The organism is Aquabacterium sp. (genome assembly GCF_036273115.1).
Lineage (GTDB): Bacteria > Pseudomonadota > Gammaproteobacteria > Burkholderiales > Burkholderiaceae_C > Aquabacterium.
Map to the genome: position 1 here is coordinate 57672 of NZ_DASUIN010000012.1, position 55904 is coordinate 113575.

Sequence of the window (55904 nt, forward strand, 5' to 3'; positions counted from 1 at the left end):
ACACCCTTGCGGAATTCGATGTGGTGGACCTTGCCTTCGCGGCGCACGGTCAGGCGCAGCCATTTCGACAGCGCGTTCACGCAAGACACGCCCACGCCGTGCAAACCACCCGAGACCTTGTAGCTGTTCTGGTTGAACTTGCCGCCCGCGTGCAGTTCGGTCAGGGCGATTTCAGCAGCCGAACGCTTGGGCTCGTGCTTGTCGTCCATCTTCACGCCGGTGGGAATGCCACGGCCGTTGTCGACCACGCTGATGGAGTTGTCGGTGTGGATGGTGACGACGATGTCGTCGCAATGGCCAGCCAGGGCTTCGTCAATGGAGTTGTCGACCACTTCGAACACGAGGTGGTGCAAACCGGTGCCGTCAGACGTGTCGCCGATGTACATGCCCGGACGCTTGCGAACCGCTTCCAGACCTTCGAGGATCTGGATGCTGCCTTCGCCATAGCCGGTGTCGGCCGGGGCTGCAGGTTGCTGGTCAGGATTTGGCGTCACGTCGCTCATTGATGGGCCCTGGAATGAAAAAAGAGCCCCGACATGGTCGTCAGGGCTCTGGGATTTTAGCCTGTTTCCCCTGGTGTCCCAGGGAAGGAGCGGGCTTAGATGCGCATTGGCATCACCACGTACTTGAAGCCCTCGAATTCGGGGTTGGTGATCAGGGCCGAGCTGTTGGCGTCTTGCAGGGACACGGTGACCATGTCCTGGCTCATGTTGGCGAGCACGTCCATCAAATAACCCACGTTAAACCCGATCTCGAAGCTGTCGCCACCATAGTCGATTTCGAGTTCTTCCTTGGCCTCTTCCTGTTCGGCGTTGCTCGAAGCAATGCCCAGCACGCCAGGGGCGAAGTTCAGGCGCACGCCTTTGAATTTTTCGCTGGTCAGGATGGCCGCACGCTGCAAGCTGGCCAGCAAGGTGGTGCGGCCCAGGGTGATGTGGTGCTTGTGGTTCTTGGGAATGACGCGGTTGAAGTCGGGGAACTTGCCTTCGACCAGCTTGGTGACGAATTCCAGACCCCCGAAGTTGAACTTGGCCTGGTTGCCGGCAAAGCGCATTTCGATCATCTGCTCTTCACCGCCCTTGGCGTCGTCCTTCAGCAGGCGCTGCAGTTCGAGCACGGTCTTGCGCGGCAGGATGACTTCCTGCTTGGGCATGTCGACTTCCAGGTTGGCTTGGGCCAGCGCCAGACGGTGGCCGTCGGTGGCCACGAGGGTGAGGCTGTTGCCTTCGGCCACGAACAGGATGCCGTTGAGGTAGTAGCGGATGTCATGCACCGCCATGGCGAAGTGCACCTGGCTGATCAGGTTCTTCAATGTTTTCTGAGGAACGCTGAATGCGGGGCCGAAATCGGCGGCTTCCTGAACCAGGGGGAAGTCTTCAGCAGGCAGGGTCTGCAGCGTAAAACGGCTTTTGCCGCCCTGCAGGGTCAATTTGGATTGGTTGGCTGTCAGGGACACCGTTTGATCGCTGGGCAGGCTCTTGAGGATGTCCATGAGCTTCTTGGCACCCACGGTGATGGCGTAGTCGCCTTCGTCACCGTCCAGTTGTGCGCTGGTGCGAACCTGGATTTCCAGATCGCTGGTGGTGAGTTCCACATTGGCACCGGTCTTCTTGATGAGGACATTGGCCAAGATGGGCAGCGTGTGGCGACGTTCAACAATCCCGCCGACTGATTGCAGGGCGGATAGAACTTTTTCCTGAGCTGCTTTCAACACAATCATTTCATTCTTTCAAATTGGTCGTCGTAGTAGAGGGCGACTTTTTCTGTGCACAACGCTATTTTCTCTTGTTCCATCAACGATTTAGCCCTAGGACAAGCCTGTGGATGGCACCCGACATCGTTTTGGGGACAACAGACAACAACTTTGCCAAATCAACCAACCCTGTGGACAACCGGGTGCTTGTCCTTTTTTTATCCACAGAGCTATTGGCTTGACGTGTTGCCACGGTGTGTGGTTGTAACCTAAAAATGAGGTCTTATCCCTTGAGGGTCTGTTCCAGCACGTGCAACTGTTGATTCAGTTCAGTGTCTTTGCTGCGGTCGCCGGCGATCTTGCGGCAGGCGTGCAGCACGGTGGTGTGGTCGCGGCCACCAAAGAGTTCGCCAATTTCAGGCAGGCTCTTCTGGGTCAGTTCCTTGGCCAGGTACATGGCGATCTGGCGTGGGCGGGCAATGGAAGCAGGGCGCTTCTTGCTGTACATATCGGCCACTTTGATCTTGTAGAAGTCGGCCACTGTTTTCTGGATGTTTTCCACCGAGATCTGCCGGTTCTGAATGGACAGCAGGTCTTTCAGCGCTTCGCGCGCCAGGTTGATGGTGATTTCCTTGTGGCTGAACTTGGCAAAGGCCAGTACCTTGCGCAGGGCGCCTTCGAGTTCACGCACGTTGGCGCGCACGTTCTTGGCCACGAAGAAAGCCACGTCTTCGGGCATGTCGATGCCTTCTTGCGCGGCCTTCTTGATCAGAATGGCCACACGCATTTCCAGCTCAGGCGGCTCGATGGCCACGGTGAGGCCGGCGTCAAAGCGAGACGTCAAACGTTCATCGATGTTGACCAGTCCCTTGGGATAGGTGTCGCTGGTCATGATGATGTGCGCTTTCTTGGCCAGCAGGGCTTCGAAGGCGTTGAAGAATTCTTCCTGGGTGCGGTCTTTGCCGGCGAAGAACTGCACGTCGTCAATCAGCAGCAGATCAAGCTGGTGATACTTGGCCTTGAGTTCGTCAAAGGTCTTGCGCTGGTAGTTCTTGACCACGTCGCTGATGAATTGTTCAGCGTGCAGGTACAGGATGCGTGCATCGGGCTTGTCGGCCAGCAAGGCATTGCCCACGGCGTTCATCAAGTGAGTCTTACCCAGACCGACGCCGCCGTAGATGAACAAGGGGTTGTACATCTGGCCCGGCGCCCCCGCCACATGCAGGGCTGCAGTGCGGGCCATCTGGTTGGCGCGGCCGGGTACGAGGGTGTCAAAGGTCAATGCGGGGTTCAAACCCATGACCTGTGGGTGGCCTCGGGTGGGGGCAAGCTGGACAGGCGTGGCAGGCCCTGTGGATAAGCTGTTCAGTTGTTGGCTGGCAGCCTGAGCCGCCTGCACGGCCGCTTGCGAATTCGGTGGCAAGGCGCGGGTGGGCATGACCGCACCGGGGCGGGCCGTGGCGGCCGGGCGCAAAGCCAGTGCGAGCTCCAGCCGAATGGGCTGGCCACTGAGTTCGGTGAGGATGGCTTCCAGGCGTGCGCTGTACTGGGTACGCACCCAATCCAGAATGAAACGGTTGGGCACGCGCACGGAAACCAAGGGGGTGCCATCTTGTTCCGACACCTCTGCTGGAGGCAGCGGACGGATCCAGGTGTTGAACTGCTGTTCAGGCAATTCGGTGGCCAGTTGTTCAAGCGCGCGTGACCACAAGGTGCTCATGTCGGACGGCTGATTGACAGGAAATTCGGCGGCGCTCATGTTGTGAACAAGTGCTGGGCTGGGGCGCGAATTCTAAGCGCCGAATGAGGGGTTGGGAACAGGTTATCCACAGATTTTTGCCCAGCCTTTTGAACCTGTTTTTGGTGTAGACGATGCGAGTCTTGGATGACCCCATTGACCGCCCGCCAGAAATTTGTTGTAATCGCGGGTTCGTCCGGTTTGAATTTGCCGGAATGAGGCCCCACGGCAATTGCATCGGCGGGGTGGCAACACAAGATCTCGAAGGATCATCATGAAACGCACTTACCAACCTTCCAAGACCCGCCGCGCTCGCACCCATGGTTTCCTGGTGCGCATGAAGACCAAGGGCGGCCGCAAGGTCCTGAACGCTCGTCGCGCCAAGGGCCGCAAGCGTCTGGCTCTGTAATCGGTTTCGCACCGGTTTGACCGGGGCCTCGCTTTCCTGGGGCCCCTGTTCACTTCTACCTGACAGACTACTGTGCGTCGCCCAAGCCTGAAAGCCTCTGACTTTCAGCAGGCATTGGGAACCCGCCCAGTGGCTCGCACGAATCATTTCGTGCTGCATACCCTGCTGCGCCAAGGGCCATCTGCGCCCGTTTCCGCCAGCCCAGACCCCGAGTTGTCAACAGACGCCGCAGATGGCATGGATGTGCCTGTGGATGACTGGCGATTCGGCGTGGTCTTTCCCAAGCGACTCGCGCGTCGCTCGGTGACCCGTTCCCTTTTGAGACACCAGGCTCGTGAAGCCTTGCGTCGACACACGCCTGCTGTGCTGGCTTCGGGCCGCTTTGGTTCGGAGGTGTCGGGCTGGGTGTTGCGTTTGAAAGCCCCGTTTGATCGGCAGCAGTTCCCGTCTGCGGCCTCGGAAGCCCTCAATGCGGCTGTGCGCCAGGAGCTCGACGAACTTTGGAACCGTTTGATTGTCCGAAAGGCGCAATCATGATGGGCTCCATCCAGTCCGCCCTGGTGGCCGTGTTAGGCTGGCTGTCTCAAGCCGTGAACGCGGTGTTGATGGGGGTGGTTCGTGCCTATCGCTTTTTCCTCAGCCCTTGGCTGGGGTCGGCGTGCCGGTTCACCCCGACTTGTTCCCAATATGCTTTGCAGGCGCTGGAGCGTCATGGCCCGGCTGCAGGTTCTTACCTGGCAGCCCGGCGCTTGCTGCGTTGTCACCCGGCTTGTGCGGGCGGCCACGATCCGGTGCCCGACCAGGCACCCCGGCTGTTTTCCTTTTCTAACCCTTCGTCGAAGTCACCTCGCTCATGAACGATATGCGTCGCACCTTGCTGTGGTCGGTGTTCGCCTTCTCGCTGCTGATGTTGTGGGATGGCTGGTTGCGTCATACCGGCCAACCATCCTTGTTTGCTCCCGCTCCCGCAGTGGCTGAAGCCCCGGCCTCGGCTGCCAGCGCCAACAGCGTGCCGGCTCCCGGTACCGCTTTGAGCGCGGCTCAACCCGCTGCTGCTGCGGCTTCGGCTGCGTCGGCGCCTGCTCCGGCTGTGCCTCGCGAGCTGGTCACCATCACGACCGATGTGGTCAAGGCCACCATCGATTCCGATGGCGCCACGCTGGTGAAGGTCGAGTTGCTCAAGCATCAGGACCAGGAAGACAAGACCAAGAATATGGTCGTGCTGGACAAGACGGCCACCCACACTTATGTGGCGCAGTCGGGTCTGGTGGGCCAGTCGGCTGGCGAAGCGCTGCCAAACCACACCACGGCTTTCTCGGTGGTGTCGAGCGAGCGTGAACTGGCGCAAGGCGCTGATCAGCTGCAGGTGAAGCTGGAATCGGTGCCCGTGAATGGCGTGAAGCTGGTCAAGACCTACACGTTCAAGCGTGGCGACTACGCGATTGGCGTGAAGGAAGAAGTGGTCAACGCGTCGGCTGCCGCGATCAAGCCTCAGTTGTACGTGCAACTGGAGCGTGATGGCAGTGCGCCTCAAGCCGCGCAAGGCCCGGCTTTCATGGGCGGCCCGGTGGCTTACACCGGCATGGCGGTTTACAACGCCAAGGGCAAGTACCAGAAGCTCGACTTCAAGCACATTGAAGAAGGCAAGGCCGAGTTCGAGAAGACCGATGACAACGGCTGGGTGGCCATGGTGCAGCACCACTTCACCTCGGCCTGGCTGAACAACGACAAGGTGCCACGCGAGTTCTTCACCAAGAAGATCGCGACCAATCTGTATGCCACCGGCATGCTGTTCAACCTGGGTGAAGTGGCCGCAGGTCAAACCAAGGCGTTTGACAATGTGCTGTTCGTGGGCCCGCAGGAAGAAAACAAGCTCAAGGCACTGGCCCCCGGCTTGGAATACGTGAAGGACTATGGCTGGACGCACATCATGGCGGCGCCGCTGTTCTGGCTGCTCGACAAGCTGCATGGCCTGATCGGCAACTGGGGTTGGGCGATCGTGGCGCTGGTGGTGTTGTTGAAGGCCGCCTTCTACTGGTTGAACGCCAGTGCTTACCGTTCGATGGCCAAGATGAAGGCCTTGAACCCACGCATTCAAACCCTGCGTGAGAACCTGAAGGACGATCCGCAGAAGATGCAGCAGGAAATGCTGAAGATCTACCGCGAAGAAAAGGTCAACCCGATTGGCGGCTGCTTGCCCATCCTGATCCAGATTCCGGTGTTCATTGCGCTGTACTCGGTGTTGTCGTCTTCGGTGGAAATTCGCAATGCGCCGTGGATTGGCTGGATCACCGACCTGTCGGTGAAGGACCCTTACTTTGTCCTGCCTGCCTTGATGACCTTGTCGACCCTGCTGCAGACCTGGCTGAACCCCACCCCACCGGACCCCATCCAGGCCAAGATGATGTGGATCATGCCCCTGCTGTTCTCGGTGATGTTCTTCTTCTTCCCCGCCGGTTTGGTGCTGTACTGGTTCACCAACAACGTGCTGTCGATTGCCCAGCAATGGATGATCAACAAGCAGCTGGGTGTTCAGAACTGAACAGCCTGACCTGGCTTTGAAACAAAAACCGCCTGATGGATGTCAGGCGGTTTTTTTATGTGGGCGCCTGCTTGGTGCAGGGCCGCTTGGGTCTGGTTCAATCGGGGCGGCGCCGACGCAAGACGGAGGCGGCCACCAGCACTGAGGCGGCGAGCAAGGGCCAGATGGACAGTTCTTGGCTGGGCTGGCTGATGAAGATCAGTTCGTTAAGCAGGTTGGTCATGATGGGCTCCCGGTTTGTGTGCATGAATCGCCTGGACATTTCGTGCCATGCAATTTGAATGCCAATTTAAGGGTTAACCATGTATGGGGTGTGACGCCGGCTTGGCTTGATCAGAGCCACCGGGCTCAAGGCAGATGACAATCGAGCCCATTGCGATGGGCATGACAGAGGATGAGTGGGATGGCGTGGAGTGAACGAACCCAGCCGATTGTGGCGATCGCGACGGCTTCGGGCCGTGGGGCGGTGGGCATTGTGCGGGTGTCGGGCAAAGGCTTGAGCGGGCTGATTCAGGCCCTGGTAGGCCGTGAATTGCCGCCGCGTCAGGCGGTGTATGGCCCGTTTCGTGACGGCCATGGCGAAGCCATTGACCATGGGCTGGCGCTGTTTTTCCCAGGCCCGCACAGCTACACCGGCGAAGACGTGCTGGAACTGCAGGGCCACGGCGGCCCCGTGGTGATGCAGTTGTTGCTGGCTCGCTGCCTGGAGGCGGCCGCCGAGGCAGACCCAGGCACCGGTCGGGCCCGTTTGCCGGGTCTTCGCCTGGCCGAGCCGGGAGAGTTCACCCAGCGCGCTTTCCTGAATGACAAGATCGACCTGGCCCAGGCCGAAGCGATTGCCGATTTGATTGACGCCAGCACCGAGGCGGCAGCCCGGTCGGCCAGTCGCTCGTTGGGAGGGGTGTTTTCGAAGGAAATCGACGATCTGCGTGACCGCATGATCAACCTGCGCATGCTGGTGGAGGCCACGCTGGACTTTCCCGAAGAGGAAATCGATTTCCTGGAGAAGGCCGATGCACGCGGCAAGTTGCAGCGCATTGCCGACCAGCTCGACACCGTGTTGGGCCAGGCCAAGCAGGGGGCCTTGCTGCGCGAGGGACTGCAGGTGGTGCTGGCGGGGCAGCCGAATGCGGGCAAGAGTTCTTTGCTCAATGCCCTGGCCGGGGCGGAGTTGGCCATCGTCACCCCGATTGCTGGCACGACCCGAGACAAGGTGAGCGAGACGATTCAGATTGAAGGCGTGCCGCTGCACGTGATTGACACCGCGGGGCTGCGAGCCGACCACGAGGCCACCGATGAGGTCGAGCGCATTGGCATGGCGCGCAGCTGGGAGGCCATTGAAGGGGCCGATGCGGTGCTGTTCCTGCACGATCTGACCCGGTTGGACGAGGCGGTGTACGCGGCAGCGGACGCCGACATTGCCACGCGTTTGCCTAGCCATGTGCCCGTGGTGCACGTGTTCAACAAGGTCGATGCGCCCGGCGCGGCCACGGTGCCGGCGCTGGCTGAGGGGCAGGAGTGGGTGGCCCTGTCAGCCCGAACCGGACAGGGGCTGGAGGCTTTGCGCCAGACTTTGCTGCGGCTGGCGGGGTGGCAGGCGGCGCAGGAGGGGGTGTTCATTGCCCGCCAGCGCCATGTGCAGTCTTTGCGCCTGGCGCGCGAGCATGTGGAAACCGCACAGGCCCATGCAGCCCTGGCCGATGGCGCGTTGGACCTGATGGCGGAAGAGCTGCGGCTGGCGCACAATGCACTGGGAACGATCACCGGCGCCTTCTCGTCGGACGATCTGCTGGGCGAGATCTTCACGCGGTTCTGCATAGGCAAATAGCCTGTACGCAACACGTTGACCGCGCCTCGGTGGTGATCGATAGAATGGTCCGGTTACGCGCGTAAGCGCGATCTTTTGGAAGCTTGAGGCGAAGATGCAGGTTACCGAGCTGATTCAGGCGATTCAGACTTTGAACACGGAAGACGCCTTCCGTCCGCGACTGGATCCACAGCAATGGCGCACTTTCGGGCAGTATCTGACCCGACATGAGTTGCGCGCCGGTGACTTGCTGGTCAAGCAAGGCGACCACGATCGCACCGTGTACTTCCTGGGCCAGGGTTCCTTGCAGGTGTTCGTGACCGGGCTGGCGCCGGGTGCTTCACGCATTGCCATCTTGCGCCCGGGCGCCATGATCGGTGAGCCGGGGCTGTTTGCCGATGGCCCTCGTACGGCGAATGTAGAGGCCATGACCCCCTGTGTGGTGTTTGCCCTGCGTTTGCCGCGTTTTGAAGAGCTGGCTGCTCGCGTGCCCTCGGTGGCCGTGGAAGTGGTGCGGGCGGCGGGTGCCGTGATGGCAGTGCGCATGCGCGCCAACATGGCCAGGCATATTCCGTCGGCCTGACCATGGGGATTGGCAGCGGCGTGCGGCGCCCCACCATTCTGGTGGCGGACGATTCACCCCAGAACATCGAGTTGCTGTCTCGCATCCTGGGGCAGGACTACCGTATCAAGGTGGCCACCTCGGGCGAAAAGGCGCTGCAGATCGCTTATTCCGACGAGCCACCTGACCTGATCCTGCTCGACATCATGATGCCCGACCTCAGCGGGCACGAGGTGTGTCGCCGCATCAAGGCCAACCCCGACCGTCGCCGCATCCCGATCATTTTTGTGACGGCCATGTCGACGGTGGAAGACGAGAGCCTGGGCCTGGCCATTGGCGCGGTCGACTACATCACCAAGCCGATCAGCCCACCGCTGGTGCAGGCCCGTGTGCGCACGCACCTGGCTCTGTTTGACCAGACCCGTGAGCTGGAACGCATGGTGGCGCAGCGCACCAGCGAGTTGCTGGCCACACGCCAGCAGATCATTCGCCGCCTGGGGCGCGCCGCCGAGTTCAAGGACAATGAAACTGGCAACCATGTGATCCGCATGAGCCACATCTGCCGCCTGATCGGGCAGCAGGCCGGCCTGGGCCCAGAATCTTTGCAGCTGTTGTTTCAAACGGCGGCCATGCACGATGTGGGCAAGATCGGTATTCCGGACCAGATCCTGCTCAAGCCGGGGCCACTGGATGACGACGAGCGCAAGGTCATTCACAAGCATCCGCAGATCGGGGCTGACATCATTGGCAAGCATGACAATGAGCTGTTGGCCACGGCCCGCTCCATCGCATTGACCCACCACGAGCGCTGGGATGGATCCGGTTACCCGCAGGGCCTCAAAGGCGATCAGATTCCGCTGTTTGGCCGCATTGTGGCCATTGCCGATGTGTTCGATGCCTTGGTGAACAAACGCCCCTACAAGGACGCGCTGCCGGTGTCGCAGGCCTTGGCGATCATGACCGAGGAACGGGGCCGTCATTTCGACCCCCATTTGCTTGACTGCTTCTTGCAGCAGCAGTTCGAGATTCTCAAGATCATGGACCTGTACTCTGACGAGCGCGGGGCCATGACCGATGCCTCACCCCTGTGAGGCTGGGTTGAGCTGCTGCAGACATTCGGCTGCACGGTCGAAGTCGTATTGCTCCAGTGCCTGCTTGAGTTGAGACACGGTTTTTACCTGGTGGAGTTCCGGCCACAGTTGCAGGACCTCTTGTATCAAGTCGCCAGAGTGGGCATCGTTGTCGGCAACGAGCTCAGCCAGACGCACCCAATACGGTTGCAGGTTGGCATCTTGTGCCAGCTGCGAGGCTCGCTGGCTGGAGACGGCTTCGTTTTGCTGCACCACCAGGGCAATGTCATCGAGCACGCGGGGCAGTTCTTCGAGGGTCTGCTTCAGAGGCAATTGGCAGTCGAGCCCGTTGTGCAAGGCTTGTTCCAATTCGTTGGCGGCAGCCAGCAGTTTCTTGGCGCCGATGTTGCCGGCCAGACCCTTGAGGGTGTGGGCGACCTGGATGGCTTGTTCAGGGTCGTTGGCGGCGGCGCGGAACTCGCTTTCGAACTGGGATTGGGTTTTGGCAAAGCCTTTGAGCAGACGGCGGTAGAGATCGAGGTTGCCCATGCAGCGTGCCAGGCCGTCGACGGTGTCGAGAGCCGTGGTCAGCGGCAGCACGGGGCCGCGAGCTTCGGTCGAGGCGTGGCCCACCGCAGGGCGGGCAGGGGTGATCCATCGAGCCAGGATGGTGAACATGCTGTTGAGGTCGAGTGGCTTGGTGATGTGATCGTTCATGCCTGACTGCAATACGCGCTCGCGGTCTGCGGCCATGGCGCTGGCGGTCATGGCGATGATGGGCAGGTTGGACCAGGCGGGTTCCTCGCGGATGCGCTGCGATGCGGTGTAGCCATCCATCACCGGCATCTGGCAGTCCATGAGCACGCCATCAAACGGCCCGTCAGCACGGAGTTTGTTGAGTGCCTCGAGCCCGTTGACAGCGGTAATCACGGTCAGTCCGGCGCGTTCAAGCAGGTCGCAAGCAAGCTCTTGATTGAGGGGCTGGTCTTCCACCAGCAGAACCCGTGCACCGGCCAGATGGCGCTGGGCCTTTTGCAGGATCTTGCTGGTGTTTTGCACATTGGATGTGGGGGCCACTTCCTGACCGAGTGACTGAACCAGGGAGTCGAGCAGGGTGGACGGGGTGATCGGTTTGGTGATGACCGCCGACAGGCCCAGACCTTTCGCAGCCTGGATGGCCTCTTCCCGGGCAAAGGCCGTCACGAGCAACACACAAGGGCGATGCTGGGGGGGCATGGTCAGCGCACGTCGAGCGAACTCGATGCCATCCATGCCAGGCATTTTCCAGTCGGTGATCAACACCTGATGAGGTTGACCCGCCTTGTAAGCTTGCTCAAGCAAGGCCAAGGCTTGTTCGCCGCCGTTGGCGACGTCGACTTGCAAGCCCAGACGTCGAATCATCTCCCCCATCACTTCGCGGGCCGCGGGGTGGTCATCGACCAGCAGGACCCGTTTGCCTTGTAACTCGCTGGCCATGAGGGCGCGGCGGTTGCTGGCTTGTTTCTGAATGCCGAAGCGGGCAGTGAAGTGGAAGGTAGAGCCCCGCCCGGGTTGGCTGTCGACCCAGATCTGGCCGTGCATGAGCTCGGTGAGCTGGCGCGAAATGGTCAGACCCAGCCCCGTGCCCCCGAACTGTCGGGTGGTGGAGCTGTCGCCTTGGGTAAAGGGTTGGAACAGACGGTCGATCTGCTCGGGGCTCATGCCGATGCCGGTGTCGCGCACCCAGAAATGCAAGGTCACTTCACGCGGGTTCTGGCGCTGCACTTCGCAGCCAATCAAGACCTCGCCTTGGCTGGTGAACTTGATGGCGTTGTTGCCCAGGTTGATCAGGATCTGGCCCAGACGGGTGGGGTCGCCAATGAGGGAGGTGGGGATGTCGGGCGGGGCGGTGAACAGCAACTCCAGGCCCTTTTCTTCGGCTTTCACTCCCAGCACATCGGCCATGTTGCTGATGACGGTTTCGAGCTGGAAGTCGATGCTTTCCAGTTCGAGTTTCCCCGATTCGATCTTGGAGACGTCGAGCACGTCGTTGAGGATCTGCAGCAGGTTGCCGGCGGCGCGATGGGCCTTGTCGACGTAGTTGCGTGCGCGCTCGGGCAGGTGGTCGTCCATCAAGGCCAGATGGGTCATGCCCAGCACGGCATTCATGGGGGTGCGGATCTCGTGGCTCATGTTGGCCAGGAAGCGCGATTTGGCCAGGGCCGCGGCCTGGGCTGCTTGTTGCGCCGCCACGATGGCGGCTTCAGCCTGTTTGCGGGCGGTGATGTCTTGGATGATGGCGCACACCTGGCGCTTGCCGTCGTGATGGAAGGGAATGGCGACCACATCGGCGTCGAAGGGCTGGCCATGAAGACGGCTGTGGACCCATTCGAAGTGCATGATTTGACCCGACTGGATGCCATCGAGGATGTGTTTGAGCTTGGTCGCCAATTCGTCGTTTTGCGGGCTCAAAGGGGGACTCATCGGCGGCAGGTTGGGTTGGAGACCGATGAGGTCTTGTTCCTTCTCGGCCCCGAACATGGCCAGCGCGGCGGGGTTGCAGCGGGTCACCAGAAGGTCTTCGTCAAAGAAGAGGAAGCTGAACGGAGCATGCTCGAACACCGCTTGGGAGCGGGCATCGATCTGCTTGCGTTCGGTGATGTCAGCCCAGTAGCCGTTGTAGGTGAGGCTGCCGTCAGGGTGGTGAGTGGCCTGGCTGTGGCAGCTCAGCCAGACATGGCGGTCATGGTGGTGCAGCGCAAACTCGACGCCTTGAGTTGGGGGGCGCATGGTGGGCAGTCCCGCCATACGCCAGGGGCGAGTGGGGTCTTGTTGGAGGTCTTGCGGCGAGATGCCCAAGCGTTCTTCGAGGCCGCCGCCAATGAAGGTGAAGTGCCCCGGGCCTTGCACGGGTTGGTGGTAGCGGAACACGGTCAGCGGCAGGGCTTGTGCCATGTCCTGCAGCTCCTGCTGGGCCTGGGTGAGGGTGCGAATGCGTTGCGCCCGCTGGTCGCGGAACGCCAGGAAGGCATAGCCCATCAGCAGCACCAGCCCCATGCCGGTGCCCCAGGTGGCGACCACGCCCGACTCTCCCTCGGTGGGAATGAGACTCCACACTTGCAAGTGGCCATAGGCCAAGGGGTTGGACAGCACGAGATAGCGTTGCCCGCCTTTGCGGATGGTGGTGATGTTCTTGCCACGCACGTGAACCGAGTCGAATTCCCAGTCCAGCACAGAGGGGACTTTCTGGTACAGGCTCATGTAAGTGGCGTCTGCCACATTGCGCGTGGCAGGGGTTTCGATGCGCTGCAGGATGTCGTGGCTTTGGTTGCTCATGAGGACGACACCTTGGCCATCGGTGACATACAGGTGACGCGTGGCATCGCTCATCAGGCGCTGCAGGGCCTGCGATTCCTGCTTGACGACCACGAGGCCGCTGGGCTTGTCGGCGCTGCCGACGCGAGCTGAAAAATAGAAACCCGGCACCTTGGTGACACGGCCCACCAGGAACTGCGTGGCGCTGCCGTTCTCAATGGCTTCGGTGAAGTACTGCCGCGTGCGCCGGTTGCCCCCGAGGTTGTTGACGGCTGTTTCAAAGAGGCTGTCGCCGACGATGGTGCCGTAGGGGTCGGTCAGGTAAATCTGCGTGACCTGGAAGTCGATGGCGCTTTCGCGTAAGGTGTCGCTGATGTCGCGCACATCGGCCCGACGTGTGAGCTGGTCGGTCAGGGCTTTGCGCTCGGTGTCGGGCATGGAGGAGCTGGAGTCGATCTCGATGTGCGAGAGGAACTCGACCACATGACTTTGCCGACCCAAGGCGCGGGGCAGGGCCGTGAGTTGCTGGAAGGTCACTTCCAGCGATTCGTGCAGGCTGGTCAGGCGGTGCTGTCCGGCCTGGATTTGCTCGTAACGGTGCGCTTCGATGCGGTCCTGGATGATCGCCACGGCAGCGACCAGGACAATGATGGTCCAGATCACGGTGTACCGTGTCAGACGACGTGTTACCACTGACAGCGCGTTCTTGGGGCTGGCTTGTTCCATGGTCTCCCTCTCCTGGGAGACTGAGTGTGCCCCGTTTGCGTGACACAGCCTAGGGGCGTGACCCTTGTCGCTGTGTGATTTTTACCCTTTGAGCAACAAGCTTGCAGTTCGATTCAGATCCTGCGGCCGGCCGGACAGCACAAGGGTGTCGCCTTCGAGCAAAGGCAGGTCGTCGCTGGGGTCAATCACGGCACCCGAGGCACGTCGCACGGACACGATGATGACCTGGACGTCCAGATCTCGCAGCACGTCACCGAGCACGCGGCCCACACAAGCCGAGTCTTGCGTGAGGGTGACCGACGACAGGCGCTGCAACTCCAGCTCGTCGACGCTGTCGTCGTCGGCGCCGTGGAAATAGCCACGCAACAGACCGTAGCGAGCGGCCCGCTGATCTTGAACCAGACGGAACACCCGGCGAATGGGGACACCTGCCAGCACGAGGGCTTGTGAGGCCAGCATCAGGGAGCCTTCGATGGCTTCCGGGACCACCACCGTGGCCCCGGCGGTTTGCAGCTCATCGAGGCTGGCGTCGTCGATGGTACGGACCACCACCGGCACTTGGGGGGCGTGCTCGTGCACATGGCGCAGGATTTTGCGAGCCGAGGCGGTGTGGGGGTAAGTGACCACCACGGCTGCCGCCCGCGACAAGCCGGCCGCGCTCAGGCTTTGCAGGCGGGTGGCATCGCCAAACACCACGTTTTGTCCGGCGGCGGCGGCCTGGTGAACCCGGTCCGGGTCCAGATCGAGCGCCATGTAGGGGATGCGCTCTTTCTGCAGCAGACGCGCCAGGTTCTGCCCGCTGCGGCCGTAGCCGCAAATGAGCACGTGCTTTTCTGTGTTGATGGACTTGGACGCGATCTTGGTCATGGCCAGCGATTGCATCATCCAGTCGGTAGACGACAGCCGCATGACGATGCGGTTGCTGTACATGATGATGAAGGGCGTGGCCAGCATGGACAGCACCATGGACGCCAGCAGAGGGCTTTGCACGCTCAGGGGCAGCAGCTTGTTGTCATACGCCAGCGACAACAACACGAAGCCGAATTCACCCGCCTGGGCCAGATACAGCCCCGTGCGCAAGGCCACGCCGGTGGGGGCTCCGAACAGCTTGGCCAGTGAGGTGATGAGGCCGAATTTGAACAGCACCGGCAGGGTGGTGAGCATGAGCACCAGGGCCCATTGATCGATCAGGCTGTGCCAGTCGAGCTTCATGCCGATGGTGATGAAGAACAGGCCCAGCAGCACGTCGTGGAACGGCCGGATATCGGTTTCCACCTGGGGCTTGTATTCGGTTTCGGCAATCAGCATGCCGGCAACGAAGGCGCCCAGGGCCAGCGACAGGCCGAAGTGTTCGGTCAGGGCGGCCAGACCTAGCGTGACAAACAGCAGGTTGAGCATGAAGAGCTCTTCGCTCTTGCGGCGCGCCACCACGGTGAACCACATGTGCATCAGCTTCTGACCACCGGCCAGCAGCACCGCCAGCAGCACACCGGCTTTCAACCCGGCAATGGCCAACGTGCGGGTGAGTTCGCTGGCGCTGTCGCCCAGGGCGGGAATCAGCACCAGCAAGGGCACCACGGCCAGATCCTGAAACAGCAAGATGCCCATGACGCGGCGACCGTGTTCCGATTCCAGCTCCAGCCGTTCCGACATGAGCTTGCCGACGATGGCCGTGCTGCTCATGGCCAGCGCGCCGCCCAGAGCGACCGCACTTTGCCAGTTGATGCCCCAGCCCAGCAGGCCGCCATGGTGACCGAACTGCACCATCAGGTAGCCCAGGCCCAGGTGACCCACCAGGGTGCCGAGCATGGTCAGGCCCACCTGGCTGAAGCCCAAGCCGAACACCAGCGACTTCATGCTCTTGAGCTTGGGCAGGTTGAACTCCAGCCCGATGACGAACATCAGAAACACCACGCCGAACTCGGCCAGGTAGCGCACGCCGGCTGAATCTTTGGCCAGGGCGAGCGCGTTGGGCCCAATGACCACCCCTACGGCGAGGTAGCCCAGCATGGCGGGCAGGCGTAACAGGCGGCAAACCACCACACCGATCACGGCAGCAAACAGGTAAAGAAGGGTGAGGTCGAGCGTGGTGGCCATGTTGTCCCTAGAATCCCCTGATCGTACCCGGCACAGAGACAGGTTTGAACAAGATGGTTGCAACGACAACAACGCCCGCGCCCGAGCAGGATCGCGCGGGCATCGTGGCCCTGGCCACCCAGGCCCTGGACATTGAAGCCCAGGCCCTGTTGGGGCTGAAACAGCGTCTGGCCGGACCCAGTGGCGAAGCCTTTGCCCAGGCCGTGCGCATTGTGCTGGCCTGCAAGGGCCGCCTGGTGGTGATGGGCATGGGCAAGAGTGGCCATGTGGGCCGCAAGATCGTGGCCACGCTGGCCTCCACCGGCACGCCGTCCATGTTCGTGCACCCGGCCGAGGCCCACCACGGTGATCTGGGTATGGTCACGCCGGGTGATGTGGTGCTGGCCATTTCCAATTCGGGTGAAAGTGAAGAACTCACGGCCTTGCTGCCGGTGCTCAAGCGTCAGGGGGTGCCGCTGCTGGCCATGACGGGCCGCCCGGGTTCGTCTTTGGCGCGGCACGCCGATGTGGTGCTTGACAGTGCCGTCGAGCAAGAAGCCTGCCCGTTGAATCTGGCACCCACGGCGTCCACCACCGCGCAGATGGCCCTGGGCGATGCCCTGGCCGTGGCCTTGCTGGAGTTGCGCGGCTTCAAGGCCGAAGACTTTGCCCGCTCTCATCCCGGCGGTTCGCTGGGCCGCAAGCTGCTGACCCACCTGCGTGACGTGATGCGTTCGGGTGCGGCGGTGCCTCGGGTCAGCCCGCAGGCTGGCTTTGGCGAACTGATGAGCGAAATGAGCGCCAAAGGCCTGGGGGCGGCCGCCGTGGTCGATGCCCATGGCCGTGTGGCCGGCATCTTCACCGATGGCGATTTGCGTCGCAAGATTGAAGCGGGTGTGGATCTGCGCACCGTGCTGGCCGGTGAAGTGATGACCCCGGGGCCTCGCACCATTCGCGACGACGTGTTGGCCGCGGAGGCCGTGTCCCTGATGGAAACCCATCGCATCAATGTGCTGCTGGTGGTCGACGCCGATGGCGTGCTGGTGGGCGCGGTCAACACCAACGACCTGATGCGCGCGAAGGTGATCTGAGATGCGCACGATTGAACCCACCCTGAGTTTTGACGAGGCCCTCAAGCCCAAGGCTTCGCGCATCAAGGCGGCCATTTTTGATGTGGACGGTGTGCTGACCGATGCCACGCTGTACATCAGCGAGGCGGGCGAAACGCTCAAGGCCTTCAACGCGCTGGATGGGCACGGCCTGAAGCTGCTGGCCCAAGGTGGCATCAAGCCCATCGTGATCACGGGGCGAGATTCGCCTGCCGTGCGTCGCCGTTTGAAAGACCTGGGTGTGACCCACGCGGTGTTTGGTGCACACGACAAGCTGGCGGCCGCCGGCCCCTTGCTGGCTGAGTTGGGTGTGGCCTGGCACGAGCTCGCCGTGATGGGCGACGACTGGCCCGATCTGCCCTTGCTGGTACGGGCGGGCCTGGCGCTGGCGCCAGCCAATGCCCACGCCGAGGTGAAGGCGGTGTCGGATTACACCAGCGGCTTGCGTGGCGGCCAAGGCTTTGCCCGCGAGTGCTGTGACCTGATGCTGTGGGCCACCGGTGCCTATGGCCGCTTGCTGCATGGTCATCTGGAAACGCTCGACACGAACGTGCATGGCGGCCCCAAGGAGGGTCGGGCATGACCCTCTTCGAGCGTGCCGTTGCCGGGTTGCAGGCCAACTTGCCCATGCTGCTGGCAGCGGGGCTGGCAGGCTTCACCTGGTGGCTGATTCAAGCCACGCCGAAAGACGATGGGCCGGCTCGCCCGGCTCGGGTGGCCAGCACGCCTGACTATGTGTTGACCGAGGCCACGGTGGCCCGTTTCGATGCTCAGGGCCGGTTGCAGGGCGTGGTCGATGGGCAGGCCATTCGCCACTATCCGGGCGATGACCAGCTGCAGATCGATCAGATGGTGCTGTCGGCTCGCGATGAAAAGGGCCAGGGCCTGCACGCCGTGGCGCGTGAAGGTCTGGCCAATGGTCAAGCCGAGGTGGTCGTGATTCGTGGCGGCGCCAATGTGGTCGCCACCCCCGCGTCGGGTGCGGTGTCCGGGGGGCGTGCGCTGCGGGGCCCTGTGCGCTTGCATGGTGAAGAGTTCAAAGTGGACTCGCGGGCCCATGTCCTGACCTCAGACCAACCCGTCACCATGGTGCATGACAGCGGCGAGATCCGCGGCACGGCCTTGCGCTATGAGCAGCTCACCGGCATCACCCTTTTGCAAGGGCGGGTCGTGGGGCACTACCACGGCTTGCCTAGCCGTTGATGGGGGCCCCATGAGTCGTCTGGTTTTCATCACCGGCGCGTCCAGCGGCATTGGCCAGGCGCTGGCGGCCCGCTATGCGCGCGACGGCTGGCGCGTGGCCCTGGTGGCGCGTCGGGTGCTGGCCTTGCAGGACTGGGCGCGGGCCCAAGGCTTGGGGCCGGACCGTTGCGCCGTGTTTGCAGCCGATGTGCGTGACGAGGCGCAACTGCGCCAGGCGGCTCAGGCTTGCATGGATCTGTGGGGCGTGCCCGATGTGGTGGTGGCCAACGCGGGCATCAGCGTGGGCATCGACCTGGATTACGCCGAAGACCTGGCCGTGTTGCGCGATCTGATGGACACCAACGTGATGGGGCTGGCAGCGACGTTTCAGCCTTTCATTGGCCCCATGAAGCAGCGCGGTTCTGGCACCTTGGTGGGCGTGGCCAGCGTGGCTTCGGTGCGCGGTTTGCCTGGACACGCCGGGTACTGCGCGGCCAAGGGGGCGGTGGTTCAGTTATGCGAAACCTTGCGTGGCGAACTCAAACCCCATGGGGTAGCGGTGGTCACGCTGGCCCCGGGCTATGTGGCCACCCCCTTGACCCGCGACAACGATTACCCAATGCCCTTCCTGATGCAGCCCGATCGGTTTGCCGACCTGGCCGTCAAGGCGATTGAAGCCCGGGTGCGCTGGCGCGTCATTCCCTGGCAAATGGGGGTGGTGGCCACCGTCTTGAAGTTCATGCCCAGAGGGCTGTTTGATGCGGTGGTGGGGGCTCAGCGCCACCGCAAGAAACGCCGACGCGTCTGATCGGTCAATGGTGGCCGCGGCCATGCCCCTTGCCATGGCCATGCCCGTGGTCATGGCGATCATGGTGGTGATGGTCCTCGTAGTACACAGGGGCACTGTCACGCACAAAGTACACCGGCTGGTTGCAGGCTTGGTAACGCCCGCAGTAACGGCCCCATTGCTTGTAATGGCCGGGAGGCACGCGCATGTAGATGGGGCGCACGGGGTAAGCGGGGCGGGGGCCGATGATGACCGGTTCGGCATAGATGACCGCGGGCGGAGGCTGATTGCCGAAGTCGACACGACCATAAAAACCCGGCTGGTTCACGGACACGCTGACCCCCACATCGGTGGCGGCGAGGGCGGAGGTGCTGAGGGCCACGGCGCCGAGGGCGGCGAACATCCAGCGGGACAAGGTCTTGTTCATGAGAATCCTTTGATGCCTGAAAAACAAAAAGGCAATGCTTTAACGCATTGCCTTTCTCTCTCGATGACGTAACGAACGGTGAAGTTCGTTGCGACGTCTTCAAGCAGGGGTCAGATTAGTAACCGCCGCCGTAGCCGCCGTCACCACGGCCACCGCCGTAGCCGCCACCACCTTCGCGACGGCCACCGCCGTAGCCACCACCGCCTTCACGACGGCCACCACCGTAGCCACCGCCGCCGCCTTCACGGCCGCCGCCGTAGCCGCCACCGCCTTCACGACGGCCGCCGCCGAAGCCGCCACCACCGCCATTGCCGCCGCCGTAGGGGCTGCGGAAGCCAGCAGGACGCTCTTCACGAGGACGAGCTTCGTTCACGACCACAGCGCGGCCGGCAACGGGTTGGCCGTTCAGGCCGTTGATAGCAGCTTGGGCTTCTGCGTCAGAGCCCATTTCCACGAAACCGAAACCCTTGGAACGGCCGGTGTCACGGTCCATCATGACCTTGGCGGAGGTCACGGCGCCGTACTGGGAGAAAGCGTCATTCAGATCCTGATCGCGCACGCTGTAGGCCAAGTTGCCCACGTAAAGTTTGTTGCCCACGAGAGAGCCCCTTTCAATCTAACAAAGTAACCATGTGGAGCTTCTACCCATCAGGACCCATTTCCAAAGACGGTGCCGCTTCCAGACACAGACGAAACCATTATGAGATAACTAATCCTGTTCAGCTAGATATTTCAACCCTTATTTGTGCGCGAATGTCAACCACATATACCGCTTGTTGTACTTGATCGTCAAAAACAGATCCGGGCTTGCCCCTATGATCGACAGCCGCGACAGCGACTTTTATTCGATTTGAGGGTTTCGGGGCCGGCATGACGGACAAGCGATTTGACTGGTGGCGCGCCATGGCGCAGGTGCTCGGCAGCATCGAAGCGGTGCGTGACGGTCGCGCCATGTATGTGTTGCTAGCCGCATTTGCCGGCGCGGGGACCAGCATGGCCATGGCGCGTACGTCTCTGGCGCAGGGGCAACTCGCCTGGGCGGTGGGGCAGGGGGCGCTGGCCTTGTTCATCGCGTTCTACGGTAGCCAGGCCACGGGGCTGTTGCTGATGGACCGGGCCATGGGCCGGTCCCCGCGCGAAGTGGCCGATGCCGTGGTCGACGCGCTCGGTGTGGGGCACCGGGTGCTGGTGGCGCTGGCGTCGGTGCTGCTGCTGTTGGCCGCCGTGGCGGGCGTCATCGTCGGGCTGTTCTGGCTGTGTAGTCTGGCGGTGATCGGGCCCTGGTTGTATGCCCTGGTCCTGCCGCTGACCGTGATCACGCTGGGCGCCATGCTGGTGGCGGGGGCGTCCATCCTGGGGCCGTTGACGGGGCCGATCGTCTGGTCGGGGGCCACTTCGGTGCAGACCCTGCGTCAGTTGGGGCAGCTGTTTCGGCATCAGGTGCTGCGCGCGGTGGCCTTGATGGCCGGGCTCAGTCTGGTCACCGCCCTGGTGGGGGCCGGGGTCAGTCTGGTGGTGCTGCTGGCCGGACGGGTGATGGCCGAGTTGTCGGTGTGGATGCTCGGCGTCAACGTGCCTGCCGAGATCCTGATGGCCGGCTTGCTGGGGCATGCCGTGCATGCGGTCGATCCACAGTTGGTGTCGCCTGACGCGATGCCCTATATCGCCGCAGCGAACGTGGGCGGGGGCGTGGTGTTTGCCATTGCGCTGGTGTTGCCCACCCTGGTGTATCTGCGCGGGGTGTCTGAAATTTACCTGGCGCTGCAGGCCTCGCCTGTAGAAGCGGGAGGGCAGTGAGATGGGGGCCGCGATGATGTGTCCGTGCGGTCGAGGTGCGGCATATGCCGACTGCTGTGGTCGCTACCATGCCGGGCCTCTGGCGCTGCAGGCACCAGACCCGGAGTCCTTGATGCGGTCGCGGTACTCGGCCTTTGCCCTCGACTTGCGGCCGTATCTGCTGGCCACCTGGCATGCCGACCATCGGCCCGCCGAGCTGGAGCCGCCCGAGCCGGGTCTGAAATGGCTGGGCCTGGACGTGCGCCGGGCGCAGATGCTTGAGGCCGACCGCGGGTTGGTGGAGTTTGTGGCGCGCAGCAAGCTGGGCGGGCGAGCGCACCGCTTGCATGAGATCAGCGAGTTCGTGCGCGAAGGGGGCCGGTGGTATTACACCCGCGCCCTCCATGAACCGGGGCAGGGTTGATAGGCTGGCGTTAACGCTTCGGCCAGTCTGAGGCGTCGGCATCGAAACCGGTCTCGATTTCGAGTTGGGTGAGCCAGCGCATGGCTTGCTCCCGGCTGTTGCCGCACATTTCTTCCGAGGGTTGCAGCGAGCCACAGACGGCCGGGCGCTCCGGGCGGCCGAACAAGGTGCAACGCAAGTCAGCGTCGAGGCAGGGGCAGGGCATACCGGCCGGTTTGCCCTTGGGCAGACCGGGTAGCGGGGACGAGATGGACGGCGCCGTGCAGCAGGCCGCACAGCCGGATCGACAGTTCATGTCGACCATTGTGCACGGCCCACTGGGCTCCCCCTGTCTTTGTGGGGGCATCTTAGGGTGTGCAGTTTGGCGCGGCCATCCCTAATTTGTGATTTCGGACGGGGTCCAGTCAGCGCAATCCACCCGCTCAGGGCACCCCTTTTCGGTTCGGTGTAACCCTGAAGCGAGCCCGAATCAGTAAAATGCCGGGTTGCTCAAAAAATAGGCAAGAAGAGCCATGCTTTATCCCCAGGAATTCGATGTGATTGTGGTCGGCGGCGGCCACGCCGGAACCGAAGCCGCGCTGGCTGCGGCGCGCATGGGTTGCGCGACCCTGCTGTTGACCCACAACATCGAAACGCTGGGCCAGATGAGCTGCAACCCGTCGATTGGCGGCATTGGCAAAGGCCACCTGGTCAAGGAAGTGGACGCGTTGGGTGGCGCCATGGCGCAGGCGACCGACGAGGGGGGCATTCAGTTTCGCATTCTGAATTCCAGCAAAGGCCCTGCTGTGCGCGCCACGCGGGCCCAGGCCGATCGCATTTTGTACAAAGCCGCCATTCGTCGCCGGCTGGAGAACCAGCCCAATTTGTGGCTGTTCCAGCAGTCGGTCGACGACCTGATGGTGGAGGGCGACCGCGTGGTGGGCGCCGTGACCCAGGTGGGCATTCGCTTTCGCGCGCGCGCGGTGGTGCTGACCGCCGGCACCTTCCTGGATGGCCGCATTCACGTGGGCCTGCAGAACTACAGCGCGGGCCGGGCGGGTGATCCGCCGGCGGTCTCGCTGTCGGCTCGCTTGAAAGAGCTGAAGCTGCCGCAGGGGCGCCTGAAAACGGGCACGCCACCCCGCATCGATGGCCGCAGCATTGACTTCACCAAGCTCAGTGAGCAACCCGGTGATGGGGTGGGGCTGGTGGGCCGCTGGGGCGAATCGGCCCCCACGGGCCCGGATGTGCCGGTGTTCAGCTTCCTGGGGACACCCGATCAGCACCCGCGGCAGTTGCCGTGCTGGATCACGCACACCAACCAGCAAACCCACGACATCATCCGCTCCGGTTTTGACCGCAGCCCGATGTTCACGGGCGTGATCGAAGGGGTGGGGCCACGGTACTGCCCGTCGATCGAGGACAAGATCAATCGGTTTGCTGACAAGGACTCGCACCAGATTTTTCTGGAGCCCGAGGGCCTGACGACCAACGAGTTCTACCCCAACGGCATCAGCACCTCGCTGCCCTTCGACATCCAACTCAATGCCCTGCGCACCATGCCCGGGCTGGAGAATGCCTACATCTTGCGCCCCGGCTACGCGATCGAGTACGACTACTTTGATCCGCGTGAGTTGAAGTCCACCTTTGAGACCAAGGCCATTCAGGGGCTCTTCTTCGCGGGGCAGATCAACGGCACCACGGGTTACGAGGAAGCCGCGGCCCAAGGTTTGTACGCGGGGGTGAACGCGGCCCTGCAGGCGCAAGGCAAGGAAGCATTCACCCTTCGCCGTGACCAGGCCTATCTGGGCGTGCTGGTGGATGACCTCATCACCAAGGGCGTGACCGAGCCTTATCGCATGTTCACCAGCCGGGCCGAGTTCCGCCTGCAACTGCGGGAAGACAATGCCGACATGCGTCTGACCGAATTGGGTCGCGAACTGGGCTTGGTGGATGACGCTCGCTGGGCTGCCTTCAATCGCAAGCGCGATGCTGTTTCACGTGAAACACAAAGACTGAAGTCGACCTGGGTGCGGCCCGCCACCTTGCCTGCTGCCGATGCGGAGCGTTTGGTGGGCAAGGCCTTGGAGCGTGAGTACAACTTGGGCGATTTGCTGCGCCGACCTGGTGTGGACTTTGACAAAGTCTGCGAGGCGGCGGGCATTGCGGCTGCCCAGCAAGCAGCGCTGTGGGCCGAGGCAGGGCGAACCGCTTCGACCGAGGGGGGCGATGTTGTTTCACGTGAAACCATCACCCGCGAGGGCTTGCGCGCAGAACTCGGGGCCGCTTTGGCAGATGCCGTGATCGAACAGGTCGAGATCAGCGTGAAGTACGCCGGCTACATCGACAAGCAGAACGATGAGGTGGAGCGCGCGGCCTATTACGAGAACCTGAAGCTGCCAACCGACCTGGACTACATGCAGGTGTCGGCCTTGAGCATCGAGGCTCGCCAGAAGCTGAGCAAGCACAAGCCCGAAACCCTGGGGCAGGCTTCACGCATTTCAGGCATCACCCCGGCGGCGATTTCCCTGCTGCTGATTCACCTGAAGAAGGGGCGAGCCAAGGGTTTTGTGTCTCAACAGGAAGCGGCGGAGTCGGGTGCATCGTCTGCCTGATGAGGTGTTCAGGCGGGTGGACTCGCCTGGGGGGGGCGCAGTCAGAGTTCTGCGCGCTGGCGCCCAGCGAGCGCGTTTCGGCGCACAATTTGAATGACTTGGCGAGTCAATTGGGCGTGGCTCAGTTGAGTGCAATGGGTTTGATACGAGGCCGGGCCAATCGGATCCGGCCTCGTTTGGTTTGAGAAGGTATCGGGGTGAGCCTCTTGGGCGCGGCCTCATGGAGACAGTATGGCAATGGGAAAACGGGGGCCTGCGGGTCGGCGCGGCGGGGTCGATCCGACGGTGGTGTCGGCGTATGAGCTGCGCGGCGGGAAAGTGAGTGCGCCTCGAAAGGACGTGCCCACCGTTCGCAAGCCGCCGGCTCGCCCGCCTGTGGTGTGGTCGCAGGCGCAGTGGCTGGACGCCATGGCGCCCGTGCTGTCGCATGTGGGGCTGGTCTTGTCTGACCAGCAGCGGCAGCAATTGGCCGATTACATGGTCATGCTGGCGCATTGGAACGGCACCTTCAACCTGACGGCCCTGCGTGATCCCCAGGACATGCTCACGCATCACTTGGCGGACTGCCTGGCGGTGCTGGGGCCCCTGGGGCGTCATTTGGCACAGCGACCCGCGACCGACTTGCTGCGTTTGCTGGATGTGGGCAGTGGGGGTGGTTTGCCTGGGGTGGTGCTGGCCATCGTGCGCCCCGACATTCAGGTGACCTGCGTTGACACGGTTGGCAAGAAGGCCGCCTTCATTCGTCAAGTCGCAGCCGAGTTGCATGTGCCGAACCTGCGGGCGGAGCATGCACGCGTGGAGCAGCTGAAAGGCCAATACCAGGTCATCACCTCGCGGGCGTTTGCTTCTTTGGCGGACTTCGTGTCGCTGACCCGAGAGCTGCTGGCACCGCAGGCGGTGTGGATGGCCATGAAAGGCAAGCCTCCCGCGGAAGAGCAGGCCCAACTGCCTGCTGACGTCGATGTGTTTCACGTGGAACCATTGCAGGTGCCCGAACTGGATGCCGAGCGCTGCGTGGTCTGGATGCGCTTGAAGCAGGCGTAAATTTTTCATTTCTTCGGGTTTTGGCGGTCAACCGACCGATGAGGTCGGGGGTTAAGGGGGTGTTGCCCCATACTTTCAGGAGAACCTTTCATGGCGAACACCCTCTTCAAGCGCATTGCTCTGGCTGCCACTCTGATGACCGCTTCGGCCGTTGCGATGGCTCAAATGGCCCCAGCTCCCGCTGCGCCCGCAGAGCCCGCTGCCGCCCAAGCCCCTGCCGCCGCAGCCAGCAAGGCTCATCACAAGGCCAAGCACCACGCTGCCAAGCACAAGGCCGCTCACAAGAAGGCTGCGGCTCACAAGGCCAAACACAAAGCCAAGCACAAGAAGGCCCACGCCGCACACGCTGGCGCCAGTGCAGCACAGTGATCCAGAACGGATCTGATCCACGAAATGGGCCTGCGGGCCCATTTTTCATGGGCGACCGCTGCCTTTCTGGGGGGAATGTGTTCCCCCAGCCTCGGCCGGCTGTAGGAATGGCGTGATCAGCCGCGATAATTCCAACCATGCCGCACATCTTCTGCATTGCCAATCAAAAGGGTGGGGTGGGCAAAACCACCACCACTGTCAACCTGGCCGCTGGCCTGGCCAAAATTGGTCAACGGGTGTTGATCGTGGACCTGGATCCCCAGGGCAACGCCACCATGGGGTCAGGCGTTGATAAGCGCACCCTGGGCCAGACGGTGTACGACGTGTTGCTGGAAACAGCCACGATTGCGCAGGCGCGGTCGCACAGCGAAAAAGCGGGGTATGACGTGCTGGGTGCCAACCGCGAACTGGCGGGGGCAGAAATTGAATTGGTCAACCTCGAGCGCCGCGACCGGCGCCTGAAGACGGCCATCGAGGCGGCCGCAGCCGACTACGACTTTGTGTTGATCGACTGTCCGCCCTCGCTCAGTTTGCTCACCTTGAATGGCCTGACCTGTGCGCACGGGGTGATCGTGCCCATGCAGTGCGAGTACTTTGCGCTGGAAGGGCTGACCGACCTGGTCAACACGGTCAAACAGGTGCATGCCAACTTGAACCGCGACCTTCAGCTCATCGGGCTGTTGCGCATCATGTTCGACCCTCGTATCACCTTGCAGCAGCAGGTCAGCGATCAGCTCAAGGCCCACTTCGGCGACAAGGTGTTCGACACGGTCATTCCGCGCAATGTGCGCCTGGCGGAGGCGCCTAGCTATGGCCTGCCCGGTGTGGTGTTCGACCCCAGCAGCAAGGGGGCGCAGGCTTTTCAGGCCTTTGCCAAGGAGCTGGTCGAGCGCGTGGCCAAAGACCAGGCGGCCCGGGCCAAGCGCGTCTGATGCCGGTCTGAACGCGAACCCCGACCGCGGATGCCGCGGGCGGTCAGTTCGCCGGGCTCAGCGGCTGTTGCAGGCCGTTGGCCAGCAATTCGTCGAGGCAGCGCAGCAAGGCCAGCACATCGACCGGTTTGGTCAGATAGTCGAGGAAGCCATGGCGCTGGGCGGCTTGCAGGCTTTCGGGCAAGGTGTCGGCCGTCAAGGCCACGCGGGCAATGTCTCGGGTGTCGGGGTCTTGCTCCAGGGCCTCGACCAGATCGAAGCCACTCATGTCGCCCAGGTTCAGATCGACCAGCATCATGTCGGGGCGCTGCTGCTTCGCCTGTTCCAGAGCCGAGCTGCCATCGGTGGCGACCACCAGTTCCCACTGGGGTCGCATCTTGAAGGCCTGCTCCACGAGCAACACGTTGATTTCGTTGTCCTCCGCATAGAGCACGCGGATGGGCCTGACCGCTGCCGCCGGGGCTGGCAAGGCGGCGGGATCCGCACCGGAGGACGGTGGCGGAGGCGGCAAGCGGTCCAGCCGGATGTCGGTGTGCGTGACCATGGTCGTGACCGCAGGCGGTGCCGGGGCCTCCAACTGCGGCGTGCGCAGGGCACCTTGGCGTTGCTCTGTGACGTCGGCCGTGTAGCCGTACCAGGCGGTGCTGCCATCGGGCAAGGCCTGGGCGACGGCCTCCCCCGACAGCCAGCGCAAGCCCTGGGTGGGGTGGATGATGCGGTACTCGTATTGCACAGGTTGGCTCTGGTGCTGCAGCGAGGCTTCGACCAGACGGGTGACCGTGTGCAGGTCATCGGGGTGGACGCGCTTGTAGTGCGTGGTCCAGTTCAAGGTGGTGCAGGCCGGGTCGACTTCGTAGAGCTGCGCTGCGCGGGTGCTGGCGTAAAGCAGTTGCGGCTCGCCCTGGGCGGGCAACAGCACCTTGTAGATGGCGCCGGGAATGTGATCGAGGCTGCGCAGCAGAACATCGCGTTCGCGCAAGCTGCGTTCGATGTGCTTGCGGGTGCTGATGTCGTGCAGGACCGCCACGGCTTGGCAGGCCTGGCCCTGGGCGTCGCGCAGCATCGAGACGTGCCACTCGACCCAGATGATCTGGCCGTTTTGCTTCAGGCAGCGCTGCTCGAGTCGAAAGGATGGCAGGTGGCCATCTTGCAGGCTACGCCAATGGTCGAGTTCGGAAGACAGGTCGCCCGGGTGGGTGAGGGTGTGGCAACGGGTGCCGATGAGGGCGTCGCGTGCGTAGCCCAGCAAGAGGCAGGCTTTGTGGTTGATGGCCTGGATGTCGCCCTCAGGCGTGAGCAGCAACTGCCCGCAGGCACTGTGTTCAAAGACGGCTTCCCACAGCGCAGCCGCAGGCGCTTCGGGATGTGCCCGGAAGGCCTCGCTGGGATCGTGCGCGAGCGGGGAAGACTTGCCGGACATGGTGCCAAACCTCAGCACTTGACTCATACAAAGATTGTTGCATCTTGCAACACTTCTTGGGTGTGCAAGCGCCACTAGGATAGGGGGCATGACAACCCTCAATCCGTGTTTACCGACCCTCGTTTTATTGTCTGACTGGCACGATTGTGCCTGCGATGGATGGCAATTGGTATGGCCTTTGAGCCATTCGGATCAGGCTCGCTGGATCAAAGTCGAGCAAGACGACTGGCAATGGCCGCGCCGAGGCGACTGGATGATGCAATTGGACGAGGCCTTGCTGGCCGACACCTCGTTACAGGACCGCCCCGCGGTGCTGGTGGCGCAGGGCCTGGGCTGCCATCTGGTGGCGGCATGGGCCACGCACTCCCGGCATGTGGGCCGGGTGGCGGGCGCCTGGCTGGTGGCCCCGCCTGACCTCGATGCGCCCGAACGGCTCGAAAGCCTGCCGCCTCAGTTGCACGGATGGGTGAAGGTGCCGCGTTTGCCTTTGCCTTTCCCGGCACAGGTGCTCGCCCCCACCGATGCGCCCGACAGCTCATTGGCCCGTGCGCGTGAGCTCGCGGCGCATTGGCGCGCCGACTTTGTGACTCTGGACGAGCCCGCTGCCGCAGTCAAAGGCCCCTGGCCCGAAGGCTGGCCTCGCCTGCAGGGCTGGCTGGCCGAACGCCCCCAGACTTAGAGGACAATCACGCCCTATGGCAACCAAGAAATCCAAAGGCCTGGGCATGGGCCTGGAAGCCCTGCTGGGCCCCAAAGTCGAGGACACCCCTGCAGCAGCGGGCGGTGAAGGCGCACCCACGACCTTGCGCCTGGACGTGATGCAGGCCGGCAAGTACCAGCCGCGTACGCGCATGGACGAAGGCTCGCTGTACGAGCTGGCCGAGTCGATTCGCTCGCAGGGCATCATGCAGCCCATTCTGGTTCGCCCGATTGGCGAGGGCCGCTACGAAATCATCGCGGGTGAGCGGCGTTCGCGCGCGGCGCGCCTGGCAGGCCTGTCGGAAGTGCCGGTGCTGATTCGCGAGGTGCCTGACGAAGCCGCGGCCGTCATGGCCCTGATCGAAAACATCCAGCGCGAAGACCTCAATCCGCTGGAAGAGGCTCAGGGCTTGCAGCGCCTGACGCAAGAGTTTGGCTTGACCCACGAGCAAGCCGCGCAGGCGGTGGGGCGTTCGCGCAGTGCAGCCTCGAACTTGCTGCGCTTGCTGAACCTGGCTGAGCCCGTGCAAGGCATGCTGATGGCCGGCGACATCGACATGGGTCATGCCCGTGCGTTGTTGTCGCTCGACAAGGCCCAGCAGATCACCACGGCGCACGAGGTGGTGGCCAAGAAGCTCAATGTGCGCGAGGCTGAGAAGCTCGTGGCCAAAGTACAGGGTGCGGGTCGCCAGACGCCTTTGCTGCGCGTCAAGCAAGACAAGTCGCGTGATGTGGTGCGTCTGGAAGAAGAGCTGTCGGACCTGCTGACCGCGCAGGTGGAAATCAATGTCAAGCGCAAGACCAAGCGCGGCGAGCAGGGCGAGATCACGATCCAGTTCGGCAGTCTGGACGAGCTCAATGGCCTGATCGACAAGCTGCGCGGCGGTCCTCAGGACTGATTCGTGCGGACCTTGCCCTGGCCGGCTCCGGCCTTGTTGAGCTGGGCGGCGGCCTGGGCCCTGGCCTGGGCCTTGCGCCAGGCACAGGCCCCTTTGTGGGCGGTGCTGGCCTTGCCTACGGCGATGGGCGCGCTGCTGGCCCTGTGGCCCCGTGTGGCCGACACCACCTGGCGCCGGGTTTTTGTGGCCGCCGGCTTTCCGATGTCGGTGCTGGCCTTGGGGCAGGGCGGCGGCTTGCCCGCATGGGTGTGGCTGGCGCCCCTGGCTTTGCTCTTGCTGGCCTACCCCATGCGGTCGTGGCGCGATGCGCCGGTGTTTCCCACCCCGCACGATGCCTTGCTGGACTTGCCCGCACACCTGCCCCTGCCCGATGGCGCTCGCATTCTGGATGCCGGCTGTGGCCTGGGCGATGGTCTGGTGGCTTTGCGCCGGGCCTATCCACATGCCCAATTGCAGGGCGTGGAATGGAGCTGGATGTGGTGGGCGGTGTGCGCTGTGCGCTGCCCTTGGGCGCGCGTGCGCCGCGGCGACATGTGGGCGCAAGACTGGTCTGCGCTGGACGTGGTCTACCTGTTTCAGCGCCCCGAGACCATGCCGCGAGCCTGGGCCAAGGCGCGCCAGAGCATGAAGCCGGGTGCCTGGCTGGTCAGCCTCGAATTCGCCGCCACCGATGAACGTGGCCGGATCGTGGCCCCGACCGCGCAGTTCAATCTGGCGTCAGGCAGGCCGATATGGGTGTATCGCCTGCCGCTTGTGCAGGCTCGGCAGGGCCCGTCTACACTGCGGGCTTGATCCATTGAAAGAACCCATGTCCGCGCCTTTCTCGACCGACGAGTTCCGTTCTGCCCTGGGGCAGTTTGCCACTGGTGTCACCATCGTCACGGCGCGCGATCGAAACGGGCATCTGGTGGGGCTCACGGCCAACTCGTTCGTGTCGGTGTCGTTGGAGCCGCCTCTGGTGTTGTGGTGTTTGTCGTCGAACTCCTCGGCATTGCCGGGCTTCCAGGCGGCCACGCACTACGCCATCAATGTGCTGGCGGCAGACCAGCGCCCCCTGGCCGAACGCTTTGCTCGCAAGGGCATTGACCGTTTCGAGGGCACGGCCTGGCGGCCAGGCTTGACGGGTGCGCCCATCATTGAAGGCGCGATTGCCGTGTTCGAATGCACCCACCACCAGATGGTGCCTTCGGGCGACCATGTGGTGCTGATTGGCCGCGTCGAGCATGTGCAGCGCCGCATTGGGGCGCGTCCGCTGGTGTTTCACGGCAGTCGTTTCCTGACCGACCTGCCGACCTGAACCGGGATCAGTCAGGCGCGTGGTGACGGGCGCAGTGGTCTAGCAGGCGAAGCAGGCGCGCTACTTCCAGCGGTTTGCTGATGTAGTCGGCAAACCCGCGTTCACGCGCTTCTCGAATCTGGTCGGGCATCACATCGGCTGACAGGGCCACACGCGGAATGTTGGCGGTGGCCGGATGGTGAGCCAGGGCGTCGGACACATCGGTGCCATTCATGTCGCCCAGGTGCATGTCGAGCAGCAGCAGGTCTGGCGGGGAGGCCATGGCCATTTCAATGGCCTGGGCGCCGTTGTGGGCGATGTCGAGGTGCCATTGTGGCCGCATGCGCAGCACCTGGCGAACCAGCTCGACGTTGATGGGGTTGTCTTCCGCGTACAGCACGGTCAGCCCGCCGCCGTTGAGCGCATCGAGCCCACCGAAGCCTGACTGGCGCGGTCGCAAGATGGTGTCCGATGAGTCATCCTTGACCTGGTTGTCAAGGTAGGCCTGGGGCAGGCGAATGCGGAACTGGGTTCCGATGTCCGGGGTGCTGCTGACCTCGATGCGGCCCTGCATCAACTCCACGAGCCGCTTGACGATCACCAACCCGATGCCTGTGCCTTCAATGGCGGTGCGCTCGGCGCCCAGTCGGTTGAAGGGTTCGAAGAGATGGGCTTGCTGGGCTGGGCTGATGCCTCGGCCAGTGTCGCTGACCGAGATCACGACTTCGCCAGACACCGCCATGGCGCTGAGCATGATGCGGCCTTGCGGTCGGTTGTACTTGATCGCGTTGGACAGCAGGTTGACCAGGATCTGGCGCAACCGCACGGGGTCGACCATGGCGCGGAGATCCAACTCGGGCCGGGTGAGCTGCAACAGCAGGTGGGCTTCCTGGATCTGGTTCTGGACCAGCGCGCAGGCCTCCTGCATGACTTCGTCGATCGACGTGGGGGCCAGGGCCAGGGGCATGCTGCCGGCTTCGATCCGCGACAGGTCCAGCACATCGGTCAGCATCGCCAGCAAATGGGCACCCGCACGTTCGATGTGCTGCACCTTTTGCAGCTGGCTGTCGTTGAGGGGGTAGCGGGGGTCGACCCGAAGCAGTTGGGCAAAGCCCAGCATGGCGTTGAGTGGCGTGCGCAACTCATGGCTCATGCGTGAAAGGAATTCGGTCTTGGCCTGGCTGGCGCGCTCGGCGGCCTGGGCCGAACTCATGGCGTTCTGATAGCGCAAGCGTTCGCTGATGTCTTCGACGGCAGACACAAAATGCAGCGGTGTTCCTTGTTCGTCGCGCACCAGCACGGCCGTCAGTGCCACGTGAACGGTCTGCCCATCGGGGCGCACGTAGCGCTTGTCCATCTGGTAGCGGCTTTGCCCGCCGCGAACCGTCGCGTCCAGCAGGGCCATGTCGGCGGCGACGTCTTCCGGATGGGTCAGGTCCATCACGCTCAGGCCCGGCAGCAGGTCGCGGGGGCGGCCCACGATGTCGGCAAAGCGCTGGTTCACCTCCAGCAGCTTGCCTTGGGGCGAGACGCGTGCCAGGCCCACGCCGGCCACCTCGAAGATGTCGCGGTACTGCTGCTGATTGGCGCGCAAGGCCCCCGCCGTTTGCGACAGGGTGTCGATCGATTGCTGTTGGGCTTGTGCCAGCTCGGCCGTGGCCAGCAAGCCGGCCACGAGTGCCAGGCCCACTTGCATCGACCGCAGCAAGGCTTCGTCGTAGCCTGCGGCGCGGTTGGCCAGCGCCAGGACGCCGACGAGACGGGTGCCGTGCCGCAAAGGCCAGCCCATGACGCTTTGGAGCCGCTCGTCGCGGGGGGCGGGCTGGATCCAGGCTTGCTGGTCACGCAAGACGGTGTCCCAGACCTCACTCTGTTCGCGCAACAGGGCATCGCCACAGCCGCCCATCAGTTTGGGCTCATCCGGGTCGGGTGGCGTTACCAGCGTGGCGGCGAAAGCCAGGGGGCTGCCTGTCCAGGCCTTCAGGGCTGGCAGCAGGCGGTCCAGAATGGCCTTGGGCGTGTCGTGTGGCGACGTGCGCGAGGCCAGGGACAGGGCGACATCTGTGAAGGATGCACCTTGGGTGTCGGTGGATGCAGTCAGCATGCAAAGCAGCAATACAGTCACCACCGATGAGGCCTGGCGCCAGCGCCAGGTGTACTGCTTTGCAGGTGGTGGCGTACCCGCGGGGGTAGTTTACTGTTGGGCGGCCGCCTGGGGTGGGGTTTCGGGAGGCGGAGCCCCTAGGTTGTCCTGAAAACCGATGACCACCGATCGTGCGCGCCCCTCGGCTTTGGCTTGATACAACGCTCGGTCGGCGCGTTCGAGGGTTTCCCTCAGGGACTCCCCCTCAGGATGGCAGGTCACGCCCGCCGAGAACGTCACCGGCCGTTCCGGCAGCGTAGGCATGGCCGCTAACTGAAGCCGAATGCGCTCGAGTGCCTGCAGCATTTGGTCCGGCCCCGGGCCATGACCGGGCATCATCAACAGGAACTCTTCGCCACCCCAGCGGGCGAGCACATCGGTCTGGCGCAGCACGCTGACCGCGCACAGAGCAAAGTCTCGCAACACCGCATCGCCCACATGGTGGCCGTAGTGGTCGTTGATGTGCTTGAAGTGGTCCAGATCGATCAGGGCCAGGCAGAAGCCTTCGCCGGTGCGGGCCTGGCGCTCGCGTTGCAGATCGAGCAATTGCAGCATGTGTCGGCGGTTGACCAGCCCGGTCATGTCGTCTCGGATGGCGACTTCCTGCAGCATGGCCAGTGCCTGGCGCAACTCGACTTTCTGCTGAATCATCCGATGTCGAATGCGGGCAATGTAGTACGTGACGGCGGAGATGGCCGGCAGAATCAGCGCGCACAAGACGAACTTGATCAGGGCCGTTCGGCCATCGAGTTCTCCGTGTTCAAGCCACACCATGCCTGCCACGGTGGCACCCAGCCCGATGATGGTCAGGGCTCCGATGATCAGCACCTGTCGCGGCTCCAGCGTGAACACGCCCAGAATCAGCAACAAGGCGACCAGGGGCAGCACGGCCTCCCGGATGGGGCCGGCCATCACGTAGCCGGCCAGAATGGCGCCCAGCGCGAAGATGCTCTGAGGCACGTCCAGGCCAGGGTAGCCGATGCGGGTGGACCACCCGCTGCGCACCAACCCATAAAACACGAGCACACCGCTCCAGACATAGAGCAGCAGCCAGTACACGGGTTGGGCGGGAACGAGGCCCATCTTCACACTCAGCGCCAGCACGATGGAGCCAGCCGCATAGCCATAAATGGCGAACCAGCTGAAGATCAGCCGAGACCGGATCTTTGGGTCTCGGCTGATGAACACATCCGTGAGTCGGCGCAAAGTGTCACTCATGGCTGGTCGGGAGGCTCCTGTTCGACGCTGTCGCGATCGTCGATGACGGTGCAGTTGCGTCCTTGTTCCTTGGCACGGTACAGGGCCTTGTCGGCGCGCTCGATGCAGGCGTGCAGCAGCTCGCCTTCCAGATAGCCGGTCATGCCAGCCGAGAAGGTGATGCGCAGGTCGGGCTGCGAGGGCAGCAGCGGGGTGTCTTTCAGCGCCGTGCGCGCTCGCTCCAGTGCGATGTTGGCCACCTCGGCGGTGGTGTCGTTGAGCAGCAGCAGGAATTCTTCGCCGCCCCAGCGGGCCAGGATGTCGGTGTCGCGCAGGGCGCTTTCCACCACACTGGCGAACCGGTTCAGGACCTCGTCGCCCACGTTGTGGCCGTGCGTGTCGTTGATGCGTTTGAAGTGGTCCACGTCGAGCAGGGCCAGATAGAACTGGTGGTGCCCCGAGCGCAGCAGGCGCTTCTGGTGCTGGTTGAGCACTTCCATCATGTGACGCCGGTTGATCAGGCCGGTCAACTCGTCGCGGGTGGCCAGCTCCTGAATGCGGTCGACCGCCTCAGCGAGATCTTTTTTCTGCTGCTCCAGGCGCAGTCGCAGGGCGCTGAACTGGGCAGCCAGCGTGGAAATGGTTGGCAGGATCGAGGCAATCAGGATGAAATGCGCAATTTCCAGCGTCAGCGGATAGTGAATGGGGTCGGTGGCGCTCTTGTACACAATCGTGCCAGCCATGACCAGCACGGTAAAGGCCCCGACGATCTTGGCCGTGCGCGACTGCAGTGCAAAAATGCCGAAAATCATCACCAGGGCCAGCAGGATCAAGGTCGAGCCATGAACCGGGCCGGTGACTGCATACGCCGTGATGCCGATGGCCAGCCCGGTGAGCACCTGCGGCAGGGTCAGCGACGGGTCTTGAAAGCGGCGGTTCAGCCCGGTGCGCAACACCGTGTACCAGAACGCCAGATTGACGACCGCCGCCGTGCACAGCCACCACATGCTGCGGGGAGCCACGAAGCCCGCCCAACTGGAATAAACCAGCAGGACAACGCAAGCCACATAGGAATAAGCTGCCATCAGCGATCGCATGATGCGCAATCGCTGTTTGGGGTCTCGGCTGAGCACCCAGTCCGACAGTGGCAGGATGTTTTGAATGGGCATGATGCAACGCGATGCCAAGCACCGTGAATCGGTTTCGGCTGTTTGTCGGCGGTCTTGAGGACAGCCTGCGGTTTTTTCTGTCCGTTTGCTCCATTCGGTCGGGCATTCAAATTTATTGAAACGACCCGTGAAGTCGCCACAACCCCCAAGTGGTGAGCAGTCCTTAATCTTTCAACCATGGCAGCCGCTGAGGCAGCCCCCCGGAGAGCCAACCATGTCCCAGCTTTCACCGACACCATCTTCGCGTTACACCCTGCCGGCCATCGTCCTGCATTGGGCGCTGGCTCTGGGCATCCTGGGCGCGTTTGCGATGGGCGTGTACGTGGAAGACCTGCCACTGTCACCAGCCAAACTCAAGCTGGTGAACTGGCACAAGTGGGCAGGGGTCACGATCTTGTTGCTGTCGGTGGTCCGATTGGCCTGGCGCCTGAAAAGCCCGCCGCCGCCGCTGCCGGTGCGCATCGAAGCCCTCATGCCACGTTGGCAGCAGGTGGCCCACCATGCCACCCACCACCTGATGTACCTGCTGTTTTTCGTGGTGCCGCTGGCGGGATGGGCCTACAGCTCGGCCAAGGGCTACCCCGTGGTGTGGTTCGGTGTGCTGCCACTGCCGGATCTGGTGGCCCCCAACAAGGAACTGGCCGAGACGATCAAGGAAATCCATGCGATCGCCGCGTTTGCCCTGATCGGTCTGGTGGGCTTGCACGTGGCAGCGGTGGTGAAACACCAGCTGATTGACAAGGACGGTCTGCTCGACCGCATGCGCCCTGGGCGCTGAACACCGAAGGAGGGTGAACATGACAAGGCACATGACAAGCTGGTTGCGCACCGCCGTGCTGGCAGGTGCGGCCCTGGGCCTGGCGCCAGCGTATGCGCAACAAACCCTGGTGCCGGCGCAAAGCGAGGTCACGTTTGTGGCCAAGCAGCTGGGCGTGCCCCTGCAAGGCCGTTTCAAGACGTTTGCGGCCCAAGCGGCGTTCGACCCGCGCCAGCTGGCGTCCAGCAAGATCGGGTTTCAGGTCGATCTGGGCAGCGTGGCCCTGAATGCCGAAGCCGATGCGGAGCTGGGCAAGCCCGAGTGGTTCAACACCGCGCGCTTTCCCAAGGCGGTGTTCCAGTCCACCGCCATTCGCCAGGTCGGCCCGGGCAAGTTCGAGTTGAGCGGCAAGCTCAACATCAAAGGCCAGGCCCGTGACGTGGTGGTGCCCGTGCAACTGACCCAGGCCCAAGGCCTGAGCACGGCCATCGGGGGCTTCACCCTCAAGCGTCTCGATTTCAAGGTGGGCGATGGCGACTGGGCCGACCCCTCCATTGTCGCCAACGACGTCCAGGTCAAGTTCAAGTTGGTGTTGCAAGGCGTGCCCGCCCTGTGAGCCCGTCCTGAGAGTCCGTTTTCTCGGGCCTTTGTTTTCTCCCTCCCTTTTTTGACAGGAGCCTTTCCATGAACCGCACATTCGTTCAAGCCGTCATCGCCTCGTCTTTGCTGGCCTCGGGCGCCGCCATGGCCGCGGCCGACACCTACGCCATCGATCCCACCCACACCTTCGTGACCTTTGAAGCACGCCATTTCGGCACCTCGACCAACCGGGGGCGTTTCGACAAGAAGTCGGGCACGGTGTCGATTGACCGGGCCGCCAAGACCGGCAAGGTGGAAGTGACCCTGGAAACCGGTTCGATCAACACTGGCACGGCCGCGTTCGACACCCACCTCAAGAGCAAGGACTTCTTCAACGCCGAAGCCTTTCCCAAGGCCACCTTCGTGAGCGATCGCGTGGTGTTCGACGGCGACAAGGTCTCGGCCGTGATCGGCACGCTGACCCTGCTGGGCAAGCCTCAGACCGTGACGCTGACCGCCAGCAACTACAACTGCTACCAGAACCCCATGCTCAAGCGCGAAGTGTGCGGGGGCGATTTTGAAACCACCATCACCCGCAGCAAGTTCGGCATGGATTACGGCATTGCCTACGGCATTCCCGACAACATCCGCCTGCTGATCCAGATCGAAGCGGTCAAGCAGGACTGATGGCGCGCTGACCCACGTTCACACTTGAACGTTGCTGCTGTCTTGCGGGAGGTTGAGGCGATCGACCACCCGCGAGGTGGCGATCTGGAACGACTGGAAATGCAGTCCGACCTGCTCGGCCACAGGCTGCAAGGCGGCCCAGACCTGATCGGGGTGATCGACCGTGTCGGGGTTCAGCAGCAGGGCATCGACGGCTGCGCCAATGGCGAGCAGCTTTTGCACCGCAGGTCGCTCGTGAGCCCATTGACTGGGCACATGCGGGCGCGCGCGTACGCCGTCCGAGATGTCTTTCGACAAGCCCCAGGCCTGGCACAGTGCGGCGCCCAGCGCCGAGTGGCTCACACCAAAGGCTTCGATTTCAGCGGCGCACAGCAGGGCCTCGTCGGGCTCGGCGCTCAGGCTGGCGTAGCGCTGGCGGTCGTACGCAAACAGCACGGCGCGGCCACTTTCGGCGAACAGGCCCAGGGTATGGGCATGCCAGGGGTCCATGTCCAGCTGACGGGCAATGCGGCCCATGGCCAGGCCACGCACACCGGCGCGGTCCCAGATGGTTTGCAGCAGGGGGCTGGGCGGGAAGGCGCCGCGCAAGCCAATTTCGTAGGTCAGGCCCGCGACTTGGGCCATGCCCAGATAGCGAATGCCATCGTGCACGCTTTCCACCCGCTTGAGCAAACCGAACAAGGCCGAGTTGACGGTGCGCACCACGGCGGCCGATAGCGCCATGTCGGTTTCGATCAACGAGGCCATCTGGTCAATCGAGGCATCGTCATCGGCCATCAACAAAGACAGCTTGACCAGCGTCTGCGGACAGGCAGGCAGGTCGATGTTCAGATTGCGCAGCTGGGGAGAAATGCTCATGACAGACTCACGGAAAGTGGTCTGAGTCTAGGCCGACCCGGCGCGCAACCAAAGCCCAAAGTACGCTGGCAAAGACCGCCTATCTCGAATCGTTCACGGTCGTTACCACTCTTTCAATTGAGCTGGGACACCAATGGGCTGCTGCGCCGGGTGTAGCCGGGCAGACCCTGGCTGCGGCGGAACTCGCTGGGCGGCATGCCTTTCCAGCGGCGGAAGGCTTCGATGAAGGTGGTGACGTCGGCATAGCCCAGGCGCTGGGCGATTTCGCCGTGCGTCAGGCTGGCACGGGTCATCAGTTCTTCAGCCAGCGTCGAGCGCACCTCTTCCAGCAGGCTGCGGAAGGTGGCGCCCTCAGCCGTGAGATGGCGGCGCAGGGTGCGCGAGGTCATGTGCATCTCGGCGGCAATGTCTTCCATGTCGGGAATGCGGCCGGGCGTGCGCAACAGGCGGTCGCGCACCTTGGCGGCCATGCCGCTGCGGGCATAACGCGCCTCGATGAGTTGGCGGCACATCTGTTCGCAATGACTCAGCGTCTGGCTGACCGGTTCGCTCAAGGGTTGGGTGAGGACGTCGGCCGGCAGCAGGCTGCCGTCCTTGCTCATGCCGAACAGCGGGCGAATCCCGAAAAACTCGGTGTAGGCCGCGACCACCTCTGGCGCGGGCTCGGCGCGCTGCATGCGCACCTCGGTGTAGGGCAGGGCGCGCCCCAGCACATCGCGTTGCAGGGTCAGGATGGCGGCACGATCGCGGTCGAGCGCGAACTGGCGGATGTCGGCCGGCAGGTGATCCGCTTCGTAGGAGGAAACCAGGTGCTGCCCCAGTCGTTCGGTGCGCAGGCGGGTCAGCAGCAGTGTCTGGCTGAACATGCGGGTGGCCATGTTGATGGCGCTGACCATATCGGGGCTGCTGACCACCGCGTAGGCCCACAGCCCGAAGGTGTGCAGGTGGTAGCGGCTGCCAGCCAGCAGGCCCAGCGTGGGATGCTGGGGCAACAGGGTCACCAGGTTGCGGATCAGCTGAACCTCTTGCAAGGCTTCAATCTGCAATTGGTCGTTGTTCAGGTCATCGCGACTCAGCCCGGTCTGTGCCAGCAGGGCGTCCATGTCGGCACCCTGCTCCACACCGACTTGGGTGAGGATGCGTGCGGTGATCACGCTGCGGCGTATGTCCCAAACGTTGGTTTTACTGCTGGATTTGCTGCTCATGACCGGGACTGCTCTAATTGTTGTAGCAACGAGAGTCCCATTATGTGTGTCGGGATTGTCAAATGGTGTGACATCCCCCTTGGATGCGACTTCAGTTTAGGTGCCTAAACTTTCGTCTTTCCGGACAAGTACCAAGCCCTTCAGGTACTCCCCTTCGGGGAAGGTGACGGTGGTGGGGTGGTCGGAGGTGGCTTCCAGCCGCTTGAGGATGTAAGCGTCCACTTGCGCGTCCATGCCTGCGCCGGCGACGATCTTGTGGAACAACTCGGCCCCAATGCCGCCCGAGCACGAGAAGGTCAGCAGCAAGCCGCCGGGGTTCAGCAGCTTGAAGGCCAGGCGGTTGATGTCTTTGTAGGCGCGGCTGGCGCGGTCGGCGTGGGCGGCGCTGGGTGCGAATTTGGGCGGGTCCAGCACGATGGCGTCAAAGGTGCGGCCTTCCTTGATGAAGCGGCGCAGCGTGCCGTTCACGTCAGCGTCCAAAGCGGTGTGAGCGCTTGCTTCGTAGCCATTCAGCGTTACGTGGGCGTTGGCGCGTGCCAGGGCCGGGCCGGAGGAATCCACGCTGGTCACCTCGGTGGCGCCACCTTCGAGGGCCGCCACGCTGAAGCCACCGGTGTAGCTGTAGCAGTTCAGCACGGTCTTGCAGTTGAACTGTTTGACCAGTTTGGCAAACAGGCCGCGGTTGTCGCGCTGGTCCAGGTAGTAGCCGGTCTTGTGGCCCTCGGCCACGTCCAGCGTCAGCTTCCAGCCGTTTTCGGTGATGGTGACTTCGGTGGGGCGGCGGCTGCCGTCCGCTGTTTCGGGATGGCGCAGCCAACCCGTGACAGGCTGGAGACCTTCCAGGCCGCGCACACCGGAATCGGAGCGCTCATACACATAGGGGCAACCGGTGGCCTCCACCAGGGAGTCGGCAATGGCGTCCTTCCAGCGCTCGGTGCCGGCGCTGAGGAACTGGGCGCTGAGGATGTCGTCGTACTGGTCGACGATCAGACCGGGCAGGCCGTCGGCTTCGCCGTGAATCAGGCGGATGCCATTGCTGTCGATGCCCAGGCGGCGGCGCAGGGCCACGGCTTGTTGCACGCGGCGGGCGAAGAAGGCGGCGTCGATGCGTTCGTCTTCATTGAAGCTCCAGGCGCGCACGCGAATTTGTGAGCTCGGGCTGAAGGCCGCCCAAGCGAGGAATTTGCCGTCGTGCGACTGCACGCGCACGGTTTCACCCTGGTCGCCACCCCCCTTGGCAATGCTGCCGTGAAACACCCAGGGGTGTCGGCGCAGCAGGGAGCGTTCTTTGCCTTCGCGAAGGGTGATGACTTTCATGGCGGGACTCGTGGCCTGAGACAGGCAAAAAAGGGCAGGGATGCAGAACCCGCCATTGTCCAACAGCCGGGCGGGTTTGGGGGCTTTGGAAAGGGTGTCTGGCGGCTCAGGCTGCAGCCAATCGCCACAAGGACGTGACTTCGGCCGCGCGGGCGCGGTGCAGCGGGTCGGTGGCGTCGCTGGCTTTGGGGTGCTTGGGGCGAGCGTCCAACCGGCCTGCCACCACCAGCCCCGCCTCGCTGATCCACTGCAGCAACTGCTCACGTGTGCGCAAACCCAGGTGCTCGGCCAGATCAGACAGAATCAGCCACCCCTCGCCATCGGGACTCAGGTGGGCTTTCAGTCCGGCGAGGAAGCCACGCAGCATGGCGCTGTCGGGGTCATACACCGCGTATTCGACCGGCGAGGTGGGCCGGGCCGGCACCCACGGTGGGTTGCACACCACCAGCGGGGCCTGCCCAGCGGGGAACAGGTCCACCTTCTGCAGGTCGACCTGTTGGATCAGCTTCAGGCGCGTCAGGTTGTCGCGAGCGCAGGCCAGGGCCCGATCCGACTGGTCGGTGCCGATGACGCGGGCCACCCCGCGCTGAGCCAGCACCGCCGCCAGCACACCGCTGCCGGTGCCGATGTCGAATGCCAGATCGGCCTGGGGCGGCAAGGGGGCTTGGGCCACCAGGTCAATGTATTCGCCGCGCAGAGGTGAAAACACGCCGTAGTGCGTGTGGATGCGGCCTTTCAGTGCCGGAATCTCGACGCCCTTCTTGCGCCATTCGTGCGCGCCAATCAGCCCAAGCAATTCGCGCAGCGAGGTCACGTAGGCTTCGGTGCCAGGGCCATAGGCTTCCAGGCAGGCTTGCTGCACATCGGGCGCGCGGCGCAGGGGAATGGTGTGGTCGGCGTTGAAGGGAATCAGCAACATGCCCAGAATGTGAGCGCGCTGCCCCTGCTGCTGGCGGTGCTGGTGGAAAGCCTGAGCCGGGGTGTCTGGCTGTTGGCCCGGCTTGCCTCGGCGTGGGGGCTGGCGGTCCAGCCGCCGCATCAGGGCCTGCAGCAAATGCCTGGCGTTTTGAAAGTCGCCTTGCCACAGCAGGGCCGTGCCTTCACAGGCCAACTTGTAGGCTCGATCGGCGGGCATGCGGTCGTCGGCCAGCACCACACGCTTGTGCGGGGCGAGGGCGGCTTCCGAGCGCCACAAGGCCTCGTGGGCGGTGTGGTCGGCGTCGGTCCAGTGAAGGCGGGGGGCGGTGTTCATGCGGCGGCCAGTGTACGGGCACTCACTCGTCCGACCCGGCCGAGCCGCTGGGCTTGGCCCGCGGGTGCGCCGCGTCATACACCTTGGCCAGGTGCTGAAAGTCCAGCTTGGTATAGACCTGGGTGGTGGTGATGTTGGCGTGGCCCAGCAGTTCCTGCACCGCGCGCAAGTCGCCGCTCGACTGCAGCAGGTGGCTGGCAAAGCTGTGGCGCAGCATGTGCGGGTGCACATGGGTGGGCAGGCCCGCTTGTTGCCCGATCTGTTTGAGCCGGTTGCGCAACTGCATGGGCGTCAGGCGGCGCCCCAGGCGGCTGAGGAACAGGGCCGGGTCTTGCGGTGGCTTGAGCTGCTCGCGCACCGCCAGCCAGTGCTGCAGGGCCTTCATGGCCGCCTGGCCCACGGGCACGATGCGGCGCTTGCTGCCTTTGCCCAGCACATGGGCTTCGGCGGCCTGCCAATCGATCCAACCCGCAGCCTGTGTGGACGCTTGTACATCCAGGCCGAGCAACTCGGCACTGCGCAGGCCGCTGCTGTAGAGCAACTCGATCATGGCCTGATCGCGCGCGTGCAGCCAGGGCGCTTCGGCCTCGTTGCGGGCATGGGTTCCCGTGGTGGGCAGCGGAGGGGCTTCGGCCAAGGCCACGGCCTGGTCCACCGCCAGGGCTTTGGGCAGGGGCTTGGGGGCTTTGGGCGCCTTGATGCCCTCGGCCGGGTTCAGGCTGCACAGCCCCTCTTTGCCTAACCAACGCCACAGGCCGCGCCAGGCCGCCAGGGTGATGGCGATGCTGCGGGGACCGAGGCCTTGCGCGTGAAGGCGCGCCATCCAGCCGCGCACGTGATGGGGGCGAACCTCCGCCAAAGCCAGTCCATCGCGATCAAGCCAGGCCAGCAAACGGTCGAAAGCCTCACCGTACATCGCCACGGTTCGGTCGGCCAGCCGCTTTTGCACCGTCAGGTATTGCAGGTGCTCGCGGATCAGGTCGGCGGAGGGGCGGGGGTGCATCTGGGCATTGTCTCGCAAAGCCGTGAAACCTCGCTTCGCTTGGTTGGAAGGTGCTTGCACCTGATTGGTGCATTGGCGCCGCCGCGAGCTGACAGCTCCGAAGCGCCACGTTGGTGCATGCCATGCCGCAACAGGGCCAGCTGCCTTGGTGGCGCGACCTGGCACGCACCTTGCGATGTATCCCGCCATAAGGAGGCAGCCTCGCAAGGTTGTCTGTCGAAAGGGTCGCTAGGGTTCCGATGCTGTGCAGTGGTCGCCACACGCAGCGTGACTGGTCCGAGAGCGACCGGCCTCAAACACCCTCGAAGGTGTTCAGGCTCCACGGCGGGACAAAAGCCCGGGAGGAACACTTCGAGACGAGGTGGCCTCCTGGATTTTTGTCTCACTCATGCCTGGAGTCCGTGATGTCCAAAGCCTTCCTGTCTCGTCTGTCTTCGTGTGTCGTGGCGGGTGCCATGGCCGCTTCTGCCTTGTTCGTGGCCGCACCGGCGCATGCCGAGGTCAAGGTCGGCGTGTCCGACTGGCCGGGTTGGGTGGCCTGGTACGTGGCCGAGCAAAAGGGCTTCTTCAAGAAGCATGGCGCCGATGTGAAGCTGGTCTGGTTTGCCAACTACACCGACTCGATCTCGGCCTTGTCGGCAGGGCAGTTGGATGCCAACTCGCAAACCTGGTCTGACACCATGGGCCCCTTGGCCAAAGGCGTGCCCATCAAGACCATTCTGGTGAACGACAACTCGGCGGGGAATGACGCCTTGGTGGCGGGGCCCAAGATCAAGCGTTTTGCCGATCTGAAGGGCAAGACCATTGCCCTGGAAGAGTTCAGCGTGTCGCACTTCGTGTTGGTCAATGCTTTGGCCAAGAATGGCATGAAGGTGTCTGACGTGAAGATCGTCAACCTCTCGGCGGGAGATGCCGCCGCCGCCTTCATGAGCGGCCGGGTGGACGCGGCCGTGGTCTGGAACCCCTGGATTCACCAGATCGAAACCAGTGGCAAGGGCAAGGCCTTGTTCACGTCCAAAGACCTGCCGGGGCTGATTCCTGATCTGCTGGTGGCGCAGGAAAAATCGATCAAAGCCAAGCGCAAGGATCTGGTCGGCATGATCAAGGCCTGGTTTGACACGGTGGCCTTCATTCAAAGCAACCCCGACGAGGCCGCTGCGATCATGAGCAAGATCGTCAGCCTCAAGCCCGAGGAATACAAGGTCTTCTTGCCCGGCACCCGTTTCTTCGATGCCAAGTTGAATCAGGAAGCCATGGGCCCGGCCACCCAGCCACTGTCTTTGTTGGGTGTAGCGCCCACCGTGGTGCGCTTCCTGACTGACAACAAGCTCATCGAAGGCACACCCGATGTGAGCAAGGGCATTGACGCCACCCTGCTGGCCGATGCACTGAAGAAGTAAATCCAAGGCGCCGGCGCATGAACACCACTTCCAAACCGGGTGCTGCGGTGCCCAAGGGACCAGGTCTGTGGACCGTGCGGGGAGCCATTCCTCGCCAGCTCTATTGGGCGCTGGCCTTGATCGGTTTGCTCGCACCTTTGCTGGGGTGGTGGTTGGCGACCAGCGTCAGTGGCGCGGATACGGTCTTCCTTCCTTCGCCTGGCAAGGTTTGGGAGCGTGTGCATGACTGGTGGGCCACCGGTGGCTTGGGTGGGGACATCGCCATCTCGGTCTACCGGGTGGTCGGCGGCTTTGCTTTGTCGGCCGCGATCGCCTTGCCACTGGGCTTGATGATCGGCTCCTTCCGCGCGGTGCAGGCCCTGCTGGAGCCGCTCACCGACTTCATTCGCTACATGCCCGCGGTGGCCTTCATTCCCCTGGTCATGTTGTGGGTGGGCATTGAGGAGTCCTCCAAGATCGCCATCATCTTCATTGGCACCTTCTTTCAGATGGTGTTGATGGTGGCCGAAGACGTGCGGCGCGTGCCGCTGGCCCAGATCGAAGCGGCGCAGACCATGGGCGCCACCCGCACCGAGTTGATCGAAAAGGTCATCTTCCCATCGGCCAAGCCAGCCTTGCTGGACACCCTGCGTGTGACCATGGGTTGGGCTTGGACCTATCTGGTCGTGGCCGAACTGGTGGCGGCCAACAGCGGCTTGGGCTATGCCATCTTGAAGGCGCAGCGCTTCTTGCAAACCGACAAGATCTTCGCCGGCATCATCCTGATCGGCTTGATTGGCTTGATCACCGATCAGCTGTTCCGCCTGGCGCATCGCAAAGCCTTTCCTTGGCTGTACCTGAAAGGCTGAACATGAACAAGATCGACGTTCGCCACGTGTTCAAGCGCTTTGAGGGCGCGGCCACCGATGCCTTGCAGGATGTGAGCTTGAGCATCGCGCCCAATGAGTTTGTGACCTTTGTGGGCGCATCGGGCTGCGGCAAGTCCACCCTGTTGCGCACCATTGGGGGCCTGGAGCACCACACTGCGGGTGAGTTGCTGGTCAACGGTCAGCCCATTGCCGGGCCGGGGCCCGACCGCGCCATGGTGTTCCAGCATTACAGCCTGTATCCCTGGATGAGCGTGCGCGACAACATCAAGTTCTGTCGCCAGCTGCAGGTCCACACGAAAGACCGCAGCAGTGCCGATGTCGAAGCCGCAGCGGGTCGGGCCGACGCCTTGCTGCGCCTGATGGGCTTGAGCCAAGCGGCTGACGCCTGGCCCAACCAATTGTCTGGCGGCATGCAGCAGCGCGTGGCGATTGCCCGTGCGCTGATGGGCCGCCCCGACATCTTGTTGATGGACGAACCCTTTGGGGCCTTGGATGCGCAAACACGCGAAGTGATGCACGACCTCATTCGCCACGTGCACCGCCTGGAAAAGTCCACCATCGTGTTTGTGACGCACGATGTGGAAGAGGCCATTTACCTGGGGCAGCGCATCGTGTTGATGGCACCTCGCCCCGGTCGCATCGACACCATCTACGACGTGCCCCTGCCTGCCGAGCGCACGCAGGACATGAAACACGCGCCTGAGTTCCTGAGCCTGAAGCGAACCATTCTGGATCGCATCCGCGAGACCTCGGGCATGAAGACCGATCTGGACCTGTTGGACCAGTTGTCACGCACCGCACAAGTTTGAGTCGATTTTGAGCCCATTGGCGTTCCTGCGAACCCCAGAAAGCACCCACCATGTCAGAGCACACGTTGGACAACCCCCCCGTCAATCAACCCGTTGACGCCATCGCGCATTGGAAGCGCTTTGCCCCCGATCTGCCCGCTGAACAAGTCGTCTTCAGTGAAGTGGTGCCCGGTGGTGGCCATTGGAGCTGGCGCCTGAGCCGAGGCATGGCCTTGCGCTTTGTGGCCCTGGATGCCGGTGCCAATTGCTCGGTGGTGCTGTATGCCGCGCATGACAAGCTCGAGCGCTACAACATGCCCGACTCGCTCAAGGCGCAACACACGGCACACTATGAGCGCGGCCATGTCTTGATGAGTGACATGGGCCGCTCGATGGCCTCGTTCACGCAAGACACCTTGGGTTGGCATGACCCCCTGGGCGCTTTGCTGGACAACCGCCGCATGCACGCCCGTTATGGCCAGCAACGGTTCGAGTCGCATCGCAACGCCATGTATCGCAGTGGCCGCGATGGCTTGCTGATCGAGATCGGCAAACATGGCCTGAGCTCACGCGACCTGATCGCACCGGTCAACCTGTTCAGCAAGGTCAGTGTGGATGAAGCGGGGCGCTTCCATTTCCATGCCGACCACTGCCAGCCTGGTGCCATGGTGGAGTTGCGGCTGGACATGGATGTGATCGTGGCCATCTCGACCGCTCCGCATGCACTCGACCCGCGCGCCAGCTATGCCCCCGGCAAGGTCGGCATCGCGGCCTGGCGTTGTGGCCCTGCGCCCGCTGACGACTTCTGCCGCCACTTCCGACCCGAGTGCGCCCGCGCCCATCACAACAGCGACATCCTGGCTTTGTGCTGAAGAGACTGCATCATGAATCAGACCCTGACCGCTGACCCCGCACTGGCCACGCTGAAGGCCAGCCCCCTCGATCCGGCCCAAGCCACCTTGCGCCACCGACAGCCGGCCGGCGAGCCCTGGCTGACAGAAATCAAAGCGGGCCAAACGGTGCGCATCGTCGACCTGGAAGGCAATCAGGCGGTCGACATCATCTTCTACAACCGCCATGAGGTGGGCGAGCACTACAGCGCCACCGACACCATGTTGAACCAAGGCGGCATCTACCTGAGCACGGGCTCGGTGTTGCTGAGCAACGAAGGCCGCCCCATGCTCACCATCGTGGCCGACACCTGTGGCCGGCATGACACCCTGGGTGGCGCCTGTGCCTCAGAGAGCAACACCGTGCGCTATGCCCTGCAAAAGAAGTTCATGCACTCCTGCCGCGACAACTACCTGCTGGCCATGGCCCAGGTGGACGCGGGCTTGAGCAAACGCGACTTGGTGCCCAACGTCAACTTCTTCATGAACGTGCCTGTCACCCCCGAGGGGGGCTTGAAGTTTGACGATGGCGTGTCGGCGCCCGGCAAGTATGTGGAGTTTCGCGCCGAGATGGATTTGTGGATGCTGGTGTCGAACTGTCCGCAATTGAACAACCCTTGCAATGCCTACAACCCCACGCCAGTGGAGTTCGTGGTGTGGGATGCCTGCCATGTTTGACAAGGTTCTGATTGCGAACCGCGGCGCCATTGCGTGCCGCATCATCCGCACGCTCAAGCAACTGGGCATCCGCAGTGTGGCCATCTACTCCGAGGCCGATGCCGCCTCACGCCATGTGCGCGAAGCCGACGAAGCCTATTGCGTGGGCCCTGCCTTGGCCGCCGACAGCTACCTCAAGCAAGACACCATCTTGGCCATTGCCAAGCAGTGTGGGGTGCAGGGCATTCACCCGGGCTACGGCTTCCTGTCTGAAAACGCCGGCTTTGCCCAGGCTTGCGAGGACGCGGGCATTGCCTTCATCGGCCCTGCCGCCTCCCACATGCGCGCCTTTGGCCTGAAACACACTGCGCGTGAACTGGCCGAGCGGTGCGAAGTGCCCTTGCTGCCCGGCAGCGGCTTGTTGACCGATGTGCAGCATGCCCAACACGAGGCCGCCCGCATTGGCTACCCGGTCATGCTCAAGAGCACCGCCGGTGGCGGGGGCATTGGCATGCGCCTGGTGCGAAACGATGCAGAGCTGGCCGAAGCCTTCGCGTCGGTGCAGCGTCTGGCCAGCGCCAACTTCAAAGACGCCGGTCTGTTTCTGGAAAAGTTTGTGGAACAGGCGCGCCACATCGAGGTGCAAGTGTTCGGTGACGGCCAAGGCCAGGTCATCGCCCTGGGTGAGCGCGATTGCTCTGTGCAACGGCGCAATCAGAAGGTCATCGAAGAAACCCCCGCGCCCGGTTTGTCAGACGCACAGCGCACCACCTTGCACGCCACCGCGGTGCGCCTGGCCCAAGCGGTGAACTACCGCAGTGCCGGCACGGTGGAGTTTGTGTACGACGCGCAAACCGGTGCCTTTTACTTCCTGGAGGTCAACACACGCTTGCAGGTGGAGCACGGTGTGACCGAACAGGTCAGCGGCGTCGATCTGGTGGCCTGGATGGTGCTGCTGGCCAGCGGCGATCTGCCTCCCTTGGCCAGCCTGCAACCCCAACTCGAAGGCGCGTCGATTCAAGTGCGCCTGTATGCCGAAGACCCGGCGCGGCAGTTCCAGCCCAGCACTGGGGTCTTGACCGAAGTGGTGTTTCCCGCCGATGCCCGTGTCGACACCTGGGTGGAACGCGGCACCGAGGTGCCCGCCTATTACGACCCCATGCTGGCCAAGATCATCGTCACCGCTCGCAACCGTGCACAGGCGCTGGTCAAGCTCAAGCAGGCCCTCGATCACACCCGCGTGTCAGGCATTGAAACCAACCTTGATTACCTGCGGCAGATCATCCGCGACCCGGTGTTTGATCAGGGCAAGCAGATCACCCGCTTCCTGAGCACGCTGCGTTATCAAGCTCAAGCGCTGGAGGTGCTGGACGCCGGTGTGCAAACCACTGTGCAAGACTGGCCCGGCCGACTGGGCCATTGGGATGTGGGCGTGCCCCCATCCGGCCCCATGGACGCCTATGCCCACCGCGTGGCCAACGCCCTGGTGGGCAACACTCCCGATGCCGCGGCGCTGGAGTGCACCATGAGTGGCCCCACCTTGCGCTTTCATGCCGATGCCGTGATCGCGGTCACCGGTGCGCCGGTGAGTGTGAAGGTCGATGGTCAAACCGTGCCCATGTGGCAATCGCATCGCGTGCGGGCCGGCAGCGTGCTCAGCGTGGGGCGCGTGCAAGACACGGGTTGCCGCGTCAGCATTGCCGTGGGCGGCGGGCTGGATGTGCCGCTTTACCTAGAGAGCCGCAGCACCTTCACCCTGGGGCAGTTTGGCGGGCATGCGGGTCGCACCTTGCGCGTGGGCGACATGCTGCATCTGCTGCAAGCCGGGCAGGGCAGGGAAGGGGTGTCGGCGCCCACCGCGCTGGTGCCGGTCATTGCTCACCATTGGGACATTGGCGTCTTGTATGGACCCCATGGCGCGCCTGACTTTTTTCTGGATGAAGACATTCAGACCTTCTTTGACACGGACTGGAAGGTTCACTACAACTCCAGCCGAACCGGCGTGCGGCTGATCGGGCCCAAGCCGACATGGGCACGCACCGATGGGGGCGAGGCCGGTTTGCATCCGTCCAACATCCATGACAACGCCTATGCCATTGGCGCCATCGACTTCACGGGCGACATGCCGGTGATCCTCGGCCCCGATGGCCCCAGCCTGGGCGGCTTTGTCTGCCCCGCCGTGGTCGTGCAAGCCGAGCTGTGGAAGATGGGCCAACTGCGCCCGGGCGACACGATTCGCTTCCATCGCATCAGCGTGGCGCAGGCCTTGGCTCGGCAAGCGCAGCAAGAAGAGGCCTTGTCTAGCCTGGCCCGATTGGGTGAGGCCAGCCCCGCCACCTTGCCGGCTGTGCCGAAGGATGAGCATCAAGCCTGCGTCAGCCCCATCATCCACGAGCAGCCAGCCCAGGGCGATGCCCCCGCCTTGGTGGTGCGCCAGGCAGGCGACCGCTATGTGCTGATCGAACTCGGGGCGCTGGTGTTGGACATCGAGCTGCGCCTGCGCGTGCATGTGTTGATGACGGCCCTCCAAGCCCTGCAAGCCCAAGGCGAGCTCGACGGCATCATCGACCTGACACCGGGCATCCGCTCGCTGCAAGTGCACTTTGACCCCGCTCGTTTGCCCAGAGAGCAACTGTTGGCCGTGGTGCTGAAGGCGCATGCGCAAGCACCCGCTGTGGATGACATGGTGGTGCCCAGCCGCATCGTGCATCTGCCCTTGGCCTGGGACGATTCACAAACCCGCCTGGCCATTGAAAAGTACACCCAGTCGGTGCGACCTGATGCCCCCTGGTGCCCCAGCAACATCGAGTTCATTCGCCGCATCAATGGCTTGGACAGCACCGAGGCCGTGCAGAAGATGTTCTTCGACACGCGCTACCTGGTCATGGGCCTGGGCGATGTGTACCTGGGTGCGCCCGTGGCCACCCCCTTGGACCCACGCCAACGCCTGGTCACCACCAAATACAACCCCGCCCGCACGTGGACGCCGGAGAACGCCGTGGGCATTGGTGGGGCCTACCTGTGTGTGTATGGCATGGAAGGCCCCGGCGGCTATCAATTCGTGGGCCGCACGGTGCAAATGTGGAACCGCTGGCGCCATGGCACGCAGGCCGGGCCCGAATTCAGCCAACCCTGGTTGCTGCGTTTCTTTGATCAATTGCACTTCTACCCCGTCAGCGAGGCCGAACTGATGCAGTGGCGTGCCGACTTCCCGCTGGGGCGTCGTCAGTTGCGCATTGAAGAAACGCAGTTCAGCCTCAAGGACTACCGCGCCTTCCTGGCCCGAGAAGCCGAGTCGATTGCCACGTTCAAGGCCCAGCAGCAAGCGGCGTTTGAAGCCGAGCGTGAACGCTGGCGTGCAGCCGGTCAGGCTGAGTATGTGAGCGACGATGCCGAAACAAGCGCTACTGCCGAGGAAGACGACCGACCCGAGTCGGCCCACGCGGTGGCATCGGCCGTACAAGGCAGTGTCTGGCAGGTCCTGGTCAAAGAGGGCGATGCGGTCAAGGCGGGCGACACCCTGATCGTGGTCGAGTCCATGAAGATGGAGTTTGCGGTCACGGCGACCCAAGACGGCACCGTCTGGCGCGTGACTTGCAAGGAAGGTGGTGCCGTTCAGGCAGGACAGGACGTGGTGGTGTTGACATGAGTGAGAAGCCCATGGGGGTCGACCTGTCGACCCTGTCGTTTGATATTCAAACCCTGAGCCACGCGCTTCAGGGGGGCGCCATCACCCCGGTCGATGTGGTGCATGAAGTGCTGCGTCGCATCGATTCGGACCCGCACAATGCCTGGATTGCCGTGCACGATCACGACGTGCTGTTGCAGATGGCCGAGACCCTCTTGGCTGCTGGGCCTGAGGGCAAACCGTTGTATGGCTTGCCCTTTGCTGTGAAGGACAACATCGATCTGGCCGGCTTGCCCACCACGGCAGCCTGTCCTGCATACGCCTACCGGCCGCAAGACAGCGCCCATGTCGTGCAAAGGCTGGTAGAAGCCGGCGCCATACCGATTGGCAAGACCAATCTGGATCAGTTTGCCACTGGCCTCAATGGCACCCGCTCGCCCTATGGTGCTTGCCACAATGCCTTTGACCCGCGCTACATTTCGGGGGGCTCCAGTTCGGGCTCTGCCGTGTCGGTTGCGCTGGGGCAAGTCAGTTTTGCCTTGGGCACCGACACAGCGGGTTCGGGCCGCGTCCCGGCGGCTTTCAACAACCTGATCGGACTCAAGCCCACGTGTGGGTTGCTGAGCACCTCAGGGGTGGTGCCGGCCTGTCGGTCCCTGGATACGGTCTCCATCTTTGCGCTGACGGCTGGCGATGCGCACCGCGTGTTCGGCGTGGCCTTGAGCTTTGACCCGGCTGACCCCTATGCCCGCCCTGCCCAAGCGCATGGATTCGACTTCGGTCAAGCCCCAACGGCAGATGTGCGGATGGGTGTGCCCCTGAAGGCCCAACTCGAGTTCTTTGGTGATGCGGCTTATGCCCAGGCCTTTGACGATGCCGTGGAGCAGGCTCGATCCCTGGGGGTGCAGATCATCGAGGTCGATGTCTCCCCCTTGTTGGAGGCGGCGCGCCTCTTGTACGGTGGGCCTTGGGTGGCCGAGCGGTATCAGGCGATTCGCGAGTTCATTGAGGCCCAGCCCGACGCGGTGTTTCCCATCACGCGGGAGATCACGTTGGAAGGCGCCAAACCGCTGGCGGCCGATGCCTTTGCCGCGCAGTATCGGCTCAAGGCCCTTCAGCGCGAAGCGGCCACGCTGTGGCAGCAGGTCGATGTGCTGTTGACGCCCACCGCGCCAACACACCCCACGATTGACGAGATGCTGGCTTCGCCGAAGGCACGCAACACGGAGTTGGGCCATTACACCAACTACATGAACCTGCTGGACTGTGCTGCGGTGGCCGTGCCGTCCGGCTTTGTCCACGATCTGCCTTTTGGTGTGACCTTGGTGGCCCCCGCGCATCAAGATGTGCCGCTGCTGCGTCTGGCTGAAAAGTGGCAATGCGCCCTGCAGGGCCGCGCCGCCACCCTGGGCGCCACCTCGCAGCCTTTGCCCCAAGCCGACGTCGTGCCCGCTGCGGTGCCATCGGGACAGGTTCGCGTGGCGGTGTGTGGTGCGCACCTGCACGGTCAGCCTTTGAATTGGCAGCTCACCCAGCGTGGCGGGCGTCGGGTGCTGTGCACCCACACGGCCCCGGTCTACAAGCTCTATGCCCTCGACAGTGGGGGCGCCCCGGTCAAGCGCCCTGGCTTGGTCAAAGTCGGGCCCGACGAAGGCGGTGCCGCCATCGAGGTGGAAGTGTGGGAGCTACCCGTTCAGCACTTCGGCAGCTTTGTGGCTGGCATTCCGGCGCCACTGGGCATCGGCACCACGGTGCTGGCCAATGGCAGTACCGTGCCCGGATTCATTTGTGAGCCCGATGGATTGCGGGGGGCCACCGACATCACCGCGTATGGCGGTTGGCGTGCCTGGTTGGGCCGCCCCCAATGACGCAGTTCAGGCGCGCAGACGGGCCAGCGCCGCGCTGGTCAGTTGTCCCACCTGCTCCAGGAACTCCACCCCCATCTCGGCGGTGTAGCGGGTAGGATCGGGCGAACCCAGCACCAGCAGGCCGAAACACTCGCCCTCGTGGCGCAGCGGAATCATGGCCAGCGAGGTGACGGTGTGCGCGTCGTCCAGCCACTTGGCGGCCTCGAAATTGGAGTTGATGCCGCAATACGGGTGGGTCAGGCTGCCGGCAAAGCTGCGCACGTCGTCGCTCACATCTTGCGTGCAGGGCAGGTCTTTCAGGTGCGCATGCAGCGGGTGGTTCTCGGTGGACCACAGGCGCACGGCCGCCACCGGGATCAGGAAGCGATCACGCAAGGCGTTGAGCAACACATCGGCCAAGGTGGTGTCTTCGTGCGCCAGCAGCACGGTGTGCACCCATTGGTGCAGCCGATCGGCAATGGCTTCGTTTTCCTGCCCGTGGCGAATCATTTCAATGATGCGACGCTCCAGCCCTTTGATCTTGTCGCGCAGCATTTCCATCTGGCGCTCTTGCAAGGACACGGCACGCTGGCCGTGCGGGCTGGTCAGCTGGATGGAGGCCAGCAACTGCGCCTGACGTTCGAAAAAGCCAGGCGTGTGAATCAGGTAGTTCGCAATGTCGTCTTCGGTGATGCCTTGCGTGGTCATGGTGTCTACAGTGCTGCTCACAGTTGGGGTACCTCAATCTCGCCATCAAACACTTTGACGGCCGGGCCCGTCATCATCACCGATTGTCCGGGGCCAGCCCAGCTGATCGTCAGCCGACCGCCACGCATGTCGACGTCGACTGTCTGGTCCAACCAACCCAGTCGAATGCCCGCCACCACGGCGGCACAGGCGCCCGAACCGCACGCCAGAGTTTCGCCGCTGCCACGCTCAAACACGCGCAGCTTGATGTGGCTGCGGCTGACCACTTCCATGAAGCCCGCGTTGACGCGGCGGGGGAAGCGGGCGTGGCTTTCGATCTGCGGACCCAACTCGTCGACCGGGGCCTGATCCACGTTGTCTACTCGCAGCACGGCGTGTGGATTGCCCATGGACACCACGGCCACATTCACCGGGTGGTTGGCCAACTCGATGGGCCACAGTTCGCAGCCATGAATCAGCTCGGGTGTGAGGCCTTGGCCATCGAAGGGCACCTCGGCGGGCACCAGGAAGGGTGGGCCCATGTCGACCATGACGCGGCCGTCGCTTTGCAGCGTGGGCTCGATGATGGCCTTCATGGTTTGAACGCGGATGCGGTCCTGGGTGGTCAGGCCGGCATCGCGAACATAGCGCGCAAAGCAGCGGGCGCCGTTACCGCACTGTTCCACCTCGCCGCCATCGGCGTTGATGATGCGGTAGGTGAAGTCGGTGCCGGCAGCAGGGTTGCCGGGCTCGACGATCAGGATCTGGTCGGCCCCGATGCCGAAACGGCGGTCGGCCAGGAAACGGTATTGCGCCTCGCTCAAAGGCAAGGGCGCGCGGGTGGCGTCGAGCACGATGAAATCGTTGCCGGCACCATGCATTTTGGTAAAGCGCAGCTTCATGCCGCCATTATGGGGCGCCCAGGCGCGAGGTCAGGCAGGCCCTGAGGGCTGACGGGTCAATACAGACCGGGCTCGCCCTCGGGGCGGGTCTTGAAGCGCTTGTGCACCCACAGGTACTGAGCGGGTTGCTTGAGGATTTCCCGCTCGATCAACTGGTTCAAGCGAGCGGTGTCCGCTTGCGCATCCGCCGTCGGGAAGTGCGGGATGGCGGGCAGGAAGCGGATGCGCCAGCCCTGGCCCTGAGGCAGGGTTTCGGCAATCACGGGTTGCACCACCATGTTCAGGGCCCGTGCCATGCGAGATGGGGCCAACAAGGTGGCGGCCGGCACGCCGAAGAAGGGCACGAAGGCGGCATCCTGCATGCCGAAGTCCATGTCGGGCAAGTTGAAGAATCCGCGGCCTTCTTGCTTGATGGCGCGAAACAGCGGTTTGATGGAGTCGCTGCGCGGGAAAATTTCGGCATTGCCGAAACGCAGTCGGCCCTTCTTCATCAAGACATCGATGACCGGGTTGCTCTGGGTCTGGTAGATCGAGGCGCCTGGGCGCTTCTGGCACAGCAGAATCGAAGCGCCGGCCACATCCAGGCTCACGAAGTGAGGGCACAGCCACATGGTGGAGCGGCCGCTGGTCTGGTACTCGCGCTCGGCCAATTCAATGTCGCCTTCGACTTGAATGAGGCGCTTGATGCGTTCGGGGGGCGACCACCACAGCATGGCCCGTTCCAGCAGGCTGCGGGTCAACCAGATGAAATGCTCGCGTGCAATGGCCTCGCGTTCGGCGGCGGTTTTCTGCGGGAAACACAACTCGAGGTTGCGCAAGGCAATGCGACGGCGCGAGCCGGCCACACGGTACAGCACTTTGCCCAGGGCGGCGCCCAGGCGTGCCAGCACGGGCAGCGGCAGCCATTGCAACAGCCACAAAATGGCCAAAGCGAGTCGCACGCCCAAATTGCTCAAAGCGGACTTCATGTACCAGCTCCGGGTTTGGCATCCGCGCTGGTCAGAATCTCGGCGCGGGGGCCCTTGTAGCGGTTGTAGCCCCACAAATACTGCTCGGGTGCTTGCATGATCAGGTCTTCCATCAGCCGGTTCACGGCGGCCGCGGATTGTGCCGCATCACCGCCAGCCAGCACTTGCTCGACATCAGGAGACACGCGACTGGCGTGCACGATGTAGTCGCAACCCAGGCGCGCGCGCGCCACAGGTCCGAGCCGT

53 protein-coding genes and 1 riboswitch (2 of these 54 cut by a window edge) are annotated in these 55904 nt (G+C 63.3%); of the genes, 31 read left to right on the forward strand and 22 right to left on the reverse strand.

Features of this window, described 5'->3' with window-relative positions; genetic code table 11:
• The 3 genes from gyrB to dnaA form a co-directional block, all read right to left on the reverse strand.
• Positions 1-503 carry the 5' portion of a DNA topoisomerase (ATP-hydrolyzing) subunit B gene (gene gyrB, locus VFW72_RS04905; protein ID WP_414638775.1) on the reverse strand. It extends 2014 nt beyond the left edge of the window, so only the first 503 of its 2517 coding nucleotides appear in the window; the start codon lies at positions 501-503; the stop codon falls past the left edge of the window.
• A gap of 95 nt (positions 504-598) precedes the next feature.
• Entirely contained in the window at positions 599-1720 is a 1122-nt protein-coding gene (gene dnaN / locus VFW72_RS04910) for a DNA polymerase III subunit beta (RefSeq protein ID WP_329673154.1), read from the reverse strand.
• Positions 1721-1976: 256 nt separating this feature from the next.
• Complete coding sequence (dnaA, locus tag VFW72_RS04915) at positions 1977-3413, reverse strand: chromosomal replication initiator protein DnaA (RefSeq protein ID WP_329673320.1); 1437 nt, start codon at positions 3411-3413, stop codon at positions 1977-1979.
• A 292-nt stretch (positions 3414-3705) separates the two neighbouring features.
• On the opposite strand from dnaA, the gene rpmH reads away from it, so the two are divergent.
• The 4 genes from rpmH to yidC all read left to right on the forward strand — a co-directional run bounded on the left by rpmH (position 3706) and on the right by yidC (position 6382).
• The gene (gene rpmH / locus VFW72_RS04920; RefSeq protein ID WP_329673155.1) at positions 3706-3840 is read left to right on the forward strand and encodes a 50S ribosomal protein L34; all 135 of its coding nucleotides are present in this window, start codon (positions 3706-3708) and stop codon (positions 3838-3840) included.
• A gap of 72 nt (positions 3841-3912) precedes the next feature.
• Complete coding sequence (locus VFW72_RS04925) at positions 3913-4377, forward strand: ribonuclease P protein component (RefSeq protein ID WP_329673156.1); 465 nt, start codon at positions 3913-3915, stop codon at positions 4375-4377.
• Between the two features lie 68 nt (positions 4378-4445).
• Positions 4446-4697: a membrane protein insertion efficiency factor YidD gene (yidD, locus tag VFW72_RS04930; RefSeq protein ID WP_329673321.1), complete on the forward strand. Its 252-nt coding sequence runs from the start codon at positions 4446-4448 to the stop codon at positions 4695-4697.
• Positions 4694-6382 (forward strand): membrane protein insertase YidC, encoded by a 1689-nt coding sequence (yidC, locus tag VFW72_RS04935; RefSeq protein WP_329673157.1) that lies wholly within the window; start codon positions 4694-4696, stop codon positions 6380-6382. Before yidD ends, yidC begins: the two co-directional genes overlap by 4 nt.
• 97 nt (positions 6383-6479) lie before the next feature.
• Here the strand turns inward: yidC and VFW72_RS04940 are convergent, their stop codons facing one another.
• A complete protein-coding gene (locus tag VFW72_RS04940) occupies positions 6480-6605 on the reverse strand; it encodes a hypothetical protein (RefSeq protein WP_329673158.1) in 126 nt (41 codons plus the stop codon).
• A gap of 180 nt (positions 6606-6785) precedes the next feature.
• On the opposite strand from VFW72_RS04940, the gene mnmE reads away from it, so the two are divergent.
• From mnmE to VFW72_RS04955, 3 genes are all read left to right on the forward strand, one after another.
• Positions 6786-8210, forward strand: coding sequence for a tRNA uridine-5-carboxymethylaminomethyl(34) synthesis GTPase MnmE (mnmE, locus tag VFW72_RS04945; protein ID WP_329673159.1), 1425 nt, complete (start codon positions 6786-6788; stop codon positions 8208-8210).
• Positions 8211-8304: 94 nt separating this feature from the next.
• On the forward strand, positions 8305-8772 hold the full coding sequence (locus VFW72_RS04950; RefSeq protein WP_329673160.1) for a cyclic nucleotide-binding domain-containing protein: 468 nt from the start codon (positions 8305-8307) through the stop codon (positions 8770-8772).
• 2 nt (positions 8773-8774) lie between these two features.
• Positions 8775-9842 carry a two-component system response regulator gene (locus tag VFW72_RS04955; RefSeq protein WP_329673161.1) on the forward strand — a complete coding sequence of 356 codons (1068 nt, stop codon included), beginning with the start codon at positions 8775-8777 and terminating at the stop codon, positions 9840-9842.
• On the opposite strand, the gene VFW72_RS04960 is transcribed toward VFW72_RS04955, so the two are convergent.
• The gene (locus tag VFW72_RS04960; RefSeq protein ID WP_329673162.1) at positions 9831-13841 is read right to left on the reverse strand and encodes a response regulator; all 4011 of its coding nucleotides are present in this window, start codon (positions 13839-13841) and stop codon (positions 9831-9833) included. The two genes, VFW72_RS04955 and VFW72_RS04960, sit on opposite strands and share 12 nt — an antisense overlap.
• Positions 13842-13922: 81 nt before the next feature.
• Entirely contained in the window at positions 13923-15938 is a 2016-nt protein-coding gene (locus tag VFW72_RS04965) for a cation:proton antiporter (RefSeq protein WP_329673163.1), read from the reverse strand.
• Positions 15939-15991: 53 nt separating this feature from the next.
• Here VFW72_RS04965 and VFW72_RS04970 point away from each other — a divergent pair, with 53 nt between their 5' ends.
• From VFW72_RS04970 to VFW72_RS04985, 4 genes are read left to right on the forward strand one after another with little or no spacing between them, the layout of a single operon-like run.
• Positions 15992-17008 carry a KpsF/GutQ family sugar-phosphate isomerase gene (locus VFW72_RS04970; protein WP_329673164.1) on the forward strand — a complete coding sequence of 339 codons (1017 nt, stop codon included), beginning with the start codon at positions 15992-15994 and terminating at the stop codon, positions 17006-17008.
• Between the two features lies 1 nt (position 17009).
• Complete coding sequence (locus VFW72_RS04975) at positions 17010-17609, forward strand: KdsC family phosphatase (RefSeq protein ID WP_329673165.1); 600 nt, start codon at positions 17010-17012, stop codon at positions 17607-17609.
• Positions 17606-18229: an LPS export ABC transporter periplasmic protein LptC gene (gene lptC, locus VFW72_RS04980; protein WP_329673166.1), complete on the forward strand. Its 624-nt coding sequence runs from the start codon at positions 17606-17608 to the stop codon at positions 18227-18229. Before VFW72_RS04975 ends, lptC begins: the two co-directional genes overlap by 4 nt.
• A 10-nt stretch (positions 18230-18239) precedes the next feature.
• Positions 18240-19016 (forward strand): SDR family oxidoreductase, encoded by a 777-nt coding sequence (locus tag VFW72_RS04985; protein ID WP_329673167.1) that lies wholly within the window; start codon positions 18240-18242, stop codon positions 19014-19016.
• 4 nt (positions 19017-19020) lie between these two features.
• Here the strand turns inward: VFW72_RS04985 and VFW72_RS04990 are convergent, their stop codons facing one another.
• Both VFW72_RS04990 and VFW72_RS04995 read right to left on the reverse strand, forming a co-directional pair.
• Positions 19021-19422 carry a hypothetical protein gene (locus VFW72_RS04990; RefSeq protein WP_329673168.1) on the reverse strand — a complete coding sequence of 134 codons (402 nt, stop codon included), beginning with the start codon at positions 19420-19422 and terminating at the stop codon, positions 19021-19023.
• A 115-nt stretch (positions 19423-19537) separates the two neighbouring features.
• The gene (locus tag VFW72_RS04995) at positions 19538-20020 is read right to left on the reverse strand and encodes an RNA-binding protein (protein ID WP_329673169.1); all 483 of its coding nucleotides are present in this window, start codon (positions 20018-20020) and stop codon (positions 19538-19540) included.
• 272 nt (positions 20021-20292) lie between these two features.
• On the opposite strand from VFW72_RS04995, the gene VFW72_RS05000 reads away from it, so the two are divergent.
• Together VFW72_RS05000 and VFW72_RS05005 are read left to right on the forward strand one after the other, a co-directional pair.
• Positions 20293-21219, forward strand: a complete 927-nt coding sequence (locus VFW72_RS05000) for a hypothetical protein (protein WP_329673170.1) — start codon at positions 20293-20295, stop codon at positions 21217-21219.
• Positions 21220-21232: 13 nt separating this feature from the next.
• Complete coding sequence (locus tag VFW72_RS05005; protein ID WP_329673171.1) at positions 21233-21622, forward strand: YchJ family protein; 390 nt, start codon at positions 21233-21235, stop codon at positions 21620-21622.
• Positions 21623-21632: 10 nt separating this feature from the next.
• On the opposite strand, the gene VFW72_RS05010 is transcribed toward VFW72_RS05005, so the two are convergent.
• Positions 21633-21917, reverse strand: coding sequence for a YkgJ family cysteine cluster protein (locus VFW72_RS05010; RefSeq protein ID WP_329673172.1), 285 nt, complete (start codon positions 21915-21917; stop codon positions 21633-21635).
• 217 nt (positions 21918-22134) lie between these two features.
• Here VFW72_RS05010 and mnmG point away from each other — a divergent pair, with 217 nt between their 5' ends.
• From mnmG to VFW72_RS05030, 4 genes are all read left to right on the forward strand, one after another.
• Positions 22135-24216 (forward strand): tRNA uridine-5-carboxymethylaminomethyl(34) synthesis enzyme MnmG, encoded by a 2082-nt coding sequence (gene mnmG / locus VFW72_RS05015; protein WP_329673173.1) that lies wholly within the window; start codon positions 22135-22137, stop codon positions 24214-24216.
• 408 nt (positions 24217-24624) lie between these two features.
• The gene (gene rsmG, locus VFW72_RS05020; RefSeq protein WP_329673322.1) at positions 24625-25260 is read left to right on the forward strand and encodes a 16S rRNA (guanine(527)-N(7))-methyltransferase RsmG; all 636 of its coding nucleotides are present in this window, start codon (positions 24625-24627) and stop codon (positions 25258-25260) included.
• 90 nt (positions 25261-25350) lie between these two features.
• Entirely contained in the window at positions 25351-25629 is a 279-nt protein-coding gene (locus tag VFW72_RS05025) for a hypothetical protein (protein ID WP_329673174.1), read from the forward strand.
• A gap of 137 nt (positions 25630-25766) precedes the next feature.
• Positions 25767-26561, forward strand: a complete 795-nt coding sequence (locus VFW72_RS05030; RefSeq protein WP_329673175.1) for a ParA family protein — start codon at positions 25767-25769, stop codon at positions 26559-26561.
• Positions 26562-26604: 43 nt separating this feature from the next.
• Here the strand turns inward: VFW72_RS05030 and VFW72_RS05035 are convergent, their stop codons facing one another.
• Positions 26605-28008 (reverse strand): PAS domain-containing protein, encoded by a 1404-nt coding sequence (locus VFW72_RS05035; RefSeq protein ID WP_329673176.1) that lies wholly within the window; start codon positions 28006-28008, stop codon positions 26605-26607.
• 61 nt (positions 28009-28069) lie between these two features.
• Here VFW72_RS05035 and VFW72_RS05040 point away from each other — a divergent pair, with 61 nt between their 5' ends.
• From VFW72_RS05040 to VFW72_RS05055, 4 genes are read left to right on the forward strand one after another with little or no spacing between them, the layout of a single operon-like run.
• Positions 28070-28660, forward strand: a complete 591-nt coding sequence (locus VFW72_RS05040) for an RBBP9/YdeN family alpha/beta hydrolase (protein ID WP_329673177.1) — start codon at positions 28070-28072, stop codon at positions 28658-28660.
• A 16-nt stretch (positions 28661-28676) separates the two neighbouring features.
• Positions 28677-29579 (forward strand): ParB/RepB/Spo0J family partition protein, encoded by a 903-nt coding sequence (locus VFW72_RS05045; RefSeq protein ID WP_329673178.1) that lies wholly within the window; start codon positions 28677-28679, stop codon positions 29577-29579.
• Positions 29580-29582: 3 nt separating this feature from the next.
• Entirely contained in the window at positions 29583-30371 is a 789-nt protein-coding gene (locus VFW72_RS05050) for a class I SAM-dependent methyltransferase (protein WP_329673179.1), read from the forward strand.
• Positions 30372-30387: 16 nt separating this feature from the next.
• Positions 30388-30876: a flavin reductase family protein gene (locus VFW72_RS05055; protein ID WP_329673180.1), complete on the forward strand. Its 489-nt coding sequence runs from the start codon at positions 30388-30390 to the stop codon at positions 30874-30876.
• A 7-nt stretch (positions 30877-30883) separates the two neighbouring features.
• Here VFW72_RS05055 and VFW72_RS05060 read toward each other — a convergent pair whose 3' ends face one another.
• The 3 genes from VFW72_RS05060 to VFW72_RS05070 form a co-directional block, all read right to left on the reverse strand.
• Positions 30884-32959, reverse strand: a complete 2076-nt coding sequence (locus VFW72_RS05060) for an ATP-binding protein (protein ID WP_329673181.1) — start codon at positions 32957-32959, stop codon at positions 30884-30886.
• A gap of 90 nt (positions 32960-33049) precedes the next feature.
• The gene (locus VFW72_RS05065) at positions 33050-34216 is read right to left on the reverse strand and encodes a GGDEF domain-containing protein (protein ID WP_329673182.1); all 1167 of its coding nucleotides are present in this window, start codon (positions 34214-34216) and stop codon (positions 33050-33052) included.
• A complete protein-coding gene (locus tag VFW72_RS05070) occupies positions 34213-35364 on the reverse strand; it encodes a GGDEF domain-containing protein (protein WP_329673183.1) in 1152 nt (383 codons plus the stop codon). The genes VFW72_RS05065 and VFW72_RS05070 overlap by 4 nt, the downstream gene beginning before the upstream one ends.
• Positions 35365-35578: 214 nt before the next feature.
• Between VFW72_RS05070 and VFW72_RS05075 the strand changes: the two genes are divergently transcribed.
• The 3 genes from VFW72_RS05075 to VFW72_RS05085 all read left to right on the forward strand — a co-directional run bounded on the left by VFW72_RS05075 (position 35579) and on the right by VFW72_RS05085 (position 37387).
• Entirely contained in the window at positions 35579-36142 is a 564-nt protein-coding gene (locus VFW72_RS05075) for a cytochrome b (protein WP_329673184.1), read from the forward strand.
• Positions 36143-36161: 19 nt separating this feature from the next.
• Positions 36162-36737, forward strand: a complete 576-nt coding sequence (locus tag VFW72_RS05080; RefSeq protein WP_329673185.1) for a YceI family protein — start codon at positions 36162-36164, stop codon at positions 36735-36737.
• 68 nt (positions 36738-36805) lie between these two features.
• Positions 36806-37387, forward strand: a complete 582-nt coding sequence (locus VFW72_RS05085; RefSeq protein WP_329673186.1) for a YceI family protein — start codon at positions 36806-36808, stop codon at positions 37385-37387.
• A gap of 18 nt (positions 37388-37405) precedes the next feature.
• On the opposite strand, the gene VFW72_RS05090 is transcribed toward VFW72_RS05085, so the two are convergent.
• The 5 genes from VFW72_RS05090 to VFW72_RS05110 all read right to left on the reverse strand — a co-directional run bounded on the left by VFW72_RS05090 (position 37406) and on the right by VFW72_RS05110 (position 43022).
• Positions 37406-38245 carry an HDOD domain-containing protein gene (locus VFW72_RS05090; protein ID WP_329673187.1) on the reverse strand — a complete coding sequence of 280 codons (840 nt, stop codon included), beginning with the start codon at positions 38243-38245 and terminating at the stop codon, positions 37406-37408.
• Between the two features lie 113 nt (positions 38246-38358).
• On the reverse strand, positions 38359-39450 hold the full coding sequence (locus VFW72_RS05095) for an AraC family transcriptional regulator (RefSeq protein WP_329673188.1): 1092 nt from the start codon (positions 39448-39450) through the stop codon (positions 38359-38361).
• Positions 39451-39546: 96 nt separating this feature from the next.
• Complete coding sequence (locus VFW72_RS05100; RefSeq protein ID WP_329673189.1) at positions 39547-40767, reverse strand: class I SAM-dependent rRNA methyltransferase; 1221 nt, start codon at positions 40765-40767, stop codon at positions 39547-39549.
• 106 nt (positions 40768-40873) lie between these two features.
• Positions 40874-42019: a class I SAM-dependent methyltransferase gene (locus VFW72_RS05105; RefSeq protein WP_329673190.1), complete on the reverse strand. Its 1146-nt coding sequence runs from the start codon at positions 42017-42019 to the stop codon at positions 40874-40876.
• A 22-nt stretch (positions 42020-42041) separates the two neighbouring features.
• Positions 42042-43022 carry a tyrosine recombinase XerC gene (locus VFW72_RS05110; protein ID WP_329673191.1) on the reverse strand — a complete coding sequence of 327 codons (981 nt, stop codon included), beginning with the start codon at positions 43020-43022 and terminating at the stop codon, positions 42042-42044.
• A gap of 217 nt (positions 43023-43239) precedes the next feature.
• Positions 43240-43368, forward strand: a riboswitch (guanidine-I (ykkC/yxkD leader).
• A gap of 58 nt (positions 43369-43426) precedes the next feature.
• Between VFW72_RS05110 and VFW72_RS05115 the strand changes: the two genes are divergently transcribed.
• Genes VFW72_RS05115 through atzF form a run of 7 tightly spaced genes read left to right on the forward strand, consistent with a single transcriptional unit; the run spans position 43427 to position 53122 of the window.
• Positions 43427-44422 (forward strand): ABC transporter substrate-binding protein, encoded by a 996-nt coding sequence (locus VFW72_RS05115; RefSeq protein ID WP_329673192.1) that lies wholly within the window; start codon positions 43427-43429, stop codon positions 44420-44422.
• 17 nt (positions 44423-44439) lie between these two features.
• Positions 44440-45270: an ABC transporter permease gene (locus tag VFW72_RS05120; RefSeq protein WP_329673193.1), complete on the forward strand. Its 831-nt coding sequence runs from the start codon at positions 44440-44442 to the stop codon at positions 45268-45270.
• A 2-nt stretch (positions 45271-45272) separates the two neighbouring features.
• Positions 45273-46100: an ABC transporter ATP-binding protein gene (locus VFW72_RS05125; RefSeq protein WP_329673194.1), complete on the forward strand. Its 828-nt coding sequence runs from the start codon at positions 45273-45275 to the stop codon at positions 46098-46100.
• Positions 46101-46150: 50 nt separating this feature from the next.
• A complete protein-coding gene (locus tag VFW72_RS05130) occupies positions 46151-46951 on the forward strand; it encodes an urea amidolyase associated protein UAAP1 (RefSeq protein WP_329673195.1) in 801 nt (266 codons plus the stop codon).
• 12 nt (positions 46952-46963) lie between these two features.
• Positions 46964-47647: an urea amidolyase associated protein UAAP2 gene (locus VFW72_RS05135; protein WP_329673196.1), complete on the forward strand. Its 684-nt coding sequence runs from the start codon at positions 46964-46966 to the stop codon at positions 47645-47647.
• On the forward strand, positions 47640-51275 hold the full coding sequence (uca, locus tag VFW72_RS05140) for an urea carboxylase (RefSeq protein WP_329673197.1): 3636 nt from the start codon (positions 47640-47642) through the stop codon (positions 51273-51275). The genes VFW72_RS05135 and uca overlap by 8 nt, the downstream gene beginning before the upstream one ends.
• Positions 51272-53122, forward strand: a complete 1851-nt coding sequence (gene atzF / locus VFW72_RS05145) for an allophanate hydrolase (protein WP_329673198.1) — start codon at positions 51272-51274, stop codon at positions 53120-53122. Before uca ends, atzF begins: the two co-directional genes overlap by 4 nt.
• Before the next feature lie 6 nt (positions 53123-53128).
• On the opposite strand, the gene VFW72_RS05150 is transcribed toward atzF, so the two are convergent.
• The 4 genes in view from VFW72_RS05150 to VFW72_RS05165 are tightly spaced (at most 56 nt apart) and all read right to left on the reverse strand, a layout consistent with a single transcriptional unit that may run on beyond the window.
• Positions 53129-53809 carry a DUF484 family protein gene (locus tag VFW72_RS05150; protein ID WP_329673323.1) on the reverse strand — a complete coding sequence of 227 codons (681 nt, stop codon included), beginning with the start codon at positions 53807-53809 and terminating at the stop codon, positions 53129-53131.
• Between the two features lie 17 nt (positions 53810-53826).
• Positions 53827-54690, reverse strand: a complete 864-nt coding sequence (gene dapF / locus VFW72_RS05155; RefSeq protein ID WP_329673199.1) for a diaminopimelate epimerase — start codon at positions 54688-54690, stop codon at positions 53827-53829.
• 56 nt (positions 54691-54746) lie between these two features.
• Positions 54747-55658, reverse strand: coding sequence for a lipid A biosynthesis acyltransferase (locus VFW72_RS05160; protein WP_329673200.1), 912 nt, complete (start codon positions 55656-55658; stop codon positions 54747-54749).
• On the reverse strand, positions 55655-55904 hold the 3' portion of the coding sequence (locus VFW72_RS05165) for a lysophospholipid acyltransferase family protein (protein WP_329673201.1). Its footprint extends 662 nt past the window's final position; 250 of the gene's 912 nt are visible here — the last part of the coding sequence; its start codon lies beyond the right edge, outside the window — the gene reads right to left on this strand; its stop codon occupies positions 55655-55657. Before VFW72_RS05165 ends, VFW72_RS05160 begins: the two co-directional genes overlap by 4 nt.

Bases quoted from the DNA above. Each gene is read 5' to 3' on its own strand.
- dnaN (WP_329673154.1), bottom strand. From the start codon at position 1,720: ATGATTGTGTTGAAAGCAGCTCAGGAAAAAGTTCTATCCGCCCTGCAA.
- dnaA (WP_329673320.1), bottom strand. From the start codon at position 3,413: ATGAGCACCTTGTGGTCACGCGCGCTTGAACAACTGGCCACCGAATTG.
- rpmH (WP_329673155.1), top strand. From the start codon at position 3,706: ATGAAACGCACTTACCAACCTTCCAAGACCCGCCGCGCTCGCACCCAT.
- yidD (WP_329673321.1), top strand. From the start codon at position 4,446: ATGGGGGTGGTTCGTGCCTATCGCTTTTTCCTCAGCCCTTGGCTGGGG.
- yidC (WP_329673157.1), top strand. From the start codon at position 4,694: ATGAACGATATGCGTCGCACCTTGCTGTGGTCGGTGTTCGCCTTCTCG.
- VFW72_RS04940 (WP_329673158.1), bottom strand. From the start codon at position 6,605: ATGACCAACCTGCTTAACGAACTGATCTTCATCAGCCAGCCCAGCCAA.
- mnmE (WP_329673159.1), top strand. From the start codon at position 6,786: ATGGCGTGGAGTGAACGAACCCAGCCGATTGTGGCGATCGCGACGGCT.
- VFW72_RS04950 (WP_329673160.1), top strand. From the start codon at position 8,305: ATGCAGGTTACCGAGCTGATTCAGGCGATTCAGACTTTGAACACGGAA.
- VFW72_RS04955 (WP_329673161.1), top strand. From the start codon at position 8,775: ATGGGGATTGGCAGCGGCGTGCGGCGCCCCACCATTCTGGTGGCGGAC.
- VFW72_RS04960 (WP_329673162.1), bottom strand. From the start codon at position 13,841: ATGGAACAAGCCAGCCCCAAGAACGCGCTGTCAGTGGTAACACGTCGT.
- VFW72_RS04965 (WP_329673163.1), bottom strand. From the start codon at position 15,938: ATGGCCACCACGCTCGACCTCACCCTTCTTTACCTGTTTGCTGCCGTG.
- VFW72_RS04970 (WP_329673164.1), top strand. From the start codon at position 15,992: ATGGTTGCAACGACAACAACGCCCGCGCCCGAGCAGGATCGCGCGGGC.
- VFW72_RS04975 (WP_329673165.1), top strand. From the start codon at position 17,010: ATGCGCACGATTGAACCCACCCTGAGTTTTGACGAGGCCCTCAAGCCC.
- lptC (WP_329673166.1), top strand. From the start codon at position 17,606: ATGACCCTCTTCGAGCGTGCCGTTGCCGGGTTGCAGGCCAACTTGCCC.
- VFW72_RS04985 (WP_329673167.1), top strand. From the start codon at position 18,240: ATGAGTCGTCTGGTTTTCATCACCGGCGCGTCCAGCGGCATTGGCCAG.
- VFW72_RS04990 (WP_329673168.1), bottom strand. From the start codon at position 19,422: ATGAACAAGACCTTGTCCCGCTGGATGTTCGCCGCCCTCGGCGCCGTG.
- VFW72_RS05000 (WP_329673170.1), top strand. From the start codon at position 20,293: ATGACGGACAAGCGATTTGACTGGTGGCGCGCCATGGCGCAGGTGCTC.
- VFW72_RS05005 (WP_329673171.1), top strand. From the start codon at position 21,233: ATGATGTGTCCGTGCGGTCGAGGTGCGGCATATGCCGACTGCTGTGGT.
- VFW72_RS05010 (WP_329673172.1), bottom strand. From the start codon at position 21,917: ATGAACTGTCGATCCGGCTGTGCGGCCTGCTGCACGGCGCCGTCCATC.
- mnmG (WP_329673173.1), top strand. From the start codon at position 22,135: ATGCTTTATCCCCAGGAATTCGATGTGATTGTGGTCGGCGGCGGCCAC.
- rsmG (WP_329673322.1), top strand. From the start codon at position 24,625: ATGGCGCCCGTGCTGTCGCATGTGGGGCTGGTCTTGTCTGACCAGCAG.
- VFW72_RS05025 (WP_329673174.1), top strand. From the start codon at position 25,351: ATGGCGAACACCCTCTTCAAGCGCATTGCTCTGGCTGCCACTCTGATG.
- VFW72_RS05030 (WP_329673175.1), top strand. From the start codon at position 25,767: ATGCCGCACATCTTCTGCATTGCCAATCAAAAGGGTGGGGTGGGCAAA.
- VFW72_RS05035 (WP_329673176.1), bottom strand. From the start codon at position 28,008: ATGAGTCAAGTGCTGAGGTTTGGCACCATGTCCGGCAAGTCTTCCCCG.
- VFW72_RS05040 (WP_329673177.1), top strand. From the start codon at position 28,070: ATGACAACCCTCAATCCGTGTTTACCGACCCTCGTTTTATTGTCTGAC.
- VFW72_RS05045 (WP_329673178.1), top strand. From the start codon at position 28,677: ATGGCAACCAAGAAATCCAAAGGCCTGGGCATGGGCCTGGAAGCCCTG.
- VFW72_RS05055 (WP_329673180.1), top strand. From the start codon at position 30,388: ATGTCCGCGCCTTTCTCGACCGACGAGTTCCGTTCTGCCCTGGGGCAG.
- VFW72_RS05060 (WP_329673181.1), bottom strand. From the start codon at position 32,959: ATGCTGACTGCATCCACCGACACCCAAGGTGCATCCTTCACAGATGTC.
- VFW72_RS05065 (WP_329673182.1), bottom strand. From the start codon at position 34,216: ATGAGTGACACTTTGCGCCGACTCACGGATGTGTTCATCAGCCGAGAC.
- VFW72_RS05070 (WP_329673183.1), bottom strand. From the start codon at position 35,364: ATGCCCATTCAAAACATCCTGCCACTGTCGGACTGGGTGCTCAGCCGA.
- VFW72_RS05075 (WP_329673184.1), top strand. From the start codon at position 35,579: ATGTCCCAGCTTTCACCGACACCATCTTCGCGTTACACCCTGCCGGCC.
- VFW72_RS05080 (WP_329673185.1), top strand. From the start codon at position 36,162: ATGACAAGGCACATGACAAGCTGGTTGCGCACCGCCGTGCTGGCAGGT.
- VFW72_RS05085 (WP_329673186.1), top strand. From the start codon at position 36,806: ATGAACCGCACATTCGTTCAAGCCGTCATCGCCTCGTCTTTGCTGGCC.
- VFW72_RS05090 (WP_329673187.1), bottom strand. From the start codon at position 38,245: ATGAGCATTTCTCCCCAGCTGCGCAATCTGAACATCGACCTGCCTGCC.
- VFW72_RS05095 (WP_329673188.1), bottom strand. From the start codon at position 39,450: ATGAGCAGCAAATCCAGCAGTAAAACCAACGTTTGGGACATACGCCGC.
- VFW72_RS05100 (WP_329673189.1), bottom strand. From the start codon at position 40,767: ATGAAAGTCATCACCCTTCGCGAAGGCAAAGAACGCTCCCTGCTGCGC.
- VFW72_RS05105 (WP_329673190.1), bottom strand. From the start codon at position 42,019: ATGAACACCGCCCCCCGCCTTCACTGGACCGACGCCGACCACACCGCC.
- VFW72_RS05110 (WP_329673191.1), bottom strand. From the start codon at position 43,022: ATGCACCCCCGCCCCTCCGCCGACCTGATCCGCGAGCACCTGCAATAC.
- VFW72_RS05115 (WP_329673192.1), top strand. From the start codon at position 43,427: ATGTCCAAAGCCTTCCTGTCTCGTCTGTCTTCGTGTGTCGTGGCGGGT.
- VFW72_RS05120 (WP_329673193.1), top strand. From the start codon at position 44,440: ATGAACACCACTTCCAAACCGGGTGCTGCGGTGCCCAAGGGACCAGGT.
- VFW72_RS05125 (WP_329673194.1), top strand. From the start codon at position 45,273: ATGAACAAGATCGACGTTCGCCACGTGTTCAAGCGCTTTGAGGGCGCG.
- VFW72_RS05130 (WP_329673195.1), top strand. From the start codon at position 46,151: ATGTCAGAGCACACGTTGGACAACCCCCCCGTCAATCAACCCGTTGAC.
- VFW72_RS05135 (WP_329673196.1), top strand. From the start codon at position 46,964: ATGAATCAGACCCTGACCGCTGACCCCGCACTGGCCACGCTGAAGGCC.
- uca (WP_329673197.1), top strand. From the start codon at position 47,640: ATGTTTGACAAGGTTCTGATTGCGAACCGCGGCGCCATTGCGTGCCGC.
- atzF (WP_329673198.1), top strand. From the start codon at position 51,272: ATGAGTGAGAAGCCCATGGGGGTCGACCTGTCGACCCTGTCGTTTGAT.
- VFW72_RS05150 (WP_329673323.1), bottom strand. From the start codon at position 53,809: ATGACCACGCAAGGCATCACCGAAGACGACATTGCGAACTACCTGATT.
- dapF (WP_329673199.1), bottom strand. From the start codon at position 54,690: ATGAAGCTGCGCTTTACCAAAATGCATGGTGCCGGCAACGATTTCATC.
- VFW72_RS05160 (WP_329673200.1), bottom strand. From the start codon at position 55,658: ATGAAGTCCGCTTTGAGCAATTTGGGCGTGCGACTCGCTTTGGCCATT.